Below are 55,267 nucleotides of genomic sequence, written 5' to 3'. Positions count from 1 at the left end.
CCACGAGGCGGTCGATCCGCGAGGTGACGGTGGAGCGGTTGACCCCGAGCTCGCGGGCGAGGACGGCCACCGGGGTGCGGCTGTTCGCGCGGAGGAGGGCGATGAGGCGGTAGTCGAGATCGTCGAGCACGCAGACAGCCTAATACCGCCCAGCAGACTGCTCGTCATGATGCCGTTCTGCCCGGCATCTCGATCATTGCGACGCCGCATCGCCGCCTCCTAGAGTCACTGTCGGCCCAGGTGAGGGCGTGTTTCCGGGAGCTCCTCCCGCAGTGAGATCAAGGTGGTGAGAAGTGCTCGACGTGTCCGTCCTGCCCGCTTTCCTGCTGGCCGTCACGGTGATCCTCGTGACTCCCGGACCGGACATGGCGTTCATGGTCGCCACCGGCATCAACCAGGGCAGGCGCGCCGCCGTCCAGGGCGCCTTCGGGGTCACCTCGGCGATGACGATCTGGGTGCTGGTCGCGGCGACGGGGCTCGGCGTCGCCCTGACCCAGCTGCCGGCCGCGCTGGACGCGATCCGGCTGGCCGGCGCCGGCTACCTGGCCTTCCTCGCGGTCACCACCTGGCGACGGGCCGGCGCCCCGCTCGCGGAGGCCTCGGTCGTGCCGAACGTCTTCCGCCGCGGCTTCGTCGTCAACATCACCAACCCCAAGATCGCGCTGTTCTTCGTCGCCTTCCTGCCCCAGTTCCTGGGCACGACGGGCGGCTCCGGGGAGAACCCCTTCGCGCAGATCCTCATGCTGGGCCTGCTGCTGCAGCTGACCGGCCTGCTCACCGACCTCGCGATCGGCAGCGCGGCCGGGCTCTTCCGCGACGCCGTGCTCAGCCGGCCGCGCGTGCGCTACCTGCTCGACGGCGCGGCCGGCACCGTCTACGGCGCGCTCGCGGTGCTGCTCGTGCACGGGGTCGTGCACGGCTAGACCCGCGCCGCCGGTCGGCAGCAGACTGGACGCATGACCACCGCCGAACAGCACAGCACCACCCCTCGCACGGCCCTCGTCACCGGCGCGACCAGCGGGATCGGCCGCGAGGTCGCCCTGCAGCTCGCCGAGCTCGACTGGAGGGTGATCGCCGTCGGCCGCGACCGGGAGGCCCTCGCACAGCTCGAAGAGACCTCCGCGCTGATCACCCCGCGCGCCGCGGACCTGCTCACGGGCGACCTCGCCGCGCTCGTGCCCGACCGCGTGGACGCCCTGGTCCACGCCGCCGGGATCTCTCCCTCCACCCGGGTCGAGGACACGGCCGATGCGGACTGGGAGCAGGTCTTCGCCCTCAACGTCACCGCCGGGGCGGCGCTCGTCCGGCACGCTCTGCCCGCGCTGCGCGACGCGCGCGGCACCGTCGTGCTCGTGAACTCGGGCGCCGGCACCGCCGCGCGTCCCCGCAATGCCCCGTACGCCGCGAGCAAGCATGCGCTCCGGGCGCTCGCGAACGGGCTGCGCGCCGAGGAGGAGGGGAACGGGGTGAGGGTCTCGACCGTGTACCCCGGCCCCACGGACACCCCGATGTTCGGCGGGGACGTCGACCGGGGCGAGCTGATCCGCCCCTCCTCCGTCGCGAGGGCGGTGGTCATGGCCATCACCGCGAGCGAGGACGTGCAGCTCACGGACATCCACGTGCGGCCCCGCCGCGAGCTGTCCTGGTGAGCGGGAGACCGGTGGTGCGCAGGCCCGCGTGACCCGAGGGCCGTCCCCTCGGCGGAGGGCGGAGAAGAGACTCCCATCCGATCTCCCGACGGCTCCGAACCCCTCCTGGAACGCCGCCCCCGACGGCCGCAGGGTCGTCCGGCGTCCGACGAAGGAGTCACGATGCGCACGACGACGAAGCGACTGCTCCCCCTCTTCGCGGCCACCGCCGCGCTCGGCATGTTCGGAGCCTCCGGTGCCGCCCTCGCCGAGGGACACGGCGGCCACGAAGCGACCACACTCGAGGCCCACCTCACCGAGCTCAACGACTCCGGTGCCTCCGGTACCGCCTGGGTCACGGTCGAGGGCAACCAGGTGACCGTGAAGATGGAGAACACGGGCCTGCTCGCCGGGTCCCCGCACGCCCAGCACATCCACGTGGGCGGGAAGAACCAGTGCCCGGACCCGGCCATGGAGGGCAGCGGCGAGGACGGGGCCATTCAGGTCTCCGACGCCCATGACGACTACGGCATGATCGTCTCCTCGCTCACCACCGAGGGCGACACCAGCCCCGACAGCGGCCTGGCCGTGGACCGCTTCCCCGTCGGTGACGACGCCTACGAGCGGACCATCGAGGTCAGCGACGAGGTCGCCGCCGACATCGCCGCCGGCGACGGCGTGATCGTCGTCCACGGGGTCGACCACAACGGCAGCGGAGAGTACGACGGCGACGTCGTCTCCGACCTCGACCCGAACCTGCCCTCCGAGGCGACCGACCCGGCGGCCTGCGGCACGCTGGACGTGGCCCAGATGGAGGCCTGGCCCGAGGGCGGCGCCGAGACCGGTGACGGCACCACCGCCGGCATCGAGCAGTCCGGTGCGATGCTCGCCGGCGGTGGCCTGCTGACCGCCGCGGCGGCCGGAGCCTTCGCCCTCCGTCGCCGTCACGCCCAGAAGTGACATGACCCCCCAGGGAGATCCCCGACGGAACGGCGGCCGTCGCACGACGGTCGCCGTTCTGGCGGTCCTGGCCCTCGCGGGCGCGGCGCTCCTGGCCTTCGCCCTGAGCAGCCAGGTCGGCGCGCCCCCGCAGCCCGTGCTGCGCTCGGGCGCCTCCGCCTCGGACGGCGGGGGAGCCCATTCCGCCGAGTCCGACGCCGGCGGCGAGCCGTCGACGGTCCCCGGCCCCGGCGCCGCGGAGCCGTCGGCCCCGCCCACCTCGGAAGCACCCGAAGCTCCCGCCCCCGCGGCGCTCCCGTCGTCCGAGCCGACGAGCCTGCGCATCGACGCGATCGGCGTCGACGAGCAGGTCTTCCCGATCGGACTCGGCCAGGACGGCGAGCTGCTCGCCCCGCGCGGCGAGCAGGCGGACCTCGCGGCATGGTTCGAGGGCTCGCCCACCCCCGGGGAGGTCGGTCCCTCCGTCATCGAGGGTCACGTGACCTGGGGCGGGGACCCGTCGGTCTTCTTCGAGCTCGGCGCGCTCGCCCCGGGGGACAGGGTCCAGGTGGACCGGGAGGACGGCTCCATGGCGACCTTCGAGGTCTATGATTCGGCCCGCTATCCCAAGGACGAGTTCCCCACCGTCGCCGTCTACGGACGGACCGACGGACCGGAGCTGCGCCTGATCACCTGCGCCGGAGACCTCGACGAGGACGGCCACCACCTGGACAACACCGTGGTCTTCGCCCAGCTCGTCGAGAACTGAGATCCGCTCATGACCACCAACCGCCCCACCCAGGGATGGCTCGGCCCGCTGCTGCTGCGCCTGCACTTCTACGCGGCGATCCTCGTCGGCCCGTTCCTGCTGGTCTCCGCCGCGAGCGGCACGCTGTACGCGCTGAGCCCGCAGCTGGAGAAGGCGGTCTACGCCCACGAGCTGACCGCCCCGTCTGACGCTGCGCCGCTGCCGCTGGCCGCACAGGTGGGGGCGGCACAGGCCCACGTCGGCCCGGAGGCGCAGATCGCCGCGGTGCGGCCTGCCCCGGAGCCCGGCGACACGACGCGCGTGATGTACGCCGACGACGCTCTGGGCGAGAGCGAGACCCGCGCGATCTTCCTCGACCCCGCGACCGGGGAGGTGCGTGGCGACCTCACCGTGTACGGCACCAGCGGTGCGCTGCCGCTGCGGGGCTGGATCGACCAGCTCCACCGGAACCTGCACCTCGGGGACGCCGGGCGCCTGTACAGCGAGCTCTCCGCCTCCTGGCTCGGGGTGATCGCCGTGGCGGGGCTCGGCCTGTGGATCCGCCGCGCTCGGCGTGCCCGACGACGGCGTGACCTGCTGCGTCCTGATCTGCGAGCGCGCGGATACCGTCGCACCCTGTCGCTGCACTCCTCCGCCGGGATCTGGGTGCTTCTGGGCGCCCTGTTCCTCGCCGCCACCGGGATCACCTGGTCGCAGTACGGCGGCGGGAACATCGGCACGGTCCGTGAGGCGCTGGGTTTCACCACCGAGGCGGTCGACCCGCGACTCCCCGTCGCCGACGCGAGAGGCGCGGCCGACCCGGCCGCGGGGCACGACGAGCACGGCGAGCACGACGAGCAGGACGGACACGAGGAGCACGCCGAGCACGCTGAACGCGCCGGGCACTCGACCGGCACCGCGGGCGATGCCGCTGCGGACGCCTCCTCCCGCACCGGTCCGGCGGCGATCGATGACGTCCTCGCCGCGGGGCAGGCAGTCAACATCGACACCGGGCTGGTCGAGATCCTCCCGCCGGCCGACGAGGGATCCGCCTGGGTGGTGCAGGAGATCCAGCGCAGCTTCCCGACCGAGGTCGACGCGGTGGCCGTCGACGGCGCCACCCTCGAGGTCGTCGACCGCACCGACTTCGCCGACCAGGACCTCGCCGCGAAGCTCACGCGCTGGGGGATCGACCTGCACATGGGGACGATGTTCGGCCTCGCCAACCAGATCGTGCTGTTCCTGATCGCCTCGACGCTGGTCCTGATGATCCTCTGGGGCTACCGGATGTGGTGGCAGCGCCGCCCCACCCGCGGCGGAGGCGGACCGGGCAGGCCCCCGCAGCGGGGCGCGCTGCGCCGGGCGCCCTGGTGGGGAGTCGGACTGGTGCTGCTCGTCGCGGCGGGCATCGGCGCGGCGCTCCCGCTGTTGGGGGCGAGCCTCGCCGCCTTCGTGCTCGTCGACGCCGTGGTGGGGCGCCTGGGGCCGGCTCGTCCCGCAGACAGGACGTGAGCGTCAGGCGCTCAGCGGTGCTGCCGCAGGCTCAGCGGTCCTCGTCGGCGCTCGTCGTCTCCTCGAGCGCGGCGGCGCGCAGCAGGTCCAGACGGATGCCGCGCGCGGTCTCGAAGTGGCCTCGGGCGGCCGCCCGTGCCGCCTCCTCGTCCCGCTGCGAGATCGCCTCGACCAGACGGGCATGCTCGCCGAGCGCCTCGTCCCAGCGCCCGTCGACGGAGAGCGTCGAGTGCGGTGCGTGCACGAGGTGCCGCGAGAGCTGGGCGAGCAGGTCCTGCAGCACGGGGTTCCGGCTCGCCTCCCACACCGCGCTGTGGAACTCGAGGTTCGCGCGGATCAGGGTCGCGTCGTCCCGCTCGGCGAGGCCCCGGTCCCGCTCCAGCAGCGCCTCGAGCCGCAGCACGTCCTTCATGGTGCGGTTCAGGGCCGCGTCCCCGGCGATCTGCTCCTCGAGCAGGATCCGCGCGTCGTAGACCTGCATGATCGTCTGCGGATCCACGCTCTGCACCTCGAGGCCGCGCTGGGCGCGGGTGAGCAGACCGGCCTGCTCGAGCCGCGAGAGGGCGTCGCGCACCGGGGTGCGGGAGACCTCGAAGCGCTCGGCGAGGGCGACCTCGCGCAGGGGCGTGCCCGGGCCGAGGGTGCCGTCGAGGATCTCCGCGTGAAGCGTGCGGTAGATGCTCTCGCGGTCGTGGCGCGTGCTCATGCGATGCCTCCTCGTCCTTGCGATGTTCCTGCGGTGGTGCTGTGTCGGTGCTGCGGTGGTCGCCCTGCGCAGGGAGCCTAGACCCTGCGCAGGGCGGGGATCAGGCGATCGAGCCGGCGCGACGGCCGAACACGGCGCCCGCCGCGAGGCCGGATCCGCCGGGGTAGTTCGAGGAGAACAGCCCGCCGAGCATCTCGCCGCACACGAGCAGGCCCGGGATCGGCGTGCCGTCCTCGTCGAGCACCCGGCCCTCCACATCGCCCTTCAGCCCGCCGAAGGTGAAGGTGATCCCGCAGGTCACGGGGTAGGCGTAGAAGGGCCCCTCGGCGATCGGGCTCGCCCAGTTCGACTTCGGCGGGGTGACCGCGGAGGCCTTGCCGTCCTTGACCGTCGGGTCCAGCTCCGCATCGTTCGTCGCGGCGTTGAACTCCTCGACGGTCCGCACGAACTCCTCGGCCGGGATCTCCATCAGCGCGGCGAGCTCCTCGAGGGAGTCGGCCTTCAGCTCGGAGACGCCGGGCATCTCGTACTCCTCGGCCCGCAGCAGCGGCCGGGTCGCGGCGTCGAACACCTGGAAGGCGAGGGAGCCGGGCTGCTCGAGGATGACCTTGCCGTACTTGGCGTAGGTAAAGTTGCGGAAGTCGGCGCCCTCGTCGAGGAAGCGGCGGCCCTCGCGGTTCACCAGGATCCCCAGCGGGTAGGACTGGCGGGTGAGGCGGTTGGTCAGCTCGAGGTTCCCCTCGTTCTCGGGGTGGAAGGCGTCCCACTGCACGCTGTGGCAGGAGCCCCAGTCCCCGCCCTTCGCCGCGCCGACGTCGAGGCCCGCGCGGATCATGTCGCCGACGTTGAACGCCGTGCCGCGCACCTTCGCCGCGGCCCAGCGCTCGCCGAGGTGCTCGGCGCGCAGCGCCGCGTCGGACTCGAAGCCGCCCGCGGCCAGGACCACGGACTCGGCGCGCAGGGTCACCCGCTGCCCGTCGTGCTCGGCGACGACGCCGACGACGCGGCCGTCCTCGACCACGAGCTCGAGGGCGCGGTGGCCGTAGCGGACGTCCTCTCCGAGCCTCTCGGCGACCGCGGTGTGGTCGGCGATCAGGCCCTCGCCGCCGCCGACGTTCCCGACGTGCAGGCCGCCCCAGAAGAGGAAGCTGCCGTCGGGGCGGGAGTAGGCCTGCCGCTCGTACATCAGGCGGTACTTCAGCCCCAGCCCCGCCAGCCAGCGCAGGGTGGGCTGCGCCTCGGCGACCAGGACGGCGCTGAGCTCGGGGTCGTTGCGGCCCTCGGTGACGCGCTCGAGATCGTCGAGATAGTCCTGCGGGGTGTAGGGCGGGACGGTCGAGGCGCCGTGGCGCTCGTCGGCCTCGACGAACTCCTGCAGCTGCTCGAGGCCCTCGTGGGCGATGCGGGTGGCGCCGGCGGTGAAGAAGCTGTTGCCGCCGGCCGTCGGCCCCTCGCCGCGCTCGAGCAGGATCACCGAGCGTCCCCGCTCCGCCGCGGCATGGGCCGCGCTGAACCCGGCGTTGCCGCCTCCGACCACGATGACGTCCGCGTCATTGTGCATATCCGACTCCTCCGCTGCTGCGTCGTGTCCGGCCGGCCCGCGTGCCGGCCCGACCATGTCGCCAATACTGTATCCCAATGTATCCACAAGAATACAGAGCGGTACCGACGGTATGAATGGCGGACATGTTGCGCGAGTCACTCCCCCTGTGCATACACTCCCGGGACCCTCCGCGGACCGGTGGGACAACGACGTTTCAGGAGAGTGGAGCATGCAGCGAAGGACGGTCCTGCAGGGCGCGTTCGGCGCCGTCGTGGCCGCGACCACGGGAGCGGCCCTCGTCGGCGCCGCCCGGTCCAGCGGCCGCGCGGAGGCGCGGAGCACCCTGACCCTCATCGCCCCCGCCGCCCCGGGCGGCGGCTGGGACGGGTTCGCGCGCGAGGCCCAGCAGGTGCTGCGCAGCGCCTCGATCGTCAACAACGCCCAGGTCGTCAACATCCCCGGCGCCGGCGGCACGATCGGCCTGAGCCAGTTCGTGGGGATGACCGGCGCGGAGGACACCCTGATGGTCACCGGCGGCGTGATGGTCGGCGCTATCGCGCTCGGCGAGGGCGACGCGAGCTTCGAGGACGTCACCCCCGTCGCCCGGCTCGCCGACGACTTCGCCGCCCTCGTGGTCCCGGCCGACTCCGAGATCCAGGACCTCGACGGCTTCCTCGAGGTCTGGCGCGCGGACCCCCGCGGCACCTCGATCGGCGGCGGCTCCCTCGGCTCGATCGACCACCTCCTCAGCGGCCGCCTCGCGCAGCTCTCGGGCATCGACCCGACGGACCTGAACTACATCGCCTACTCCGGCGGCGGCGAGGCTCTGAACTCGCTGCTCTCGCACACCACGACGGCCGGCTGCTCCGGATACAACGAGGTCAGCGACCAGATCGAGGCCGGCACCCTGCGGGCGCTGGCGATCTCCTCGGAGGAGCGCCTGCCGGGTGTGGACGTGCCCACCTTCAGGGAGCTCGGCGTGGACGTGGCGATGTCGAACTGGCGCGGATTCCTCGCCGCCCCCGGCGTCAACGAGGAGGCGCTCGCCGAGTTCGTCGCGATCGTCACCGAGATGCGCGACAGCGCCGAGTGGCAGGAGACCCTCACGCGCAACGACTGGACCGACTCCTTCCTCACCGGCGAGGAGTTCGAGCAGTACATCGCCGACGAGAGCGCCGTGGCCGAGGACATCGTCGAGGACCTGGGACTGTGAGGAGCACCGTGAGCACATCCACCACCACCCCCTCGCCCGTGCGGCGCGCGCTGAAGCGCCGCAAGGAGCTGATCATGGTGGCGATCCTCGCGATCGTCGGCCTGACCCTCCTGATCGGCGCGCAGACCATGACCGTGCTGGGCGACTCCGTCCCCGGGCCGCAGTTCGTGCCGGTCATCGTCGGCGTGCTCCTGCTCGTCACCGCCGTGGCCGTCGGCCAGGACGTGATCCGCCATCCGGAGGACGAGCGGGCCGAGCCGGGCACGCGCCATGACGTCTCCCGCGACCTGCTCCAGGACCTCTCGGACACCGACACCGCGGAGTTCAAGGCGGTGGGGACCCTGGATCTCGAGGCTGACGGGCCGACGGGCAGGACGGCCGATGGCCCGGCCGCTCCGGCCGGCACCGAGGCCGCGCCGGCTGACCCCGCCGCCGCGGCTTCCACCGTCGCGGCCGACGAGGACGCGCCGTCGGCGCCGGTCGCGAGCGACCTGCGGACCACCGGGTTCGTGCTCGCCACCCTGATCGGCTTCGTCCTGGTCCTGCCCTGGGCCGGGTGGGTGCTCTCCGGCGCCGCCCTGTTCTGGTGCATCGCGCGCGCCCTCGGCTCGCGCAGCACCTGGATGGACGTTGGCGTCGCGCTGCTCATCTCCTCGATCATCCAGCTGATCTTCGGCGGGCTGCTCGGCCTGTCGCTCCCGGTCCTCGGCGGAGGTGCCCTCTGATGGAACAGATCTCCCTCCTCCTCGACGGCTTCGGAGCGGCGCTGACGCCGTACAACCTGCTGTTCGTGCTGATCGGCGCCGTGCTCGGCACCGCCGTCGGCGTGCTGCCCGGGCTCGGCAGCTCGATGGCGGTCGCGCTGCTGCTGCCGATCACCTTCGCGCTCGACCCCACCGCGGCGTTCATCATGTTCGCGGGCGTGTACTTCGGCGGGCTGTTCGGCGACTCGACCGCCGGGATCCTGCTGAACACCCCGGGCCAGTCCTCCGCGATCGCGTCCACCTTCGAGGGCCATCGCATGGCCCGCAACGGCCGCGCCGCCGTGGCGCTGGCGACCGCGGCGATCGGCGCCTTCATCGGCGGCCTCATCTCCACCACGATCGTCGTGTTCTTCTCGCCGGTGCTGGTGCGGATGGCGACCCAGTTCGGGCCCGCGGAGTACTTCGCGCTCGCCGTCTTCGCGTTCCTCGCGATCTCCTCGGTGGTCTCCGAGTCCGTGCTGCGCGGCATCGGCGCGCTGCTGCTCGGCGTGGCGCTCGCGCTGGTCGGGATCGACGGCCCCAGCGGCACCGAGCGCTACTCGTTCGGGATCCCGAACCTCTTCGACGGCATCGACATCGTCGTGGTCACGGTGGGCCTGCTGGCCCTCGGCGAGGTGCTCCACGCTGCCTCCCGCATCCACCGCGACCCCACCTCGATCTCCCTGCCCACCGGCGGGATCGCGAAGATCGGGAAGGCGGACTTCCGCAAGGCGCTGCCCTCCTGGCTGCGCGGCGCGGGCTTCGGCGCCCCCTTCGGCATGATCCCCGCCGGCGGCGCGGAGGTCCCCACCTTCCTCGCCTACGGCACGGAGAAGCGCCTGGCCGACCGGCGCAAGGACCCCGAGTTCGGCACGACCGGCTCGATCAAGGGCCTCGCCGCCCCGGAGGCCGCCGCGAACGCGACCGCCGGCACGGCGCTGGGCACCCTGCTGGCGCTCGGCCTGCCCACCTCGGCGACCGCCGCGATCCTGCTGGCCGCCTTCCAGCAGTACGGCATGCAGCCCGGCCCGCTGCTCTTCCAGCGCTCGGGCGAGCTGGTGTGGACGCTGCTGGCCTCGCTGTTCATCGGCCTGGTGGTGCTGCTCGCGCTGAACATGCTGCTGGCACCGGTGTGGGCGCGGCTGCTGTACATCCCCCAGCACTACCTCTACGCGGGGATCACCGTGCTCGCCATGCTCGGCGTCTACGCGGTCTCCTCCTCCTACGTGGACCTGTACCTGCTGATCGGGCTCGGCGTGCTCGGCTTCCTGATGCGCCGCTTCAACATGCCGCTCGCGCCGCTGATGATCGGCGTGATCCTCGGCCCGCTCGCGGAGACCGAGCTGCGCCGCGCCCTCGCGGTCTCCGAGGGGGATCCCTCGATCCTCGTCTCGAGCCCGATCACGATCGGCGTGTACGTGGTGCTGATCGGCATCGTGGTCGTCTCCGTGGTCCAGCACATGCGCCACGCCCGCGCGGACCGCAGGGAGGCCGCCGCGGCGGCCTGAGCCGCGGGCTCCTCACCTGCTGAGCTCTCCCCGAGGCCGACGGCCCCGGGACCGACGCGCTCTGCGCGGGCCCGGGGCCGTCGTGCGTCGTGGATCCGCCGTCGCGCGCGGAGCGGGGCCTGGTCCCTCCCGCCCGCTCAGCCCCCGTCGGCCGACGGCGCCTGCGGCTGCGCCGGCCCCTGCAGCTCCGCGGGCGCGTGCCGCTCGAGGAACTCGAGCATCGCCACCCGGTCCACCCCGGTGAAGGTGCCCGTCGGCATCGCGGCGAGCAGCGAGGCGTGCAGGCGCGCGACCGGCCAGACCGAGCCGTGCCAGCGCTCGACCAGCTCGGGGGACGGGCGACGGCAGCAGTCCGGGTCGGGACAGCTCGAGGAGTGGCGCACGCTCGTCTCCCGGCCCCGGAACCACTTCGTGTGCGCGAAGTCGGTGCCCACCGAGATGGAGAACTCCCCGCCGGAGCCGGACTCGATGCGGGAGGTGCACCAGTAGGTGCCGCCGGGCTTGTCGGTGTACTGGCTGTACTGCCGCATCCGGTCCTCGGAGCGGAACACCCGCCGCGCGCTCCACCAGCGGCACACCAGCTGCCCCTCCACCGCGCCGAGCGCATCGGTGGGGAAGCGGACGTGGTCGTTCTGGTAGGCCTTCACGATCGTGCCCGAGGAGTGCACCTTGAGGAAGTGCACCGGGATGTCGAGGTGATGGGTGGCGAGGTTCGTGAACCGGTGCGCGGCCAGCTCGTAGGTGACGGCGAACTCGTCGCGCAGATCCTCGACCGACAGCTCGCGCTGCGCCTTCGCCCGCTGCAGGAGCTCGCTCGCCCCTGCCTCCGGCACCAGCATCGCCGCGGCCAGGTAGTTCACCTCCACCCGCTGTCGCAGCAGCTCCCCGTAGTCGGCCGGCTCGTCCATCCCCAGCACGTGCGCGGCCAGGGCCTGCAGCACCGTGGTGCGGGGGTCGGCGGCATCGCGCCCGAGCGGCAGGTAGATCCGCATCGAGGACGCATCGGTGATCGAGCGGGCCGAGTGGGGGAGGTCCGGCACCGAGTGGAGGGAGAAGCCGAGCTCCTCGGCCAGCAGCGAGACCTTGCGGTGCGAGAGCGGGCCGCCGCTGTGCCCGATCCGGGCCAGCAGCTCCCGCGCCGTCTCCTCGAGGGCGGGGTAGTAGTTGCCCGCCTCGGACTGCTCCTGGCGCAGCTGCCCGTTGACGCGCCGCGCCTCCTCCGGGGTCGCCGCCCGCTGCTCGTGCAGGCGCCGCAGCTCCTCGTGCAGGGTCAGGATCGTCTCGATCGCCGCGTCGGAGAGGGTCTTGCGCACGGGCAGGTCCGGCAGGCCGAGCCCCTGGTACAGCGCTCCGGCCTGCGCCTTCTCGAGCGCGATCTCGAGCGCCGCCCGACGCGACGGGGGCTCGGGGTCCAGCAGCTCCTCGACCCCCACCTCGAGCACGCGCGCGATCCGGCGCAGCTCCCCGAGGCGCAGCTCGCGCTTGCCGTTCTCGATCACGGACAGCTGCGAGGGGGCGCGGTCCAGGGCCGCGGCGAGCTCGGCGAGGGAGAGGCCGCGTGCGGTGCGCGCGGCACGGATCCGTCGGCCGATGAGCAGGGGGTCGACCTCGTCGTCGGGATCGGGCACGGGTGCGCCGGGTGCAGGTGCGCCGGGTGCGCGCCCGTCGGCCGCGGGGGAGGGGCGGCCGACGGGCCGGCGCCCGCCCGTGCCGGAGCCGGGGGCGGCGGTGCCGGTGCGGAGGGCGTCGTCGGGACGTCGGCCGGAGGTGCGGGGCTGAGCGGTCATGCGGGCCAGAGTGACACAGGTTACTTCTGAAGAACAGAAATATCGCGGAAGTTCTTCGGTATCGGGCCCTCTGAGCGGGCCCTGGAGCGGCAAGAGTGTGACCACTCGACGAAGTTCGCCGAGGACGACGGCCCCACCGGCCGCCGGAGCAGCCCGACCCGACAGCCCGACCCGACAGTCCGACCCGACGGTCCGACCCGAGAGCCGGACCCCCGCCCCCGACCCTCCGACCCCGAGGAGCCGACGATGACCACCCCGACCCCCTCCGCCCCGCGCAGCACCACCCGCCCCGGGGACCCGACCATGACCGCCGAGGAGCTCGCCCGCGACTGGGAGATCGACCCGCGCTGGGCGGGGGTCCGCCGCGACCACACCGCCGAGGACGTCCTCTCCCTCACCGGCCCCGTCCGCGAGGAGCACACCCTCGCTCGCCGCGGCGCCGAGCGGCTCTGGGAGATGATCCGCGAGAACGACGAGGACCCCGGCTCCTGGATCTCCGCCCTCGGCGCGCTCACCGGCAACCAGGCCGTCCAGCAGGTCCGCGCCGGGCTGAAGGCGATCTACCTCTCCGGCTGGCAGGTCGCCGCCGACGCCAACCTCTCCGGCCAGACCTACCCCGACCAGTCGCTCTACCCCGCCAACTCCGTCCCCTCCGTCGTGCGCCGGATCAACAACGCGCTGCTGCGCGCCGGACAGATCGAGTTCGCCGAGACCGGCACCACCAGCCGCGACTGGCAGGCGCCGATCGTCGCCGACGCCGAGGCCGGCTTCGGCGGCGCCCTGAACGCCTACGAGCTGATGCGCTCGATGATCGAGGCGGGCGCCGCGGGCGTGCACTGGGAGGACCAGCTCGCGAGCGAGAAGAAGTGCGGCCACCTGGGCGGGAAGGTGCTCATCCCGACCTCCCAGCACGTGCGCACCCTGAACGCCGCCCGTCTCGCCGCGGACGTCTCCGGCACCCCGACGGTGATCATCGCCCGCACCGACGCGCTCGCCGCGACCCTGCTGACCAGTGACGTCGACGAGCGCGACCGGCCCTTCCTCACCGGGGGCCGCACCGCGGAGGGCTTCTACGAGGTCACCCCCGGGATCGAGCCGGTCATCGCGCGAGGTCTCGCCTACGCGGAGTACGCGGACCTGCTGTGGGTCGAGTCCTCCACCCCGGACCTCGAGCTCGCCCGCCGCTTCGCCGAGGCGATCCACGCGCGCTTCCCCGACCAGAAGCTCGCCTACAACTGCTCGCCGAGCTTCAACTGGAAGCGGCACCTGGACGATGCGCAGATCGCCCGCTTCCAGCGCGAGCTCGCCGCGATGGGCTACGCCTTCCAGTTCATCACCCTGGCCGGCTTCCACTCCCTGAACCACGCCATGTTCGAGCTGGCCAGCGGCTACCGCGACCGGCAGATGAGCGCCTTCGTCGAGCTGCAGGAGGCCGAGTTCGCCTCCGCCGAGCACGGCTTCACCGCCCATCGCCACCAGGCCGAGGTGGGCACCGGCTACTTCGACCGGGTCGCCACCGCCCTGAATCCCACCTCCTCCACGCTCGCCCTCGCGGGCTCCACCGAGACGGCCCAGTTCCACTGAGCGCCGTCGGCCCCGTCCCCGGGGCCGCGAGCGGAGACCCCGCCGCCCCCGGGCGAAGAACCAGCGTCCACCTGACCCGTCCCCTCGGCCCGCCACCCCGCGCCGGACCCCTACGACCCTCCTGACCAGCCACGTGTCCCGGAAGGACCTCGCCATGACCCTCATCGACTACCGCCGTCCCCTCTCCGAGCAGCGCCCCGCTGCCGGCACCTCGACCGACCCGTCGGCCCCCGACCGCAGCACCCCGCGCGGACGCCTCGAGGTCGTCGGCCCCCTGGGGCCCCGCTTCGAGGAGATCCTCACCCCCGAGGCGCTCGACTTCCTCGCCCTGCTGCACGACCGCTTCGCGAGCCGACGCACCGAGCTGCTCACCGCCCGCACCCTGCGCCGGGAGTCCATCGCGGGCGGGGCCATGTTCGACTTCCTCCCCGCCACCCGTGCGATCCGCGAGGACCGCAGCTGGCGCGTCGCCGGCCCCGGGCCCGGCCTCGAGGACCGACGCGTCGAGATCACCGGCCCCACCGACCGGAAGATGACGATCAACGCCCTGAACTCCGGGGCGAGGGTGTGGCTCGCCGACCACGAGGACGCGCTGAGCCCCACCCGGGACGCGGTCATCGACGGTCAGCTGAACCTGCACGACGCGATCCGTCGGCAGATCGACTTCACCGGGGAGAACGGCAAGGAGTACCGCCTGGCCGAGGAGACGGCGACGATCGTGTTCCGGCCCCGCGGCTGGCACCTGCCCGAGCAGCATCTGCGCTGGGTGCGGGCCGACGGCCGCTCGATGCGGGCCTCCGCCTCGCTGGTCGACGCGGGACTGTACCTCTTCCACAACGCGCGCGAGCTGATCGAGCGCGGCTCCGGCCCCTACCTCTACCTGCCCAAGCTCGAGTCCCATCTCGAGGCGCGGCTGTGGGACGAGGTGTTCACGACCGCCGAGCGGCGGCTCGGGATCGAGCACGGCACGATCCGCGCGACCGTGCTCATCGAGACCCTGCCCGCGGCCTTCGAGATGGAGGAGATCCTCTACGAGCTGCGCGATCACTGCGCGGGGCTGAACGCGGGACGCTGGGACTACCTCTTCTCGATCATCAAGATGTTCCGCGACCGGGGCCGACGCCGCGTGCTCCCGGACCGCTCGCAGCTGACGATGACCGTGCCGTTCATGCGGGCGTACACCGAGCTGCTGGTCGCGACCTGCCACCGCCGCGGCGCGCACGCGATCGGCGGAATGAGCGCCTTCATCCCCGACCGCCGCGACCCGGAGGTGACCCGGCAGGCGCTGGTCATGGTGGCCGAGGACAAGCAGCGCGAGGCGACCGACGGCTTCGACGGCACCTGGGTGGCGCACCCGGACCTCGTGCCCGCCGCGCAGGCCGAGTTCGACGCGGTCCTGGGCGAGCGCCCGCACCAGGTGGACCGGCTGCGCGAGGACGTGCACGTCACCGCCGAGGACCTGCTCGATCTCGAGGTCGAGGGCGGGGCCATCACCGCCCAGGGGATCCGGCAGAACATCCGCGTGTCCCTTCGCTACCTGGACGCGTGGCTGCGCGGCTCGGGCGCCGTCGCGATCGACCACCTGATGGAGGACGCGGCGACCGTGGAGATCTCCCGCTCGCAGCTGTGGCAGTGGATCACCCAGGGGATGCTCACCGACGAGGGCATGCCGGTGACGCGGGAGCGGGTCGAGTACTTCATCGACCGGGCCGTGCTCGAGCTCGACACCGAGCAGGGCAGCCGCATCCCCGAGGCGGCCGAGCTGCTCAAGGAGGCGGTCCTCGGCGAGGAGTTCCCGGCCTTCCTCACGAACGGCGCGTACGAGCGCCACCTGGGGTGATGCTGGGCAGGTGACGGTGCGCCGGGTCGGTGCACGGGTGAGGTCCGGAGGGTGCTCGGTCGAGCGTTCCGGACAGATCGGACACCCGTGCGCCGACCCGGCTATGTTCGGGCCATGCGCATCGGCATCGACATGGGCACCACCCGCACCATCGCGGCGGGCGTGGACCGCGGCAACTATCCCGTCCTCCCGTTCACCGACCCCGACGGGGACGAGCACGGCCACTTCCCCTCCGTGATCGCCGAGGTCGATGGGCAGCTCGTCCACGGCTTCGAGGCGGAGCGCGCCGCCCGCGCCGGCGCCCCTCACCTTCGCTCCTTCAAGCGACTGCTCGGCGACCCGGATACGCACCCCGGCACGACGGTCCGGCTCGGCGGGCGCGAGCACCTGCTGCTGGACCTCGTGACCGCCTATCTCACCGCGGTGCGGGAGGCGCTGCCGGTCCCGGTCGGCCAGGTCGCCGCCTCCGTCCCCGCCCACGCCCACTCCGCCCAGCGGATCATGACGCTCGAGGCCTTCCGACGCGCCGGCATCGACGTGGTCGCCCTGCTCAACGAACCCTCCGCGGCCGGCTTCGAGTACACCCACCACCAGTCCCGCAGCCTCACCGCCCGGCGCACCCGCATCGCGGTCTACGACCTCGGCGGCGGCACCTTCGACAGCTCGCTGGTGGAGGCCGACGGCGGCGGGCACGTCGTGCTCGGCAGCCACGGCGTCAGCCGTCTCGGCGGCGACGACGTCGACCAGGTGCTGCTCGAGCTGGTGCTGGAGCGGGCAGGGCTGACCGTGGAGGAGCTCGGCGCGCCGGCCGTGGATGCGCTGCGCGAGGAGTGCCGGGCCGCGAAGGAGCGCCTGCTGCCGCAGACCCGTCGGATGATGATCGACCTCGGGGAGGAGCACGACCCGGTGATCCTCCCGGTCGAGGACTTCTACGACGCGGCCGCGCCGCTGATCGAGCGGACCCTCGAGGTCATGGCCCCGCTGGTGGGCGAGCTCGACGCCGAGTCCGGCATCGCCGGGATCTACCTCGTCGGCGGCGGGTCCGGTCTGCCGCTGGTGGGGCGGATGCTGCGCGAGCGCTTCGGCAGGCGCGTGCACCGGTCCCCGTACCCGGCGGCCTCGACCGCGATCGGCCTGGCGATCGCCGCGGACCCGGACTCCGGCGTCACCCTCGCCGACCGCCTCTCCCGCGGCATCGGCGTGTTCCGCGAGGTCAGGGCGGGGGAGGGGGTCTCCTTCGACCAGGTGCTCACCCCCGACGCGCCCCTGCCGACCAGCGGCGCCACCACCGTGACCCGGAACTACACCGCCGCGCACGACCTGGGCTGGTTCCGCTTCGTGGAGCATGCGGCGCTGGATGCGAGCGGCGAGCCGCGCGGGGACCTGCTCCCGTTCGCGGACGTGCTCTTCCCCTTCGATCCGGCGCTGCGCTCGCTCGACGAGGCGGCGCTCGCCGAGGTGGAGGTGACGCGCCGCGAGGGCGGGCCCCGCATCGAGGAGCGCTACGAGCTGCACCCCTCCGGCGCGGTGACGCTGCGGATCACGGACCTGGACAGCGGGTTCAGCCGGGAGTACGGCCTCGCCCGACGGGAGTACTGCCTCGCCCGACGGGGGTGACGGCGGCGGGAGGTGTGCGGAACGGTGCTCGGCAGAGTCGCGCTGACCGTCCCTCCACACCGTGGTCCGGGCGTGGCCCCGCGAGTCGGGGCACATCTGCGTCCCGGCCCGGGCGCGCTCAGCGGGCGCCGGGGAACTCCTCGAGCACCTCGTCGAGGATCTCCGCCGTGTCGCGGAGGCGGGCGATCTGTCCCTCGAGCTCGCGGCGGTGGGTGCGCAGTGAGTCGATCGCGTCGGCCGCGCCGTCGGCCCTGCCCAGCAGCGGCGGCAGCAGCGGCGCGATCTCGGTGCTCGTGAGGCCGGCGGCGAAGAGCCGCTGCACGAGCAGCACGCGGTCCACCGCCTCGGCGTCGAAGCGTCGGTGGCCGGCGGCGGTGCGGGCCGGGGTGAGCAGGCCCTGCTCCTCGTAGTAGCGCAGCGACCGTGCGCTCACGCCGGTGCGCGCGGACAGCTCGCCGATGCCGAAGCGTGCGGGAGCACCGGTGCTCGCAGCAGGGTTCACACGGGTGTCAACAGCGGTCATGGCGCCACGGTATGTCCGAGTCGCCGTCGGATCGTGCAGGTCAGGCGCGTGTCGCGATAAATGACATCGATGTGATGCCCTGCTCCGCTGCATGGTGCATCGACTCCGTCGGGAGAGACTGTCCCCATGCTGACCCTGCGCCTCGACGGCCTCCGCGTCCGTGACATCCCCTCGTTCTACGACGAGATCAACAGGGTGTTCATGGCCGGGGAGGACTGGCGGCTCGGGTCGAGTCTCGATGCGTTGGACGACATGCTCCGCGGCGGCTACGGCGCGCTGCATGATGCGGAGGAGGCGCGGGTGATCTGGGCGGAGCACGCCGCGTCCGCGGAGGCGCTCGGCGTGGAGGTCACTCGAGGTGTTCGCGGACCATCCCCGGATCGAGCTCGTCCTCGCCTGAGCTGAGCGGTCTCCGGATCAGTGCGCTGGGGGCTCGGGAGCGTCCGTCGGTCCAGGTGGCTGCGGCGGTCTCGGAGCACTGCCCCTGGCCATGTCGTCCAGCAGGACGAGGACGCCGTCGCTGACAGGGTGGGGCCGGATGATCGGCAGGTCCGTGATCCGCAGCTGCAGGCGGTCGAAGGCGCGGTAGATCGTCGACCATCCCTTCGCCGACGAGCCCTCGTCCAGCGCTGGTACCTCTCCGGTCGCTCCGATTCCGCCGGCCGATGCGGCGGGCGGGGTCGCCGTCTCGAGGGAGCTCTCGATGACGGGTGGAGTCTCGGCGGCGGACAGCGGGACGCCATCGACGGCGGTGGCTGCGGGGAGAGCAGGACGGGCAGAGGTGGGCGAGCCTGCGGCGGGGGGCACCGGCAGGCCTGCGATGCCGGACTCCGCCAGCTGACGACGGCGCTGCCGTCGGTAGGTGCCGACCGGGTCGAAGTTGATACCGCCCCGCCGTGCCTTCTGGCCGTAGCGGGTGGTCCACTCGACCGTGCGCCGCGTCCCGTCCTCGTCGTGGATGACGCGGACGCTCTCCCCGGACTCCTCCTTCTGGTTGTCCCCGCCGCAGATGCCGTTCCCGTTGTCGAGGCTGGTCGCACCGCCCTTCGACCAGGGCACGATGTGGTCCATCTGGCGGATAGGGGCATTGCAGAACGGTGCCCGGCAGGTCTGATGGGCGAGCGTGAGGAAGCGCCTCAGGGAGGCGGGGAAGGCCCTGGATCTCGCCTCGACACCGACGAGCTGGCCCACGTCGAGGTCGGCGTAGAGGTTCCGGATCGTCAGCGCGAGGTCGGTGTCCTCGCCCCCGGAGTCCACGGCCCGCAGCATCGCCTCGCGGACGTGGTCGTAGGGGACCGGCCCGAATCCCTCGATCGTCGCCGCATCGGCGTGCGCCGGGGCGAGCAGGGACCGGTCGGTGATGATGATCCCGATGTCCAGGGTGGTCGGATCGATGCCGTCGCCTCGGCCGACCAGGGCGTCGGCGAACATGTCCGCCATGATCTGCTGGTGGCCGCGCCGGTCGCCGGCGGCGCGGGCTCCCTCCGCGGCGACCGACAGCCCCTTCCGGATCCGGGCGGCGTCGATCGCCGGGATCAGCGCCCGCACGGAGGCCATGCCGTGGTCCTCTCGGGTGATCGTGACGTGCCGGTCCTTCATCGCCCGACGATGGCGCTCCGCCGCTCCTTCCGGATCCAGCGCATGGAGCATCCGCGCGACGTGGTCGGAGATCTCCCGGGTGCCGCAGTCCTGCAGGTCGGGGAGCTGTGCGGTGAGCATCGTGTCGACCATCTCCCGCACGTGCGGCGGCACCGGCCCCATCGCCGAGCCGACGGTGTGCACCGAGCGGGGGTTCAGCGTGCCCTGGGCCAGGGCGGTGAGCATGCCCGGCATGCTCTGGACCAGTCGACGGCAGGTCGCCAGGCTCCGACCGGCCACGGACCGCGACTCCTTGAGCATCCGCGACGCCTCGGAGCGGGCGACCTGCATCGCCTGTCGCGGGCTCTCCTCGCGCTGCAGGCAGTCCTCCTTCACCGCGGCCTCGAGGCGCACCAGTGCACGAGCTCGCACCGCATCCAGAGCAGCTTCGATCCCGACGATGCTCGACAGCAGCGCCTTGGTCTCTGCTACGGACAGGCGGTCGAGCGACGGGGAGCCCTGCACGCCGAGCGTCATGAGGGCTGTCCGGGCCGCTGCGACGTCGACCTCTCCGACGAGGACCGCTCTCTCCTCCACGCGCACGGGTACGTCCACCGGCATCGGCGCGCCCTCAGGGGCACCGTCCGCAGGCGAGACGTCGTGCACCGGATGGTGGCCGTCGTCGGCCTCCCCGGTGTCGTCGCGTCGCTGCGGATCCTCTGTCATGTGACCAGTATCGCATGTCAGTTGGATAGAGGGAAGAGGTCGGTGGAAACCCCTCCACAGCTGTGCACAGAATGTGGAAAAACATGGTGTGTGGAGGAACGGTGGGGAGGGTGGTCCCGTTCAGACGCTGCGGCAGCGGCGGGAGGTGCGTCGGGAGAGCGCGGTCGACGAGCCGCTCCGACGGGCGACGCTTCAGGTATATCGTTCTGTTCGCCTGGGCCGATGTCGAGTGTCGGAGCTGCGGGGGAGTCTTCCCGTGAGACGCAGAGAGAAACGGGGTTCAGGGAGGTCGCACTGCTCACGAAGCAGGAACGGTCGCCGCCGTCGGCTCGGAAAGAATCCGAGATGCGCGTCGGGAAGTTGCTTTTCGTGTTTCGACGACGAGGTCACCCTTGAAACGGTCGAGGCTCCGCGGCGGCTCAATCGCACAGACGTACGAGGTGACGGTGAGTGCTGCGCGAGCATGCCGAACCGGTCCGCGCGAGCGCATCCCACCCGCCCGGCGACTCGCGGGGTGGCCGGAGGTCGGGGCCGTCCCGTCGGCCTCAGGCGGTGTCGTGCGTGGCGATGAGCGAGACCGCCACGAGGAGCAGTGCGATCGCGCCGAGTCCCGCGCCGGCATAGGCGGGCAGGGCGCGGTGCTCGAGACCGCGGTCGTGGCGGCTGACCCCGACATATCCCAGGAAGATGGCGGCGAGGCCCGGCGGCACGGTGAGCACGTCGCCGATGATCGGGATCAGGGCGCAGAGCAGCGCGATCAGGCCGAGGGCGAGGGAGAGGTCCCCGGGGGAGCGCCGCCCGCGTCGGGGCGGACGGGCGTCGTCCATGCTTGCATCGTAGAGGGGAGTGCGCGACGTGGCCCGGGTGTCGCACCTGCTCGCGCTACTGCCGGGCACTGCGCGTGCCCTCGGACCCCCGGAGGTGCGGGAGTCGGTGCTCGCGCTGGCGGGCCATGCTCGCGGCACTCGGGGAGAGCAGTACGCTCCGCGGTGACGAACAGGTGCGCCGCGGCATGCCGGACGCGGGAAGGTCCGACGGCGAGGAGGACACAGGATGAACGCACTGCGACGGGTCGAAGGAGACGAGCCGCGCCGCATCCGTCTCATGTGGGACTACGTCCTGATCTTCGAATGGGCGGACGTCGAGCCGGACGACCTGCCAGACCTCGAAGAGGTGCTCCCGATCGACCTCATCTCACGGATCCACGCGTGGGGCGAGGAGATGGAGGGGGCGTACGGGGAGCTGTACCTCGAAGATCCTCCGCCGGTCGCGTCGGAGCTTGCGGCGCGGCTGGAGTCCGAATACCGAGGGTTCCGTCGCGAAATCCGCGGGCTCGGGTTCGAGCTCGATCGAGAAGCTGATCGCTGGCCGTTCGACGTGCAGTTGTCGAACCGCTTCCACGGCACCGCGCCGGGCACCCCCTGACCTCACTCCAGCGGGTTCTCCTGCGGAGGCAGCGCCGCGACCAGCGGGTGGTCCTTCTCGATGACGCCCATCTTCGCCGCGCCGCCGGGCGCTCCGAGCTCGTCGAAGAACTCGACGTTGGCGTTGTAGTACTCCGCCCATTCGTCCGGGGTGTCGTCCTCGTAGAAGATCGCCTCGACCGGGCAGACCGGTTCGCAGGCGCCGCAGTCCACGCACTCGTCCGGTTGGATGTAGAGCATCCGGCTGCCTTCATAGATGCAGTCGACGGGGCACTCGTCGACGCAGGCGCGGTCCTTCACGTCGACGCAGGGCAGGGCGATCACGTAGGTCATCGGAGTCGGTCCTCCCAGGAGCGGTGGGGCGGTGCGGGCTCTTCCCGCGGTGCTGCGAGCACCGTAGGATCTCAAGTGCACTTGAGGTCAAGGCGAAGGGAGGGGATGCTCGTGAATGCGTCCCACGAGCCCGAGGAGCTCATGACCATCGGCGAGATGGGCCGACGCACCGGCGTCGCCGCGAGCGCCCTGCGCTACTACGAGGACCTGGGGCTCATCGCCTCGGTGCGCACCGCCGGGAACCAGCGCCGCTACGCACGGCACATGCTGCGCCGCATCTCCCTGGTCTCGGTCGCCAAGCGACTCGGGATCCCGCTGGCCGACGTCGGCGCCGCCTTCGGCGACGTCCCCATGGACCGCACGCCCTCCCACGCCGAATGGCAGCGGGCCTCCCGCCGCTGGCGCCGCACCCTCGAGGAGCGTCGACGCGCGATCGAGCGGCTCGAGCACGAGCTGACAGGCTGCATCGGCTGCGGCTGCCTCTCGCTGAGGGCCTGCGCGCTGCTGAACCCCGACGACGCGCTCGCCGCGACCGGCGCCGGGCCCCGCCGGCTCGAGGACGTCATCGAGTACGACGAAGGAGACGACGGCGGCGACGAGCGGGCGTGAGTGCGGAGCGGGCGGCCGACGCCGCGCAGTCGCGCGAGACGGCCGCCGGGTGCTGGGCGTCGGCCGCCGGGCCGTCGCGCGCCAGTCCACAGCCGTCCGCTGATGGCGAAGTATGACGCCCCGGTTTGCCCTCAAGTGGACTTGAGGTTCTATGGTCGAGCTGTTGCTCGTCGGGCGGACCGGCGGGGTTCGACGAAAGGAAGGACTGATCATGGCTGAGTACACGCTTCCCGATCTCGATTACGACTACGGCGCGCTGGATCCCTCGATCTCGGGGAAGATCATGGAGCTGCACCACTCCAAGCACCACGCGACCTATGTCAAGGGTGCGAACACGGCGCTGGAGAAGCTCGCCGCGGCGCGTGAGGCCGGGGACTTCGGGTCGATCAACCAGTTCTCGAAGGATCTCGCCTTCAACCTCGGCGGTCACACGAACCACTCGATCTTCTGGAAGAACCTCTCGCCGGAGGGCGGCGACAAGCCGACCGGCGAGCTCGCGCAGGCGATCGATGAGTACTTCGGCTCGTTCGACTCCTTCCGTGCGCACTTCACGGCGGCGGCGCTGGGGATCCAGGGGTCGGGCTGGGCGGTGCTGGCCTACGAGCCGATCGGCGGGAACCTCGTGATCGAGCAGTTCTACGATCAGCAGAACGGTGTGCCGGTGGCGACGATCCCGCTGTTCCAGCTGGACATGTGGGAGCACGCCTTCTACCTCGATTACCAGAACGTGAAGGCGGACTACGTCAAGGCGATCTGGAACATCGTGAACTGGGCCGACGTGCAGGCCCGCTTCGAGGCCGCGCGCTCGTCCGCGTCCGGTCTCGTCGTGCCCCAGGCCTGATCCCTTGGGCGTCGTGCCCTGAACACAGCTGGCTCCGGCCCGTGTCCCCTGACGCAGGGGGCGCGGGCCGGCGTCATGCCGGGGATCCCTGCACAGCCGCGTCCTGCGTCGCGCGAACGCGCTCGCGCCGCCCCGGCAGGCCGCCGACACCCCGTCCGGACCAGGCCTCCTGCAACCCGTCCGCGGACCCTCCTGACTCCGGGGACGCGCTGGAGTAGGGTCACCGGCACCTCGCCGACGCACGGCGGCCCGGACCCGTCGTGCGTCGGCGTCGGCACGTCCGCGGGGCGGCGGGACCCGCGCGGCGCCGTGACTCAGGCATCCGGCTCCTCCACCCGCCCGTCGCGCAGGGTGATCACATGGTCCGCGTCCTCGGCGAACTCGCGGTCGTGGGTGACCATCACGGTCGCGACCTTCAGCTCGCGGGTGATCCCCACCAGCAGGTCCACGACCTCGCGGGAGCGCTCGTGGTCCAGGGCGCTGGTCGGCTCGTCCACCAGCAGCACCGCCGGATCGGTGAACAGGGCGCGGGCGATGTTGACCCGCTGGCGCTGACCGCCGGAGAGCTCGTGCGGTCGACGGTCCGCGTACTGGCCCATCCCGACGCGCTCGAGCATCGCCTCGGCGCGGTCTCGTTCGGCGCGCAGTCGCCGGCCGCGCACTCCGGCGAGATGCTTCGTGACCAGCAGCTGGTCGCGCACGGTGAGGGCGGGCAGCAGGTTCGGCTGCTGGAACACGACGCTGATCCGATCCCGGCGCATCGCGGTGCGGCGCTTCTCGTCCAGCGCGGTGAGGTCCGTGCCCTCGATCAGGACGCTGCCGGAGCCCGGGACGACGAGCCCCGCGGCGACGCTGAGCAGGGTGGACTTGCCCGAGCCGGAGGGGCCGAGGATCACCGCGAACTCGCCGCGGGCCACGTCCAGGCTCGCCTGGTGCAGCACGGTGTTCAGGCGCTCGCTGCCGTCGGGGTTCCGGCCGTCGGGGTAGGTGACGGTGACGTCCCGGGCCGAGAGCGCGGGCGCGGTCGTCGTGGTGTCGGGGGTGGTGATGGTGGCGGTGGTGGTCATGGGGGTCAGTTCCCTCCGAGGGCGAGCAGCGGATCGACGCGGGTGACGCGCCGGGTGGCGAGGACGGAGCCCATCAGGCCGATCACGAGCACTCCCGCGACGGGCAGCAGCACGGTCACCGCCGAGGACTCGAACGGGGCGACGGTCGCGAGCGCCGCACCGCCGGCCCCGCCGACGATCCCGCCGACCGCCGCGCCGACGGCGAGCAGGATCGCGGCCTGGCCGACGGTGTCGCGCAGGACGTAGCGGGCGGTCGCGCCGAGGGCGCGCAGCACGGCGATGTCACGGGTGCGCTGGATCGTCCAGACGGACAGGAAGGCGATCGTGACCAGGGCGGAGATGCCGTAGAGGAAGCCCTGGATGAGGGTCAGCGAGCCGTTCTCCGAGGAGTAGGAGGGCAGGGCGGCGAGGGAGTCGTCCACGCTCACGGCGCGGGTGCCGGAGTCCTGCGCGGCCTGCTCGACAACGGCGTCGTCCGGTCCGGCGCCGTGGACCAGCAGGGCGGAGCCCGCGGTGTCCTCGGCCTGGTGGGCGAGGTCCTTGAAGGTGGTGACGTCGACGTAGCCGACGGGGGAATGGGAGTACCAGGAGGTCGGGGCGGTGCCGGCGACGGTGAGGTCCTGGCCGTTCACCTGCACGGTGTCCCCGGCCGTGACGCCGAGGTCGGCGGCGACGTCCTCGGGCAGCAGCGCCTCGCCCGGGGCGGGCGCCGAGGGCAGCGCCTGCGCGGCCTCGCCGTCGGGGGCGATGCCGAAGAGGGCCAGCGAGGTCACGGCGTCGCCGGCCTCGATGCGCATCTGGCCGACAGACAGCGGCTCGGCGGTGATCCCGTCGGCCGCCTCCCAGGTCGAGGCCTGATCGGTCGAGACCTGCGAGTCGGACCAGGAGATCTCGTCCCCGAGGGTGGGGGTGAGCACGACCGCGTCGGCCGGGAGAGCCTCGATGGCGGAGATGTTCTGGTGGGCGAGACCGCGGGTGAGGCCGGTCAGCAGCACCAGCAGCAGCGTGAGCAGGGCGATCACCCCGATCATGAGGGTGAAGCGACCCTTGGCGTGGACGATGTCCTTGAGTGCGACGAACATGGTTCCATGCCATCGCGGATCCCGGCCCGCGACATCGCCTGTGCGGGATGGTCCCCGCTGACCCGAAGGACGAGCGCCGAGTCGTCCTTTCGGACGATGCCGTGAGCGGGGGTGCGCGGCGGGCCTGGCCCTAGAGTGTCGAGGGTGAACGCAGAGCCAGTGCCGGAGCAGGAGTCGGGCCGTTCCCGGACCGGGGAGCGCCCCGCGCCGACGGGCGACACCTCCACCGCGCTCGCCGCGACCCTGCGCGGCGCGATGCACATCGCGTTCCTGGTGCTGCCGGTGGTGGGCGCGGTCCGCGCGATCACGGCCGACGGCGTCCCCGCGCCGCTCGCGATCCTGTGCGCCGCCGTGCTCGCCGGGATCTACCTGCTCGGCTCGCAGCGGGCCCTGCGCCGCGGCGACGCCGGACGCGCGGACACCACCGACCTGCTGCTCCCGTCGGCGCCGTGGGTGCTCGCGCTGACCGCCGCCTGGATGGCGACCACCTTCGTCTCCCCGTCGTTCGTGTGGATCGCGTTCACGCTGTTCTTCCTGGTCCTGTTCGCGCTGGGCCCCGTCGGCGGGCCCCTCGCGCTCGCGCTGGTGACCCTGTGGGCGATCGTCTCCCCGGTGCTCGGGCGGGATGAGGCCCTGCTGGGGGTGGGCGAGATCCTCGGACCGCTCATCGGCGCCGTGTTCTCCCTGGTCGCGCACGCCGTCTACCGGCGCCTGCTGCGCGAGACGGACCGCAGCCGGGTGCTGGTCGCGCAGCTCCGCGCCGCCCAGGCCGAGCTCGCCGACTCCGAGAGGAGGAAGGGCGTGGCCGAGGAGCGGCAGCGCCTGGCCAGCGACATCCACGACTCCCTCGCCCAGGGCCTGAACTCGATCGTGATGCTCTCCCGCGCCGCGGGCGCCGCCCACCCGTCGGCCGCCGACGAGTTCTCCCGCATCGAGCGCACCGCCCGCGAGAACCTCGCCGACGCACGCGGCCTGGTCCGCGACCTCGCGGACCGCGCCCCCCGCACCACCCTCGAGCAGGTGCTGCGCGAGGTGATCGCCCGGGCCGAGGCGCTCGGCGGGCCGACCCGCTGGGAGCTGCGGGTCGACGGGACCCCTATCGAGCTCGCCCCCGAGCAGGTCGAGACCCTGCACCGGGCGGCGCAGTCCCTGGTCGCGAACGTGCAGCGGCATGCCGAGGCGCAGCGCTGCGTGCTCACCCTGGCCTGGTGGCCGGACCGGGTGAGCCTCGACGTGGTCGACGACGGGCGCGGCTTCGACCCGTCGGCCGACGCCCTCGCCGCCGGGCCGGCCGTCGGCGCCCCTGCCCCCGATCGCGCCGAGGGCGGCGACGGGCTGCGGCTGCTGCGCGCCCGGATGGACCGGGCCGGAGGTACCGTGACGATCGACTCGACCCCGGGGGAGGGCACCGCCGTCGGGCTGACCCTTCCGCTGCGAGAGCAGGAGGCCCGATCGTGAGCATCCGACTGATGATGGTCGACGACCATCCCGTCGTCCGCGCCGGGCTGCGCGCCCTGCTCGAGGCCGATGCGGAGATCGAGGTCGTCGCCGACGTCGGCTCCGGCGACGAGGCGCTGCAGGCGCTGGACCGGCTGGTGACCACCGGCGAGGGCGTCCCCGACCTGGTGCTGATGGACCTGAACCTCGGCGACGGGATCGGCGGGATCGAGACCACGCGGAGACTCCGCGCCCAGCACCCGGGCGTGCAGGTCCTCGCCGTGACCACCTTCGACGCGGAGGCCGACGTGGTCGGCGCGCTCGAGGCCGGCGCGATCGGCTACGTGCTCAAGGACGCGCCCACCGAGGCGCTGCTGGACGCCGTGCGCGAGGCCGCCGCCGGACGCTCCGTGCTCTCCCCCGAGGTGCAGCAGCTGCTGGTGCGGCGCATGGCCGAACCCCGCACCGCCCTGTCACCGCGGGAGACCGAGATCCTCGAGGTGCTCGCGACCGGTGCGACGAACCGCGAGGCGGCCAAGCGGCTGTTCATCTCCGAGTCGACGGTGAAGACCCACCTCGTCCACCTCTACGAGAAGCTCGGCGTGGAGAGCCGCACCGCGGCGCTGCGGGTGGCGCGGGAGCGTCGGCTGATCCGCTGAGGGGGCGGAGGACGGCAGGGCACACCGGCGGCAGGACACGCGGGACGCAGGGAGTGCCGGCGGATTTTCACCGTCGGACACTACGTCCGTGCAGGTCGCAGCCGTGGACGCCCCGCTCGGCCCCGGGCGCTGCGCCCTATCCTGAGCAGCTGCGCCCGTCCCGGGGCGCCCGTGGACGGAAAGAGGTGGCCCTGTGCGCACCGAGATGACGCGATCGCTGGGAGTGGCCGGCATCGTGCTGATGGTGGTCGCCGCCGCGGCCCCGATCACCGTGGTGGTCGCGAACTTCCCGCTGATCCTGCTGGAGTCCGGGAGCATCGGCGCGCCGCTGATGATCCTCGCGGCCACGCTGATCCTGCTGCTCTTCGCCGTCGGCTTCACCTGGATGACCCCGCACGTGCCGGACGCCGGCGCCTTCTACGCCTACGTCCACCAGGGCCTCGGGCGGCGGGCGGGCCTCGGCACGGCGGCGGTCGCGCTGCTCAGCTACGTGCTGCTGACCGTGTCGATGACCTGCTATCTCGGCGTGCAGTCCGGGAACCTGCTCGCCCTGTGGACCGGGATCGAGCTGCCGTGGTGGCTGATCTCCGCGGTGATGATCGCAGTGGTGGGCGTGCTCGCGCATCGCCGCATCGACCTCTCCGCCGCGGTGCTCGGCGTGGTGCTGGTGCTGGAGATCCTTGCGGTGCTCGCGATCGACCTCGGAGTGCTCGCCTCCGGCCGCGAGCTCACCCCGGTCCCGTTCCGCCCCGCCGAGGCGCTCTCGGGCGCGCCGGGGCTGGGCCTCCTCTTCGCGTTCCTCGGCTTCTTCGGCTTCGAGGCGACCGCCGTGTTCCGCCACGAGGCCCGCGACCCGCTGCGCACCATCCCGCGCGCCACCTACGTCGCGGTGCTGCTGATCGGCGTGCTCTACACCGTCTCCTCGTGGCTGGTGATCTCCGGGCTCGGCGCCGAGGACGCCCTCGACGCCGCCGCGGCGAGCCCCGACTCGGTCGTGGTCGCGCTCGCCGGGGACATGGTCGCGCCGATCATGCGCGACGTGACCCAGGTCCTGGTCGTGACCAGCATGTTCGCCTGCATGCTGGGATTCCACAACATCGTCTCCCGCTACCTCTTCACCCTCGGTCGGCGCGGAGTGCTGCCCTCCGCGCTCGGGCAGGTGCACCCGGTGCACCGCGCCCCCTCCCGCGCCTCGCTCGCCGTCACCGGCATCACCGCCGTGATCGTGCTGGTCTCGGCGCTCGCGCAGCTGGACCCCGTGGTCGAGATCTACACCTGGTACTCGGGCCTCGGCGCGATCGGGGTGATCGCGATGATGGCGCTGACCGCGCTCGCGGTGCTCCGCTTCGGCGGCCGACGGGCAGGCGCGCTCACCCTCGCCGCGACCGGGCTCGGCGGGCTGGGCCTGTTCGTCGTGCTCGGCATCTCGCTGGCGAACTTCCCGCTGATGGTGGGCGGGACCGTCGCGGCGATCGTGTGCGCCGCACTCCTCGTCGGCGCCTTCGTGCTCGGTGCCGTCGCCGGCCCGACGCGCAGCACCGGCGCCCCCGAGGACGGGGACGCCGGAGCGGAGACGACCGTCGGCGGGACGACTGCCGACGACGAGGCGCCGGTGGGCGGCGCGGGCGAGGACCCGGGGCTCACCACCGATGGGCGACGTCGATGACCAGGCGGGACCCGTCGCCGGGGCCGTCGAGCACGAAGGCCCGCATCGGGAGCCGGGCGCGGACGCCGAGCCCGATCAGCGTCTGCCCCTCGAAGCTGCCGGTGAAGGCGACCTGGCGGAAGGTGCGATAGCCGGTCACGTCCACCGCGCGCGACGGGGTGCGCGGCGAGTAGGTCGCCTCGCCGCGGTCGTCGTAGGCCGCGGCCTCGACGAGGACCTGCAGGTCCGCCGCGCCGGAGAGCGGGACGACGTGCCCGGAGCCGAGCTGCTCCACACGGCTCACGTAGGAGACGGAGTACCCGGTGACGGTGCCGTCCAGGTCCACGACGAGCCGGTCGAAGCAGTCGTGGCGGCCGGAGCGGAGGTTCTCGACCTGGGCCGAGGTGGTGGCGGTGACCGACTCGGGGAGCGACCCCCAGCGGATCCCGCAGTACGGTGCGGTCGACGCGGTGGCCGGGGCGACGGCGCCCAGCCCCACCAGCAGCGCGCCCGAGGCGAGGACGGACAGGATTCTCTTCTTCACGGCTGCCTCCTTCAGGAGACGGCGAAGGCCACGGCGGCCAGGGCCGTATGACGGGATTGTCCACTCCCGCGCGAGCGCGATCCAGTGACCGGCAGGTCATGACGACCGAATCGTGATCTTGGGCTGACCTGCGGGAGAGGGGTCGGGGGCGGACGATGCACCGAGGTGCGGGGCAGGCGGCGGCGGACCTCGGTCCCGCATGTCGCGGCCGAGGGGCTGGCACGATGCCTCGTATGACAGCGCTCGTCGCCTATGCGACCCACTCCGGAGCCACCCGCACCCTCGCCGAGACCCTCGCCGACGCCCTGCGCGGGGCAGGTCTCGACTGCGAGCTCGTCGACATCGAGGAGGGCCCCGACCCGTCCGGCTACGACGCCGTCGTGCTCGGCTCGGGCGTGCGCGTCGAGTCCATCGAGAAGAGCGCCGCGTCCTGGGCGAAGCAGCACGCAGACACCCTCTCGAGCAGGCCCTTCGCCTTCTTCTCCTGCTCCGGCTCCGCCTCCGACCCCGCCAAGGGCGGGAAGCAGAAGGCGACCGACGCCTTCCTCGCGACCCTCGACCACACCCCCGTCGCGACGAAGAACTTCCCCGGCTGGGTGCTCATGGACCGCATCCCGCTGCACGAGCGCGTGCTGCTGAAGTCCATGCGCACCCCCACCGGGGACTTCCGCAACCTGCCCGCCGTCGCGGCGTGGGGGAGCGAGATCGCGCCGCTGCTGCGGGGGTGAGGTGCGGCAGCGGGCGTCAGCCCTCCCGCACGACCCGCAGGAACAGCTCATGGAAGCGTGTCTCGCCGGTGGACTCGGGGTGGAAGGCGAGGCCCAGCACCCGTCCCTGCCGCGCCGCGACCGCACGCCCGTCCGGCAGTGCGGCGAGCAGCTCCGCGGCCGGGCCGATCTCCTCGATCAGCGGGGCGCGGATGAACGCGGCCCGCACCGGCGGCCCGTCGGCCCCGGGCCCCTCGAGCGCGGGGACCACGAGATCCGTCTCGAAGGACTCCGTCTGCCGGCCGAAGGCGTTGCGGCGCACGGTCACGTCCAGCCCGCCGAGGGTCTCCTGACCGGGGCCGCCGTCCTGCAGCCGCGCGGCCAGCAGGATCAGCCCCGCGCAGGTGCCCAGCACCGGGAGCCCGCCCGCGATCGCCTCCCGCAGCGGCTCCCGCAGGCCGGTGAGCCGGGCGAGGCGATCGATGACCGTGGACTCCCCGCCGGGGAGCACGAGGCCGTCGACCTCGGCCAGCTCCGTCGGCCGTCGCACCGGCATGACCTGCGCGCCGACGTGCGCGAGCATCCGGGAGTGCTCGTGCACGTCGCCCTGGAGGGCGAGCACCCCGATGCGTGGGCCGACCGCGCCGACGACTGTCGTCGAGTCTCGCGCAGCGGCGGTCGGAGCGACGGCCGACGGGCCCCCGTGCGCCTCCGTGACCGTCGGCCTCCTGCTCACCAGCCGCGCTCGGCGAGGCGGTGCGGGGCGGGGAGGTCGGCGACGTTGATGCCGACCATCGCCTCGCCGAGGCCGCGCGAGACCTCCGCGATCACGGAGGGGTCGTCGTAGGAGGCGGTGGCCCGGACGACGGCGGCGGCGCGCTTCGCCGGCTCGCCGGACTTGAAGATCCCGGAGCCGACGAACACCCCGTCGGCCCCGAGCTGCATCATCATCGCGGCGTCCGCCGGGGTCGCCACCCCGCCCGCGGTGAACATCGGCACGGGCAGCGCGCCCGCCTCCGCGACCTCCTTGACCAGGGCGTACGGGGCCTGGAGCTCCTTCGCGGCGAGGTAGAGCTCGTCCTCCGAGCGGGCGGCCAGCGCCCGGATCTCGGCGCTGATGGTGCGGATGTGCTTCGTCGCCTCGGAGACGTCGCCGGTGCCGGCCTCGCCCTTGGAGCGGATCATCGCCGCGCCCTCGGTGATGCGGCGCAGTGCCTCCCCGAGGTTCGTCGCCCCGCACACGAAGGGCACGGTGAAGCGGTGCTTGTCGATGTGGTGGGCGTAGTCCGCGGGGGAGAGCACCTCGGACTCGTCGATGAAGTCCACGCCGAGCTCCTGCAGCACCTGCGCCTCGACGAAGTGGCCGATCCGCGCCTTGGCCATCACCGGGATCGAGACCGCCTCGACGATCCCGTCGATCATGTCGGGGTCGGACATACGGGAGACGCCGCCCTGGGCGCGGATGTCGGCGGGGACCCGCTCGAGCGCCATGACGGCGACGGCGCCGGCGTCCTCGGCGATCCTTGCCTGTTCGGGGGTGACGACGTCCATGATCACGCCGCCCTTGAGCATCTCGGCGAGGCCGCGCTTGACGGTGCCGGTGCCGGTGGAGGGGGCGGCGCCGGTGGACGGGGTGGGGGCAGGGGCGCTCATAGGAGCTCCTTCTCAGCTCGCGCGGCGCGGGCCGACGGCTCCTGACGCCGCGACCCTCCCTGCACCACTTTGATCTAGGCCAAAACGTAGCACGGGGCCGGGCGGGCGGTTGAATGGAGTCCGCCTCGTGGATCTCCGCCCTAGACTCGGGCGCGTGGAGAACACCTCGGCCGCGCAGATCAGCGGCAGCACCGCCGCGGAGATCGCCGGCAGCGTGCGCGGCCTGGTCGACCGCGGCGAGCTGGTCCCCGGCGACCTGCTCCCGCCGGTGCGCGCCCTCGCCGAGCAGCTCGGGGTCAACCGCAACACCGCCGTCGCCGCGTACCGGAGGCTCGCCCGCGACGGCGCCGTCGTCGCGCAGGGCCGTGCCGGGACCCGTATCGCCGGACCGCAGGCGGTGGCGCAGGAGGGCTATGCCGCCCCGGAAGCGCTCAGGGACCTCACCGGTCGCGCAGGCTCCGCAGGTCCCGGCGGGCTCGCCGGTCCCGAAGCTCCCGGCGGACTAGGCGGCCCCGACGCTCCCGGGGGCCCCGTGGGAGCAGGCCGGGGCCTCGGCGGCGTTCCCGCGGGAACGCTCCGCGACCTCGGCACGGGCAACCCCGATCCCGCCCTCATCCCGGACCTCGCCCCGGCGCTCGCCGGCGCCGTCGGCCGCCCCGTGCTCTACGGCGAACCGGTGATCGACCCCGGCTTCGAGTCCTGGGCACGGGAATGGGTCGCGCCCGACGTGCCCACCGGCGCCGACGCGGATCTGACGCTGACCAGCGGAGCCGTCGACGCGATCGAACGGCTGCTGGCGCAGTCCCTGGTCCGCGACGACGCCGTGGCGCTGGAGAACCCCTGCTTCCTCGCCAGCATCCAGACCGTCCGCCACGCCGGCTACCGGACCCTGCCCGTCCCCGTCGACGCCGAGGGCATGACCCCGGACGGTCTCCGCGCCGCGCTTGAGGCCGGGGCCCGCGCCGTCGTGCTCACGCCCCGCGCCCAGAACCCCACCGGCGCCTCGCTCAGCGCCCGCCGCGCGGAGGAGCTGCGGGCCGTGCTCGACGAGCACCCCTACGTGCTCGTCGTGCTCGACGACTACTACTCGTTCCTCTCCCGTCGGCCCTTCCGCTCGCCGCTGCCGCCCGGGCACCGCCGCTGGGCGCTGGTGCGCTCGGTCTCGAAGTTCCTCGGTCCCGACCTGTGCCTCGCGGTCTGTGCGACCGACCCGGAGACCGCAGGCCGGCTCGCGCTGCGGCTCAGCCCCGGCACCACCTGGGTCAGCCACCTCCTGCAGCGCCTCGCCCACGGGGTCCTCGCCGACGACGCGTCCCGCGCCCTCGTCGAGCGCGCCGGGGAGCACTACGCCGCCCGGAACGCCGAGGTCGCCGCGCTGCTCACGGCGCAGGGCCTGCCCGTCCGTGCGGCCGACGGGATGAGCCTGTGGGTCCCCGTGCCGCGCCCCGCCCGGGAGGTCGCGGCGGAGCTCGCCCGTCGGGGGTGGCGGGTGCGGACCGGGGACGAGTTCCGCCTCGCCCACGGCGGGTCCGGCCTCGAGGCCTCCCGGCACCTGCGCCTGACGGTCCACGACCTCACCGGCGCCGAGTCGCAGCGGTTCGCGACGGACCTCGTCGGTGCGTCCGGCGGAGCGCCTGCGGCGGCCGACAGGGCGTAGGTCGAGCATCAGCGCGGGGGGGGGGAAGGCCTGGTGGCCAGTGGTCCGCGAGGCGTGCCGCCGCCCGATCGTCCTGGCCGGCGGGACGAGAGGGCGGCGCGCCCGGGTCAGTCTCGCTGCAGGACGGCGTAGGTGGTGGCCGAGAGCTGCTCGTTCACGCCCAGGTTCGAGATCCGTGCATCGGTGATCCCGAAGGAGCCCAGCCGCTGAGTGTGCTTGTGGATGTAGCGCTCGGCGGACTCCTCGTCGGCGAACAGAGAGGCGCCGCCCGCCACGGACGTCCGCGGGTCCTCCGTCCAGACCTTCCAGATCAGACCGTCCTCCGCGGCGATGTCGTCGGCCAGCTCCGCGTAGGCGGCAGCGGCCTCCGCGCCGAAGGGGCCGTCGGACGAGAACTCGATGGAGACGAGGCGAGGCATGGGGATCACTCCTGAAGGTCGAGGACGAGCGGATCCCTACCGCATCACGCCATCGGGGCCGCGTCGAGTGATCGCTGCGGATTGCCCGCAGGCCGAGCCCTACCGGTGCTCGTCGATCGTCCCGACGATCGTCTCGCTGATCTCCCGCAGTCGGCGGAGCTGCTCGGGATCGAGCGGGTCGATCGCGAGGTCGAGCACCTCGGCGGCATGGCCCGGCGCGGTCGCCACGACTTTCTCGAATCCCGCGTCGGTGAGCACGGCGAGGGTGGTGCGCCCGTCGGCCGGGTCGGGAAGGCGCTCCACCCAGCCCTTCGCCTCCAGGCGGGTGACCACCTGGGAGAGGCGCTGGAGGCTCGAGTCCGCGCGCGCCGCGAGCTCGCGCAGGCGCAGGCGGCGCTCCGGCTGCTCGGAGAGCTGCGAGAGCACCTGGTAGTCGAAGTGGGTGATCCCGGCATCGCGACGCAGCTGGGCGTCGAGCGCCGCGGGCAGCCGCACGAGCAGGCTCGTCAGCGCCCGCCAGGTCACCTGCTCCTCGGGCGTCAGCCAGCGCGGCTCCTGGTCGGTGGTCATCCGCCAGATCCTACTCACCGCCCCGGCGCGCCCTCGACCGACCGCTCGGACGACGGGGCGCGGGGCGGGGCGGCGGGGCCGCCTGACGGGGCCCGCCTGACGGGGCCCGCATGACGGGACCCGCCTGACGGGGCACGACGGGGTCGGTCCGACGCCGGACGACGATCGAGTGGCAGGTTTCGACCGCTTCAGCTGTCCTGAAGCGGTCGAAACCTGCCACTCGATGCGGGAACGGCCCCGCCCCGGGTCGGCCCCTGAGAGGTCGGGCGCTCGGGGCGGGGCTGTGGGGAGGTGCCCGGCGGGGGCGGCCCCGGCTGGGGTCAGCCGATGAACAGCAGCCCCGGCAGGTACGCGGTCGCGAAGACCACGATCAGCCCCAGCCCGTAGAAGGGCAGCAGCGCCTTGGCGGTCTGCAGGATCGGCACCCGCCCGATCGAGGCGGAGATGAACAGCGTCGTCCCCACCGGCGGGGTGTACAGGCCGATCGCGAGGGTCACCACCATCAGGATGCCGAAGTGGATGATGTCCATCTCGATCGCGTTCGCGACCGGGAGCATCACGGGGGTGAGCAGCAGGATCGCGGGCGAGATGTCCAGGAACATGCCCACGACCAGCAGGATCACGATCATCGCGAGGATCACGAGCCACTCGGCCTGCAGGGTCGAGGTGAGCGTCTCCGCGAGCGCCTGCGGCGCCTCCTGGATGGTCAGCAGCCAGGCCAGCGCCGAGGAGAACATGATCAGCAGCAGCACCACGGCGCTCGCCGAGGCGGAGTCGACCAGGGCCTTGCGCAGCTGGGAGAGGCTCAGGTCGCGGTACAGCAGCACTCGCACGCCGAGGGCGTAGAGCACGGCGAGCACGGAGACCTCGGTGACCGTCGCGATGCCGGTGAACAGCACCACGCGGATCAGGATGATCGGGATCAGGATCGCGGGGGTCGCGAACAGCAGGTCCACCAGCAGGCGCTTGAGGGTGAACCTCGCCTTCACCCGCGGGAAGCCCGCCTTCCAGGCCACCAGCCAGCAGCCGAGCAGCAGCAGGACCGCGGCGAGGATGCCCGGGCCGATGCCCGCGGTGAACACCGCCGCGACGGACGCGCCGGAGGCGGAGGCGAACAGGATCATCGGGATCGAGGGCGGCAGGATCACGCCGAGCGAGGACGCCGAGGCGTTCACCGCCGTGGCGTAGCCGCCGCTGTACCCGAGGCGCTTCGTCCAGGGGATGACGACCTTGCCGATGCCGGTCGCGTCGGCGACCGCGGAGCCGGAGATGCCGGCGAACACCGCGTTGGTCAGCACGCTGGTCATGCCGACGCCGCCGCGGAGGCGGCCGACGACGCGCGTCGCGAGCCCGATCACCTGCGCGCCGAGCTTCCCGCTGAACAGCAGGTCGGCGGTGAGGATGAAGAAGGGGATCGCGAGGATCGAGTAGTCCCCGAGCGGGCTGAAGGACTGCTGGGCGAGGCCCTCCATGGGCAGGGAGCCCACGGCGAACAGGCCCACCACAGCGCCCGCGAGGATCGCGAAGGCGACGGGGATGCCCAGCAGGAGCAGGACGATGAAGACGGCGACTGCGAGGAGGGCTTCAAGCACCGGGGGTCTCCTTCGACGCGGAGGGGCTCTGGGCGGCGTGCGGCAGGGCGTGGTCGGGTACGCCGTGGCGGGCGTAATGGAGGGTGCGGGCGCCGGCCTGCACCGTCATCACCGCGATCATCACGAGGAAGGCGCCGAAGCTGCCCATCTGCGGCCAGCCCATGATCGGGGTGGACTGGTCGGACATCGGCCCGATCAGGTACACGGCCAGGTAGGTCATGTAGCCCAGCAGCACGGTCGAGAACGCCCAGATGGCGATCTGCGCCTTCCGGTACGCCTCGCCGGACAGCCGGCTGACCAGCACGTCCACAGCGATGTGGCCGCGGCTGCCCTGGGCGACGATCGCGCCGCCGGCGATCAGCCACGGGAACAGGTAGGTGGGGCCCTCGGCCGCGATCGGCAGCGAGGAGTTCAGGAAGTACCGCATGACGACCGCGATGGTCACGAGCACCACGATCACGGCGGTCGCGAGCATCGCGATCCAGCCGCCGATCCGGGCGGTGATCTCGTTGACCCGCTCCTCGGGCCGGGCGTCGTCCGCGTGGCCCTCGGAGGTGTCGAGCGCGGCGAGGTCCTCCTCGGTGATGACCGGGTCGCGGCCGGCGTCACGGCCCGTGCCGCGGCGGGGGTCGCGGCCCGGCTCGTGCGGTGAGGTGGGCGGGGTGCTGCTCATGCTGCGCTCTCCTCGTGCTCGGCGCGGATCTCGTCCGCGGCGGCGGTGATCTGCTCGAAGAAGTCCGGGTGCTCCTGCTGCCAGGTCTCGTACACCGGCGCGGTCGCCTCGCGGAAGACGGCCCGGTCGGGGTGGGTGACCTGCAGGGACTGCTCGAACTCGGTGTAGATCTCGGCGGTCTGCTCGGTCATCAGGCGGCGCTGCTCCGCGAGCGCCTCGACCGCGGCCTCCTGAATCACGGTGCGCACCGCGTCGTCGAGCTTCTCCCAGCGGGTGGTGGACATGACGAACGGGTTCGTCTCGTACTTGTGCCCGGTCACCGCCAGGTGCGCCTGCACCTCGTGGAGGGAGGAGCTGTGGATGTTCACCACGGGGTTCTCCTGCCCGTCGACGGCGCCCTGACGCAGTCCGAGGTACAGCTCGCCGAAGGCCATCGGGGTCGGGTTCGCGCCGAGCTGGTCGAAGATGTCGATCGTCATCGGGTCGTCGGGGGTGCGGATCTTCAGGCCGGCGAGATCCTCCGGGACCTCGATCGGGTGGACCGAGTTGGTGATGTCGCGCATCCCGTTGTCCCAGTAGCCGAGCACGTGGAAGCCCTTCTCCTCGGCGAGCACGGCGATCTCGTCCTGGATCGGGCCGTCGAGCACCTGGTAGGCGTGCTGGGAGGTCTCGAAGAGGAAGGGCAGGCCGATCAGCGCCGCCTCGGGCACGTAGCTGGAGAAGGGGCCCTGGGAGTTGATGGACATGTCCAGGGTGCCCGCGGCGACGGACACCATCATCTCGGTGTCGCTGCCGACGGACTCCTGGCCGAGGATCTGGATCTCGACCTCGCCGTCGGACTTCTCCGCGACCAGGCGCTGGAAGGCCAGCGCGCCCTCGGAGCGGGGGTTCCCGGGGGCGGCGCCGTGGCCGAGGATGATGCGCACCGAGTCGGTGCGGCGAGGGCCGTCGCCGCCGGCGCAGCCGGTCAGGGCCGTCCCGGCGAGTCCCGCGAGCGCGAGGCCGCCCAGCAGGTCGCGGCGGCGCGGCCCACGGGGAGCGGTCAGGGGGCGGGGAGGGGTCATGGTGTCCTCCTGGGGCAGGGCGCGGCATCGCGCCCTGGGTAGGGGTGGTCGCCGACGAGCGGTTGCCGGTCGGCGCAGAGTGGTCGGGGCGGGGCCTGTCGGCCGACGGGAAGGTCGTCGGCCGATGGGCAGGACGCCGGGGAGGGGGTCGGGCCGACGGGTCGTGCGGCCAACGGGTCGTGCGGCCGACGGGCGTGCGGCCGACGGGCGTGCGGCCGGCGCGGCCGCGCGCCCGTCGGGTCAGACGGAGGCGTCCAGCAGCGCCGCGATCTCGGCGTGGCTGCGGGTCACGTCCGCCTCGCGGTCCTCCTCGGCGATGTCGTGGGTCTCGAGCTCGAGGATGTACGTGCCCTCGAAGTGCAGCAGCTCGAGGGTCCCCACGAGCGCGGTGAAGTCGACCTGCCCCGCGCCGAGGGAGAGGTTGAGGTCCCCGGGCACGGCGTCGCGCAGGTGGACCCGCTCGATGCGACCGCCCAGACGGCGGGCCCACTGGAGCGGGTCCTCGTCGGAGGCGACGACGTGGGAGACGTCGAAGAGCACGCCGAAGAGCTCGGCCGGGCGCTGCGCGAGCAGGGCGTCGGCGTCGGCGACGGTGTGCACGAAGCGGCGGTGGTGCAGCACCTCCACCAGCAGGCGCACGCCCCGGGCGGCGCACAGGCGGGAGATCACCGTCAGGCTCGCCGCGATCTGCGCGAGGTCGCTCTCGCGGTCGACGAAGGGCTCGTAGGAGGCGCGGCCGGCCGGGACGATCAGCGCGGCGTCGAGCGCGGCGGCCAGCTCGACGAGCGGGCCGACGACCTCGGTCAGCGCCGCCTCGTCGAGCGCGGGGTCGTTGAGGTCCCCGGGATCGGCGTTGACGGCGCCGGCGCGCAGCCCCGCCGCGGAGATCGCCTCGGCGTACGCGGCCGGATCCCCGGTGAAGGGGACGGGCACGTGGTCGGTGACGTCGGGGATCGCCCCCAGGTCGATCTCCCGCGCCCCGGTCGCCGCGATGAGGCGCAGCGCCTCGGGCAGCGGGCGGTGGCGGAAGGAGATCGTCGAGATGCCCACGCGCACGGACGGCGCGGAGGGGCGGGCAGGAGCGGTCATGAGATGTACGAACCGCCGTTGATCGCCTGGGTGGTGCCGGTGATGTAGCCGGCGTCCTCGCTCGAGAGCCACACGACCAGGGCCGCGATCTCGTCGGCGCTCGCCTGGCGGCCCATCGGGATCGAGGCGGACAGCGCCGCCTCGGCCTCGGCGGTGGTGTTGCCGCGGATGTTGGTGTCGGCGGCGCCGGGGGAGACGGCGTTGACGGTGATGCCCTCGGGCGCCATCTCGCGGGCGAGCGAGCGGGTCAGGCCCAGCACGCCGGCCTTCGCGGCGGAGTACGGGGTCTTGGAGAACACGCCGCCGCCCTGCTGCGCCGAGACGGAGGACATGTTCACGATGCGGCCGTAGCCGCCCTCGAGCATGGCGGGCAGGAACGCGCGGCACGTATAGAAGCTGCCGGTGAGGTTCACGGCGATGATCTTGTCCCACAGCTCGTCGGTGACCTCGAGGAAGGCGACGGGGGAGGGGATTCCGGCGATGTTGGCGAGTGCGCCGACGGGCGGGAGGTCCGAGGCGGCGATCTCGGCGGCGACGGCGTTCACGGCCGTGGAGTCGGTGACGTCGAGCGCGTAGCCGGCGGCGGGGACGCCGAACTCGGCGGTGAGCTCGCCGGCGAGGGTGCGGGCCCCGTCCCCGTCGAGGTCGAGGATCGCGACGGCCCAGCCCTCGCGGGCGAAGCGGGCGGCGGTGGCCCGGCCGATCGAGCGCGGTCCTGCGCCCCCGGTGACGACGGCGGTCCTGGTGGCCTGCGGGCCGGTGTGCTGCATGTACATCTGTGCACTCCCCTCACGGCGGTGTGGGCGGGCCGGTGGGGCCCTGGATGGATCGACGGGAAACCTATGGGCGCCCCGGTGGTCGGACAACTCGAGAGGGCTCCGGCACAGCCGACGGAGAGGCGACGTCCCAGCTCACAGCGGGGATCGTCCCCGGAAATTGGTCGGACCACCTGCTCGACGCGAGACGCCCTCGTCGGATCCCCGTCCCACGAGAGAGGATTGGTCGACCAATCGTAGCGGGTGCGGTGTGGCCGCTGACCTGCGCCGATCCCGCCCTCCGCCCCTGCCGCCCGGCGGGGACGGATTGCCCGCCCAGGAGGTGCGTGCTTGCATCATCACCGCGACGGGGCCTCCCGCCCCGCGACATCCGACGGAGCGACCCGCCCCGTGACATCCGGCGGGGCGACCCGCGACGAGGCGAGGCGCTCCGCGCCCCGGCAGACCGAAGGAGGTCCGATGGACGACGAGACCCTCGCGTTCCTCGACACGCTCGTCGCCGAGGGCACCGAGGTGGAGGACGGGATCCGGATCCCCACCGAGCGGCGCCTGGCCGAGGCGACCGGCATGTCCCGGGCCAGGGTGCGCGAGCGCCTGTCGGGACTGCAGATGCTCGGCATGCTGCAGAAGGTCCAGGGCAGCGGCAACGTCCTGGTCACCCCCACCTTCGACGGAGGCAGCGGGAACGTCTTCGCGCTGATGCTGCGCGCCGGCATGGTGACCGGGTCCCAGCTCGCCGAGGCGCGGGAGATGCTCGAGGTCGCGATCGCGCCGCGGATGGTCGAACGGGTCACCGACGAGCAGATCCACGAGCTCGAGGACCTCGTCTACGCGATGGTCGACGCCTCCTCGAACCGCGACTTCGTCAGCGGGCTCGAGGCCGACCACGCCTTCCATCTCGCGCTGTTCTCGATCCTGGGCAACCCGATCATGAACTACGTCGCCGGGGGTATGAACCGCGCCCTCCACGACCTGCTGCTGGAGCGGCGGCGCGTGGTGATCAGCAAGGAGATCGCCGCCAACGGAGGGGAGATCCCCGAGATGTTCTCCTCCGACGCGGTGCACTTCGAGATCACCCGTGCCCTGCGCTCCCGTCGCCGCGAGGCCGTCGCCGCCGCGATGGCCGAGCACTTCGACCGCTGGCGCCGCATCTCCCGCGGCCCCGCCCCGCGCGCCGGCCGCGCCGAGACGTCGACTCGCGCCGAGATGCCCGGTCGCGGCGACCCCGTCGGCCGCGCCGAGCCGCCGAGCCGTACCGACAGCCCCGGCCGACCCGACCCCGTCGGCCGCCCCGAGACCCCCACCCGAGGAGAAGAATGACCGCCCCCACGGCATCGACGCCGCCCCGCCTCGACCCCGAGCGCCTGCGCCGCCTGCGCGAGGCCGCCTTCCGCATCCGCCAGTACTCCCTCGTCCAGGCCGAGGTGCAGGGCCAGGGCTACATCGGCCAGGCCCTCGACATCGCCGACGTGCTCGCGGTGCTGTTCACCGACCAGCTGCGCCTGGACCCGCAGGACCCGGAGAGCGAGGACCGCGACCGCTTCCAGCTCTCGATCGGCCACTACGCCCTCGCGCTCTACGCCGCGCTCACCGAGGCGAAGTTCTTCCCCGTCGAGGAGCTGCGCACCTACGCGGCCGACGACTCCCGCTTCCCCATGTCCTCGATGCGCACCTACACCCCGGGCGTCGAGATCTCCGGCGGCTCCCTCGGCCACGGCCTCGGCATCGCGAACGGCGTCGCCATGGGCCTGAAGCGCAAGGGCACAGGCCGCGTCGTCTACAACCTGCTCTCCGACGGGGAGCTCGGCGAGGGCTCCACCTGGGAGGCCGCCGCCGTCGCCGCCCACCACGGCCTGGACAACCTCATCGCCATCGTCGACTTCAACGACCAGCAGGCCGACGGGAAGTCCACCCACATGCTCTCGATGGAGCCGGTCACCGACAAGTTCGAGGCCTTCGGCTGGCTCGCCCGCCGCTGCTCCGGCCACGACCTGCCCGCCCTCGTCCAGCACCTCACGGAGCTGCGCGAGATCGAGGGCCCGCGCCCCCGCGTGCTCGTCGTCGACACGACCCTCGGCAAGGGCGTCGACTTCCTCGAGGCGAGGGAGAAGCTGCACTTCATGCGGGTCGCCGAGGAGGAGTGGGAGGCAGCCCACCGCACGCTGGAGAGCAGCCACCGCGCGCTGCTGGAGGAGGACGCACGATGAACAGCAGCACCCCCGCACCCGCCCTGCGCTCCGGCGCGATGAGCGCCGACCTCGCCAAGGATGGCCAGCGCGCCGTCGCCGCCCCGCTCGGCCAGGCGCTGCTCGAGCTCGCCCGCACCGACGAGCGCGTCGTCGGCCTCTCCGCCGACCTCGCGAAGTACACCGACCTGCACATCCTGCGCGATGCGATGCCGGAGCGGTTCTACCAGATCGGCATGGCCGAGCAGGCGCTGCTCGGCGCCGCGACCGGCCTGGCGATGGAGGGCTTCATCCCCTTCGCCTCCACCTACTCCGTCTTCGCCACCCGCCGCGCCTACGACTTCCTGATGCTCGACATCGCCGAGGCGAACCTCAACGCCAACATGGTCTGCGCCCTGCCGGGCCTGACCACCGGCTACGGCCCCTCGCACCAGGCCACCGAGGACGTCTCCATCCTGCGCGGCATGCCGAACCTGACCATCGTCGACCCGTGCGACGCCGTCGACATCCAGCAGGCCGTCCCGCAGCTCGCCGCCGCGGAGGGCCCCACCTACCTGCGCCTCCTGCGCGGCAAGGTGCCCGCGGTGCTCGACGAGTACGGTTACACCTTCGAGCTCGGGAAGGCCAAGCTGCTGCGCGACGGCGCGGACGTGCTCATCGTCTCCAGCGGCCTGATGACCGAGCGGGCGCTCGAGGCGGCCACCGCGCTCGAGGCCGACGGTGTGGGCGTCGCCGTGCTGCACAGCCCCACCCTCAAGCCCTTCGACGAGGAGGCGCTGCTGGCCCAGCTCGGCAAGGGCCGCCTGATGCTCACCGCCGAGAACCACTCGGTGGTCGGCGGGCTGTTCGACATCGTCGCCCGCACCGTCGCCGCGCACGGGCTGGGGGAGAGGATCCACCCGATCGCCCTGCCCGACGCGTTCCTCGACGCCGGCGCGCTGCCGACCCTCGCGGACCGCTACGGGGTCAGCACCGGCGCGATCGTGGAGAAGGTGCGCGGGCTGCTCTGAGCGGGCGGCCGCCAGGACCGACATCGAGTGGCAGGTTTCGACCGCTTCGAGTGAGCTGAAGCGGTCGAAACCTGCCACTCGATGCGGGCACGGCACGCCCGGGCCCGACCCCGCCCGTCCCGGACGCTCCTGGGCCGGATCCGCGGGGGCGGGGTCGGTGGTGGGGCGCCGCTGCCCGTGCACCGTTGGTCCGCACCGCGAGGTCGTGACTAGGATCGACGGCGACCGTGACCGCTCCGACGACGGAGAGCACCCATGTCCCTGCAGGACCCGCCGGCCGCGCTGCGCGTCGGCATCGTCGGCACCGGGGGGATCTCCCGGGCCCATCTGCCCGGCTGGCAGGCGCTCGGCGCCGAGCTGCACTGCACCAGTCCCGAGGGCGCCGAGGCGTTCGCGGCCGAGGCCGGGGCGCGCGTGCACCCGGATCTCGACGCGCTGCTCGCGGCGGTGGACGTCGTGGATGTCTGCACCCCCACCCCCTCGCACCCCGGCATCGTCCGCGCCGCCCTCGACGCGGGAAAGGACGTGCTATGCGAGAAGCCGCTCGCGCTGACCGGCGAGGAGGCGCGAGACCTGGTCGCGCACGCCGAGCGCGTCGGCCGACTGCTGTTCCCCGCGCACGTCGTGCGCTACTTCCCGCAGTACGCCGCCGCGAAGCGCGCCGTGGACACGGGTGCGATCGGCACCCCCGCCGCGCTGCGCTTCGAGCGCACCGGGGCGCTGCCGGACCGGGACTGGTACGCCGACGAGGAGCGCTCCGGCGGCCTCGTGATGGACCAGATGATCCACGACATCGACCAGGCGCTCTGGCTCGCCGGCGACGCGGAGTCGGTCCACGCCCGCCAGCAGGTGGCCGCCACGGACCCGACCGTGCGCACCGCTCATGTGGTCCTCACCCACCGCTCCGGCGCGCTCAGCCACTGCCGCGGCTTCTGGGGCCCCGAGGGCACCCGGTTCCGCTACACCTTCGACCTCGCCGGCGACCGCGGCCGCCTCCGGTACGACAGCGCCGGCGACGCCGGCATCACCTTCGACGACGTCGCCTCCGCCCGGCAGCAGAGCGGCGACGGCTTCCTGCCCGACGTCTCCACCATGGAGGACCCCTACGCCGCCGAGATCGCCGAGTTCGCCCGCGCGGTCACCGTCGGCGGCGCCACCCGCGTCGAAGCGGCCGACGGCGCCCGCGCCGTGGAGGTCTCCCGCGCCGCCCTCGACTCCCTGCGCACCGGACGGAGCATCCCATGCTGAACGCCCCAGGTCAGGACCCCGCGAACGCATCGGCCGACGCCCCGCTGCGCGTGGCGCTGATGAGCTGCGCCCACACCCACGCCTTCTCCTACGCGGCGCTGCTCGAGGCCCGAACCGACGTGGACCTCGTCGTCGCCGACCCCGACGGCTACGGGGACGTGCGCGGCGTGCGGGTCGTCGGCAGCTACCAGGACGCCTGGGAGGCCTGGCCGGAAGGCCCCGACGCCATCGTCGTCACCAGTGCGAACGCCCACCACCGCGAGCTCGTTCTCGAGGCCGCCCGCCGCGGCGTGCACGTGCTGTGCGAGAAGCCGCTGGCGACCACCGTGGCCGACGCCGAGGAGATGGTCGCCGCCTGCCGCGAGGCGGGCGTGGTGCTGATGACCGCCTTCCCCGTCCACTTCTCGCCCGCCGTCCAGGCGCTGCGCGGCGCGGTCGCCGACGGCACCCTCGGCGAGATCGTCGGCCTGACCGGCACGAACAACGGCAAGCTCCCCGCGGGGCGGGACTGGTTCACCGACGTCGAGCTCGCCGGCGGCGGCTCCCTCGTCGACCACACCGTGCACCTCGCCGAGATCCTCGACTCCGCGCTCGGGGAGCCCGAGAGCGTCCACGCCGTCTCCAACCGGATCCTGTACGCCGACCGCGCGGGGGAGGGCGCCGAGACCGGCGGGCTCGTCACCCTCACCTATGCCTCCGGCGTCGTCGCCACCATCGACTGCTCCTGGTCGATGCCGGCCGACGCGCCGACCTGGGGCGGGCTCACCCTCCAGGCCCTCGGCACCGGCGGCCAGCTCCAGATCGACGCCTTCGCCCAGCACGTGGGCGGGCCCGGCCAGTGGCTGCCCTACGGCACCGACCTCGACGCCCTGCTGCTGGACGCCTTCCTCGCCGCGGTCCGCGCGGGCGAGGCCTCCGCCCCGACGGGCGAGGTGGGGCTGCGGACCGTCCGCGTCGTCGCCGCCGCGCAGGAGTCCGTGCGCACCGGGCAGCCGGTGGCGCTCGCGGAGGTCTGAGCAGACCCGCGCGGCGCTCACCGCTCCAGGTCGCGCTCCAGCACCGGGGCGAGGCGGAAGGGGATCAGCTCGCCCATCGCGAGCGAGGTGTCTGTGCGGATCACGCCGTCGCAGCCCAGCACGAGCTTGTTGACCCGGTAGAGGTCCTCGGCGTCCCGGCACACGCAGCGCACCAGGATGTCGTTCAGTCCGGACAGGCCGTGCACCTGCACCACCTCGGGGATGTCCCGCAGCTGCGCGATCACGTGCTCGAGCTTCGGCTGGTCCACCTGCGTCTCCATGAACACGGTCAGCGGATAGCCGAGCGAGGCGGCGTGCAGACGCCTGTCGTAGCCCTGCAGCGCCTGCCCCGCCTCGAGGGCTGCGAGGCGCGCCTGGACCGTGTTCCGGGAGAGCCCCAGCTTCTGCGCGACCGAGACGATCGTGGCCCGCGGATTCTCCGTCATCGCCAGGAGGATGCGGCGGTCGGTGTCATCGACGATGTGCATAGTGCACGATCCTACGGCACCGTAGCCAGGATTGTTGAGCATTGTGCACCCATTCGGGACAAGTGATTGTTCGTCCTGCACATGCGGCGTAGCGTGGATCGGGACGATGACGTCCCCACGGCACCACACCCCGGTGCCCCCTCGGTACTCACGAGGCGCCACGGATCTTGGAGGTCCGCATGTCGACGACGATGTCCGCCGGCTCCACCCGGTCACCCCGGGACGAGCGGCCCAGCACGCAGCATCCCGCCGCGCCCGCGCGCGGCCCGGCCGAGCCCGATCGTGACCCGACCGGTCCGGACCCGGCCGAGCCCGACCACGTCCTGGCCGGCGCTCTCGACCAGCCCCTGCGACTCCTCGCCGAGGACGGCACCCGCCGCCCCGACGCCCAGCTCGACCCCTATCTGCGGGACGTCGACCAGGAGAAGCTCGTCGCGCTGCTGCACGACATGACCGTGATCCGCGCGCTCGACGACGAGGCCGTGGCCCTGCAGCGCCAGGGCGAGCTGGGGCTCTGGCCGCCGCTGCGCGGGCAGGAGGCGGCGCAGATCGGTCTCGCCCGCGCCCTGCCGGAGACCGACTTCTTCTTCACCTCCTACCGCGAGAACGGCATCGCCTGGTGCCGCGGCGTCGAGCCCGCCGAGATGCTCTCCGTCTGGCGCGGCACGACCCTGTCCGGCTGGGACCCCTTCGCCCGCCACATGGCCACCCCGCAGGTCATCATCGGCGCGCAGACCCATCACGCCGTCGGCCACGCGATGGCCACCTCCGCCCGCGGCGAGGACGGGATCTCCGTGGCCTGCTTCGGCGACGGCGCGATGAGCCAGGGCGACGTGAACGAGGCGATGGTCTTCGCCGCCTCCTTCCGCGTCCCCGTGCTGTTCTTCTGCCAGAACAACCACTACGCGATCTCCGAGCCGGTCGCCCTGCAGAGCACCGTGCCGCTCTCCCACCGCCCCGCCGGCTTCGGGATCCCCTCCCTGCGCGTGGACGGCAACGACGTGCTCGCCGTCCACGCCGCGACCCGGCTCGCCGCCGAGCGGATCCGCTCCGGCGCCGGCCCCCTGTTCCTCGAGGCCGTCACCTACCGGATCGGCCCCCACACCACCAGCGACGACCCCACCCGCTACCGCGACGAGGACGAGCTCGCCGCCTGGCGCCGGCGCGATCCGCTCCTGCGTCTGGAGCGGCACCTCGAGCAGCTCGGCGCCCCGGTCGAGGAGCTGCGCGCCGAGGCCGCACGGCGCGGACAGCAGGCGGCCGACGCCCTCCACGCCGCCGTCCCGCAGATCCCGACCCCCTCGCCCGAGTCGCTGTTCGATCACGTACTGCCCACCGAGACCGCGCAGCTCGCCCGCCAGCGGGAGCAGCTCGCCGCGCTCGAGGCCTCCCTCGCCCCCGCGGAGCGTGCGTCATGACCGCGCCGGCCACCAGCCCGTCGGCCTCGACCCCGCAGGCCACGACCACGATGACCATGGCCGCGGCCCTGAACACGGCGCTCGGCGACGCGCTCGCCGCCGACGAGGACGTGCTCCTGATCGGCGAGGACATCGGCACCCTCGGCGGCGTCTTCCGCATCACCGACGGGTTGAAGGACCGCTTCGGCGGCCGGCGCGTGATCGACTCGCCGCTGGCCGAGTCCGGGATCGTCGGCACCGCCGTCGGCATGGCGTACGCCGGGATGCGGCCGGTGTGCGAGATCCAGTTCGACGGCTTCGTGTTCCCCGCCTTCGACCAGCTCGTCGCCCAGGTCGCCCGCCTGCACTACCGCACCGGCGGACGCGTGCGGATGCCGCTCGTCATCCGGATCCCCTTCGGCGGCGGGATCGGCGCCGTCGAGCACCATTCCGAGTCGCCGGAGGCGTACTTCGCCCACACCCCGGGCCTGCGCGTGGTCACCGTCGCCGACCCGCAGGACGCCTACTCCACGATGCGCGCCGCGATCGACTGCGACGACCCCGTCATCCTCCTCGAGCCCAAGCGCCGCTACTGGGGAAAGGGCGAGGTGGACCCCACCGTCACCGCCGACCTCTCCACGGCCCGCGTGCTGCGGCAGGGACGGGACGCGACCCTCGTCGCCTACGGCCCGCTCGTGGTCACCGCGCTCGAGGCGGCCGTGGCCGCGGAGGACGACGGCATCGACCTCGAGGTCATCGACCTGCGCTCCCTCGCGCCGCTGGACCGCGACACGGTCGCCGCGAGCGTGCGCCGCACCGGACGGCTGATCGTCGCCCACGAGGCACCCGGGAACGTCTCGGTCTCCTCCGAGGTGATCACCTCCGTGAACGAGGACTGCTTCGAGCATCTCGAGGCCGCGCCCGAGCGCGTGACCGGCTACGACGTGCCCTACCCGCCGGCGGCGCTCGAGGAGCACCACCTGCCCGGCATCGACCGGATCCTGGACGCGGTGGATCGCACGCTCGGCCGCCGCAGCTCGAGAGAGGCGGCATGATGAGCGACTTCCTGCTCCCGGACCTCGGCGAGGGGCTCACCGAGGCCACGATCGTCGCCTGGCACGTCGAGGTCGGCGACGAGGTCGCGCGCAACCAGGCGCTCGCCGAGGTCGAGACCGCGAAGGCGCTGGTCGAGCTGCCGAGTCCCCGCGCCGGACGGATCACCGCGCTGCACGCCGAGGAGGGGCAGACCCTCGACGTCGGCTCCCCGCTCGTCGGCTTCGCCGAAGCGGGTGCGCCACCGGAGCCCGGGGCCGGCGGGAAACCGGCCGACGGGTCCGTCGCCGACGAGCCCGCCGGTGGGTCTGCGGCCGACGGATCCGCCGGCAGGCCCGCCGTCGACGGGGCTGTGACCAGCGGATCCGTGGCCGAGGAGCCTGCCGCGGTGCCGGTCGGCGTCGGCGCGAGCGTCGACGGCTCTGACGAGGCCGCCGGGGCCGCGGAGCCTGCGGCGCGGCCGCAGCGCCAGCAGGTGCTGGTCGGCTACGGGCCGGTGCTGCCCGGCACCGGACGGCCCCGCCGTCGGCCGCGCAGCTACGCCACCACGCCGTACGCGCGCCCCGCCGGGCCGACCAGGGAGGGGCCGACGCCGCGGGCCATGCCGCCCGTGCGCCGACGCGCCCGCGACCTGGGCGTCGACCTCCGCAGCGTGCACGGCAGCGGTCCGGGCGGGCGGATCCTCCGCGCCGACGTCGAGGCCCGTGCACAGGGGCTGTCCGGTGCAGAGCCCCGCGCGGGCGCGTCGGCCGGCTCGCACACCGTCCCCGTCACCGGGCTGCGGAAGCAGACCGCGCAGGCGATGTCCGCCTCCGCCTTCACCGCCCCGCACGCCTCCGTGCACGTCACCATCGACGTCACCGACACCCTCGAGCTGCTCGGCCGCGGCACCCGGGAGGGCGGACGCACCTCCTTCCTCGCGAGCGTGTGCCGGGCGATCCTGCCCGCCGCCTCCCGCACCCCCGCGGCGAACGCACGCTACGACGCCGAGGCCGGGCAGATCGAGATGTTCGACCAGGTCAGGCTCGGGATCGCGGTCGCCACCGACCGCGGCCTGCTCGTCGCGACCCTCCCCGAGATCGACACCGACGGGCACCAAGCTCCTTCCGGCCCCGCCCTCACCGCCGCGATCGCCGAGACCGCGCAGAGGGCCCGCGACGGGGCGCTCACCCCCGCCGAGGTCACCGGCTCGACCCTCACCGTCACCAACGTGGGCGTGTTCGGCGTCGACGGCGGCACCCCGATCCTCAACCCCGGCCAGTCCACGATCCTCGCGATCGGGGCGCTGCGCCGCCAGCCGTGGGAGCACCGCGGCGAGATCGCGCTGCGCACCGTCGTCACGCTCACCCTCTCCTTCGACCACCGCGTGCTCGACGGCGCCGAGGCCTCCGCGTTTCTGATGGACATCGCCGAGACCCTCGCCGACCCCGCGACCCTGCTGGTGCGGTGAGCGCCATGGAGCAGCTGCGCACCGCCGTCGACCCCGCCTCGCCCGAGGCGACCGCCCGCACCGAGGCGATGGACGCCCTGGTCGCCGAGCTGCGGGAGCGTCTCGCGGCCGCGGCCCGGGGCGGGTCCGAGGCGGCGCGGGAGAAGCACCGCGCCCGCGGCAAGCTCCTCGCCCGCGAGCGGATCGACCAGCTCCTCGATCCCGGCAGCCCTTTCCTCGAGATCGCGCCGCTCGCGGCGGAGGGGATGTACGACGGGGCCGCGCCGGGCGCCGGGGTCGTCGCCGGGATCGGGATGGTCCACGGCCGGCACTGCCTCGTCCTCGCCAACGACGCGACCGTCAAGGGCGGCACCTACTTCCCGATGACGGTGAAGAAGCAGCTGCGCGCCCAGGAGATCGCGCAGGAGAACCGCCTGCCCTGCCTCTATCTCGTCGACTCCGGCGGCGCCTACCTGCCGATGCAGGACGAGGTGTTCCCCGACCGCGACCACTTCGGGCGGATCTTCTACCACCAGGCGCGGATGAGCGGCGAGGGGATCGCGCAGATCTCCGCCGTCATGGGCTCCTCCACCGCGGGCGGCGCCTACGTCCCCGCGATGAGCGACCAGACCGTCATCGTCCGCGACCAGGGCACGATCTTCCTCGGCGGGCCGCCGCTGGTGAAGGCCGCGACCGGCGAGGAGGTCAGCGCCGAGGAGCTCGGCGGCGGGCAGATGCACACCGAGGTCTCCGGCGTCGCCGACCATCTCGCCGAGGACGACGCCCACGCCCTCCAGATCGTGCGGGACATCGTCGAGACCCTGCCGGAGCCCGCGCCGTCGGCCGCCCCGGTGCCGCGCAGCGCGCCGCCGGAGCCCGCCGTCGACCCCTCCACGATGGGAGCGGCCGTCCCCTCGGACCTCGCCACCCCCTACGACGTCCGCGAGGTGATCGCGCGGATCGTCGACGCGGGCGAGTTCTCCGAGTTCAAGCCCTCCTACGGCACCACCCTCGTCACGGGCTTCGCCCGGATCCACGGCCACCGCGTCGGGATCGTCGCGAACAACGGGGTGCTGTTCAGCGAGTCCGCGCTCAAGGGCGCCCACTTCGTCCAGCTCTGCGACCAGCGGGAGATCCCGCTGGTGTTCCTGCAGAACATCGCCGGGTTCATGGTCGGCGCCGAGTTCGAGCGCGGCGGCATCGCCAAGGACGGCGCGAAGATGGTCACCGCCGTCGCCTGCGCCCGCGTCCCCAAGCTCACCGTCGTCATCGGCGGCTCCTTCGGCGCGGGCACCTACTCGATGTGCGGGCGCGCCTACTCGCCCCGCTTCCTGTGGCTGTGGCCGAACGCGCGCGTGTCCGTCATGGGCGGGCCCCAGGCCGCCGCCGTGCTCGCCACCGTGCGCCGCGACCGCATCGAGGCGGGCGGCGGCACCTGGTCCGTCGAGGACGAGGCGGAGTTCCGGCGTCCCATCGAGGAGGACTACGACCGCCAGGGCAGCCCCTACTACTCCACCGCCCGGCTCTGGGACGACGGCGTGATCGAGCCCGCCCAGACCCGCACCGTGCTCGGCCTCGCCCTCGACGTCGTCACCCGCACCCCGCTGCCCGCGATCCGCCGCGGCGTCCTCCGGATGTGAGGGAATCATGAGCCTCCGCACCGTCCTGATCGCCAACCGCGGCGAGATCGCCCTGCGCATCCTGCGCAGCGTCCGCGCGCTGGGCATGGCCGGCATCGCCGTCCACACCGACGAGGACGCCGACTCCCCGCACGTCGCCGCGGCCGACGCCGCCGTGCGCATCGACTCCTATCTCTCCGTCGACGAGGTGCTGCGCGCCGCCCGCACCAGCGGGGCCGACGCGATCCACCCCGGCTACGGCTTCCTCTCCGAACGCGCCGAGCTCGCCGCCGCCTGCGCCGCGGCGGGCATCGCCTTCGTCGGCCCGCCCGCCGCCGCGATCGCGACCATGGGCGACAAGATCACCGCCCGCGAGACCGTCGCCGCCCGCGGCGTGCCCGTCGTGCCGGGCCTGGCCGCGCCCGGACTGGACGACGCCGCGCTGCTCGCCGGCGCCGCCGAGATCGGGGTCCCGCTGCTGGTCAAGCCCGCCGCCGGCGGGGGCGGGAAGGGCATGCACCTCGTGGAGGACCTCGCCGAGCTGCCCGCCGCGCTCGAGACCGCCCGGCGCGAGGCCGCCGGGGCCTTCGGCGACGACACCCTCTTCCTCGAGCGCTGGATCACCGCGCCCCGCCACCTCGAGGTGCAGATCCTCGCCGACACCCACGGCCACGTCATCCACCTGGGGGAGCGCGAGTGCTCCCTCCAGCGCCGCCACCAGAAGGTCATCGAGGAGGCGCCGAGCCCCACCCTCACCCCCGCCCAGCGCGAGCAGCTCGGGCAGATCGCGGTCGAGGCGGCACGGGCGGTGGACTACGTGGGCGCCGGCACCGTCGAGTTCATCGTCGACGCGCACGCCCCCGACGAGCCGTTCTTCCTCGAGATGAACACCCGCCTCCAGGTCGAGCACGCCGTCACCGAGGCCGTCACCGGCATCGACCTCGTCGCCGCGCAGCTCCGCATCGCCGCGGGGGAGAGGCTCGATCTCGCGCAGGAGGACGTGCAGGTCAGCGGCCATGCGATCGAGGCCCGGGTCTACGCCGAGGACCCGGACTCCGGGTTCCTCCCCACCGGCGGGAGGATCCTCGACCTCGCCCTGCCCCGCGGGACGCGGGTGGACCACGCGCTCGCCGAGGGCCTCGAGGTCTCCACCTCCTACGACCCGATGCTCGCCAAGGTCATCACCCACGCCCCGACCCGCGAGGCCGCGCTCGCTGCCCTGGATCGTGCGCTCGCGGGCACGCACCTGCTGGGCGTCGTCACCAACACCGCCTTCCTCCGCGCCCTGCTCTCCCTGCCCGAGGTGGTCGAAGGGCGGCTCGACACGGGACTCATCGAGCGGCACCTTCCGGAGCTGCGACGGGGACCGGTCAGCGACCGCGCCCTCGCCGTCGCCGCGCTCGTGCACCGCGAGCAGCTCGACGCGGCCCGGCCCGACGGGCTCTGGCACCGCCCCTCCGGCTGGCGGCTCGGGGAGCCGGCGCCCTTCCGGGTGCGGTTCGCGGCGGCCGACGGGGGAGCGGTCAGCGTGGCGCTGACCGGGCCGTCCACGCAGGCCAGGGCACAGATCGAGCGTGAGGGCGAGTCCGTCGCGCTGAGACTCGCCCTCCACGGCGATGCCGTCACCGTGGACGGGCTGCGCCTGCCGCTGCGTCACCACGCGAGCGAGGACGCGGTCTGGATCGGCCTGCCCGGCGAGGACCGCGAGCTCGTGCTGCACCGCACCGCCCGTGCCGGCTCCCGTCGCGAGACCGCCCCCACCCTCGACTCCCCGATGCCGGGCGCCGTCACGGCCGTGCTCGTCGCCGACGGGGACCAGGTCCAGGAGGGCCAGGCCGTGCTCGTCGTCGAGGCGATGAAGATGGAGCACACCCTCCACGCCCCGTCGGCCGGCACCGTGCGCCTCCACGTCAGCGCAGGTCAGCGCGTCACCCGCGGGCAGGAGCTCGCGCTGGTGGAGGCGGAGACGGGCAGTGACGAGACCCCCGGACTCACCCTCGAGGAGGCGTCCTGATGACCCCCGACACCGTCGGCCACGACCCAGCCGCCGCCGACGACCGCCCCCGGATCGTGCAGCGCGGCCTCTACGCCGAGGAGCTGCAGATCGGCGCGGTCTACGTCCACCGCCCCGGCCGCACCCTCACCGAGGCGGACAACGTCCTGTTCACCACCATGACCATGAACCCGCAGGCCCTCCACCTCGACGCCGCCTGGGCCGAGGGCACCGAGTTCGGGCAGCGGCTCGTGAACTCGATGCTCACCCTCGCCACCGTCGTCGGCGCCTCGGTCGCCCAGCTCACCCAGGGCACGCTCGTGGCGAACCTCGGCTTCACCGAGATCAGCTTCCCCAGGCCCCTCCACCACGGCGACACCCTCTACTCCGAGACCGAGGTCATCGAGGTGCGCGACTCGCGCTCGAGGCCCGGGCAGTCCGTCGTCTCCCTCGTCCACACCGGCCGTGACCAGCACGGGGACATCGTCGTCCGCGCCGCCCGCACCACCCTCATGCACACCCGGGAGCCCTCATGACCCTCGCCGATCACGCCCTGCACCGCCCCGTCGGCCGCTCCGCCGGAGCCGCCGCGCAGGCAGCCCATGAGCCGCTGCCCGTCGGCCCCGCGCTGCTGTTCTGCCCCGGCGACCGACCCGAACGCTTCGCGAAGGCCGCCGCCCGCGCCGACGCCGTGATCCTCGACCTCGAGGACGCCGTCGCCCCCGACCACAAGCAGGCCGCCCGCGAGGCCGTCGCCGCGCACCAGCTCGATCCCGCCCGCACGATCGTGCGCGTGAACCCGCCCGCCACCTCCGACTTCACCGCCGACGTCACCGCGCTCGCCGCTCTGCGCCCCCGCTGGGTGATGCTCCCCAAGGCCGGCTCCGTCGCCGAGGTGGACCGCCTCGTCGCCGCGATCCCCAGCGCGAAGGTGCTGGTGCTGTGCGAGACCGCGCGCGGGATCCTCGCCGCGCCCGCGCTCGCCGCCCACCCGGACGTGGTCGCGCTGATGTGGGGCGGGGAGGACCTCGTCGCCGACCTCGGCGGCACCTCCTCCCGAGGCGAGGACGGCTCCTATCGCGAAGCGGTCCGCCACGCCCGCTCCGCCGTGCTGCTCGCCGCCCGCGCACACGGCCGCTCCGCGATCGACGCCGTCCACCTCGATCTCCCCGACCACGACGGCCTGCGCGCCGAGGCGGTCGACGCCGCCGCGAGCGGCTTCACCGCGACCGCCTGCCTGCACCCGGACCAGGTCGGCGTGGTCCGCGAGGCGTACGCGCCGTCGGCCGAGGAGGTCGAGCGCGCCCGGGAGCTGCTCGACGCCGCCAAACGCACCGGGAGCGGCGTCTTCGCCCACGACGGGCGGATGGTCGACGGGCCGCTGCTGCGCCACGCCCGCGCCCTGCTCGCCCGCGCCGCGGCGACCGCGCCCGAGGCGGCTCCCGCCGCGTCCACGGGCGGTTCGTCGGCCGAGTCCGCCGCCGAGGGCCCGTCGGCCGCGCCTGCCGCTCCACCCGCCCCCGCCGCCTCACCCGACACCGACGTCCGGCCCGAGAAGGAGACCCTCCGATGAGCGCCCTGCTGACCCCCGCCCCGCCCGCCGGCACCGAGATGCTCCCCGAGGAGCACCAGCGCCTGGCCGCCCAGGTGCGCGCCTTCGCCGACGAGGTCGTCGCCCCCGCCAGCTACGAGTACGACACCGCCCGGCGCCTGCCGATGGAGATCATCGCCGAGATGGGGAGGATGGGCCTGTTCGGCCTGCCCATCCCGCGCGAGTACGACGGGCAGGGCC

At 73.2% G+C, this 55,267-nt stretch carries 54 protein-coding genes (2 of these 54 only partly in view); 33 read left to right on the top strand and 21 right to left on the bottom strand.

From position 1 onward, the window contains the following. Positions 1–130: the 5' portion of an Lrp/AsnC family transcriptional regulator gene (locus A4A78_RS02480; protein ID WP_053918947.1), read on the bottom strand. 299 nt of this gene lie to the left of the window's left edge; only the first 130 of its 429 coding nucleotides appear in the window; its start codon is at positions 128–130; its stop codon lies beyond the left edge, outside the window. 163 nt (positions 131–293) lie between these two features. On the opposite strand from A4A78_RS02480, the gene A4A78_RS02475 reads away from it, so the two are divergent. The 5 genes from A4A78_RS02475 to A4A78_RS02455 all read left to right on the top strand — a co-directional run bounded on the left by A4A78_RS02475 (position 294) and on the right by A4A78_RS02455 (position 4,827). After that, positions 294–923 (top strand): LysE family translocator, encoded by a 630-nt coding sequence (locus A4A78_RS02475; protein ID WP_062946841.1) that lies wholly within the window; start codon positions 294–296, stop codon positions 921–923. Between the two features lie 33 nt (positions 924–956). Further along, on the top strand, positions 957–1,649 hold the full coding sequence (locus tag A4A78_RS02470; RefSeq protein ID WP_062946840.1) for an SDR family NAD(P)-dependent oxidoreductase: 693 nt from the start codon (positions 957–959) through the stop codon (positions 1,647–1,649). 162 nt (positions 1,650–1,811) lie between these two features. After that, entirely contained in the window at positions 1,812–2,588 is a 777-nt protein-coding gene (locus tag A4A78_RS02465; RefSeq protein WP_062946839.1) for a CHRD domain-containing protein, read from the top strand. 1 nt (position 2,589) lies between these two features. Then, entirely contained in the window at positions 2,590–3,336 is a 747-nt protein-coding gene (locus tag A4A78_RS02460) for a class F sortase (RefSeq protein ID WP_062946838.1), read from the top strand. 9 nt (positions 3,337–3,345) lie between these two features. After that, positions 3,346–4,827: a PepSY domain-containing protein gene (locus A4A78_RS02455; RefSeq protein ID WP_156488524.1), complete on the top strand. Its 1,482-nt coding sequence runs from the start codon at positions 3,346–3,348 to the stop codon at positions 4,825–4,827. Positions 4,828–4,858: 31 nt separating this feature from the next. On the opposite strand, the gene A4A78_RS02450 is transcribed toward A4A78_RS02455, so the two are convergent. Continuing rightward, entirely contained in the window at positions 4,859–5,533 is a 675-nt protein-coding gene (locus tag A4A78_RS02450) for a GntR family transcriptional regulator (protein WP_062946837.1), read from the bottom strand. 100 nt (positions 5,534–5,633) lie between these two features. After that, on the bottom strand, positions 5,634–7,094 hold the full coding sequence (gene tcuA / locus A4A78_RS02445) for an FAD-dependent tricarballylate dehydrogenase TcuA (RefSeq protein ID WP_062946836.1): 1,461 nt from the start codon (positions 7,092–7,094) through the stop codon (positions 5,634–5,636). Between the two features lie 211 nt (positions 7,095–7,305). On the opposite strand from tcuA, the gene A4A78_RS02440 reads away from it, so the two are divergent. Genes A4A78_RS02440 through A4A78_RS02430 form a run of 3 tightly spaced genes read left to right on the top strand, consistent with a single transcriptional unit; the run spans position 7,306 to position 10,540 of the window. Beyond that, positions 7,306–8,289 carry a tripartite tricarboxylate transporter substrate binding protein gene (locus tag A4A78_RS02440; protein ID WP_062946835.1) on the top strand — a complete coding sequence of 328 codons (984 nt, stop codon included), beginning with the start codon at positions 7,306–7,308 and terminating at the stop codon, positions 8,287–8,289. Between the two features lie 8 nt (positions 8,290–8,297). Continuing rightward, positions 8,298–9,014 carry a tripartite tricarboxylate transporter TctB family protein gene (locus A4A78_RS02435; RefSeq protein WP_156488523.1) on the top strand — a complete coding sequence of 239 codons (717 nt, stop codon included), beginning with the start codon at positions 8,298–8,300 and terminating at the stop codon, positions 9,012–9,014. After that, complete coding sequence (locus tag A4A78_RS02430; RefSeq protein WP_062946833.1) at positions 9,014–10,540, top strand: tripartite tricarboxylate transporter permease; 1,527 nt, start codon at positions 9,014–9,016, stop codon at positions 10,538–10,540. Before A4A78_RS02435 ends, A4A78_RS02430 begins: the two co-directional genes overlap by 1 nt. Positions 10,541–10,677: 137 nt before the next feature. On the opposite strand, the gene A4A78_RS02425 is transcribed toward A4A78_RS02430, so the two are convergent. Next, complete coding sequence (locus tag A4A78_RS02425; protein WP_082835146.1) at positions 10,678–12,327, bottom strand: helix-turn-helix domain-containing protein; 1,650 nt, start codon at positions 12,325–12,327, stop codon at positions 10,678–10,680. Positions 12,328–12,573: 246 nt separating this feature from the next. Between A4A78_RS02425 and aceA the strand changes: the two genes are divergently transcribed. From aceA to A4A78_RS02410, 3 genes are all read left to right on the top strand, one after another. Then, on the top strand, positions 12,574–13,911 hold the full coding sequence (aceA, locus tag A4A78_RS02420) for an isocitrate lyase (RefSeq protein ID WP_062946832.1): 1,338 nt from the start codon (positions 12,574–12,576) through the stop codon (positions 13,909–13,911). Positions 13,912–14,065: 154 nt separating this feature from the next. Further along, positions 14,066–15,751: a malate synthase A gene (aceB, locus tag A4A78_RS02415; RefSeq protein WP_062946831.1), complete on the top strand. Its 1,686-nt coding sequence runs from the start codon at positions 14,066–14,068 to the stop codon at positions 15,749–15,751. Positions 15,752–15,865: 114 nt separating this feature from the next. Further along, positions 15,866–17,368, top strand: a complete 1,503-nt coding sequence (locus tag A4A78_RS02410; protein ID WP_156488522.1) for an Hsp70 family protein — start codon at positions 15,866–15,868, stop codon at positions 17,366–17,368. A gap of 118 nt (positions 17,369–17,486) precedes the next feature. Here the strand turns inward: A4A78_RS02410 and A4A78_RS02405 are convergent, their stop codons facing one another. Further along, complete coding sequence (locus A4A78_RS02405; protein ID WP_231880811.1) at positions 17,487–17,891, bottom strand: MerR family transcriptional regulator; 405 nt, start codon at positions 17,889–17,891, stop codon at positions 17,487–17,489. Positions 17,892–18,017: 126 nt separating this feature from the next. On the opposite strand from A4A78_RS02405, the gene A4A78_RS02400 reads away from it, so the two are divergent. Next, on the top strand, positions 18,018–18,296 hold the full coding sequence (locus A4A78_RS02400) for a barstar family protein (RefSeq protein ID WP_197466614.1): 279 nt from the start codon (positions 18,018–18,020) through the stop codon (positions 18,294–18,296). Between the two features lie 12 nt (positions 18,297–18,308). On the opposite strand, the gene A4A78_RS02395 is transcribed toward A4A78_RS02400, so the two are convergent. Both A4A78_RS02395 and A4A78_RS02390 read right to left on the bottom strand, forming a co-directional pair. Continuing rightward, entirely contained in the window at positions 18,309–20,195 is a 1,887-nt protein-coding gene (locus A4A78_RS02395; protein WP_062946829.1) for a DUF222 domain-containing protein, read from the bottom strand. Positions 20,196–20,740: 545 nt separating this feature from the next. Then, the gene (locus tag A4A78_RS02390) at positions 20,741–21,022 is read right to left on the bottom strand and encodes a hypothetical protein (protein ID WP_062946828.1); all 282 of its coding nucleotides are present in this window, start codon (positions 21,020–21,022) and stop codon (positions 20,741–20,743) included. A gap of 226 nt (positions 21,023–21,248) precedes the next feature. Between A4A78_RS02390 and A4A78_RS02385 the strand changes: the two genes are divergently transcribed. Next, complete coding sequence (locus A4A78_RS02385) at positions 21,249–21,620, top strand: hypothetical protein (protein WP_156488521.1); 372 nt, start codon at positions 21,249–21,251, stop codon at positions 21,618–21,620. Between the two features lie 2 nt (positions 21,621–21,622). On the opposite strand, the gene fdxA is transcribed toward A4A78_RS02385, so the two are convergent. Then, complete coding sequence (gene fdxA, locus A4A78_RS02380; RefSeq protein WP_010551989.1) at positions 21,623–21,952, bottom strand: ferredoxin; 330 nt, start codon at positions 21,950–21,952, stop codon at positions 21,623–21,625. Positions 21,953–22,057: 105 nt separating this feature from the next. Here fdxA and soxR point away from each other — a divergent pair, with 105 nt between their 5' ends. Next, a complete protein-coding gene (soxR, locus tag A4A78_RS02375; RefSeq protein ID WP_062946826.1) occupies positions 22,058–22,561 on the top strand; it encodes a redox-sensitive transcriptional activator SoxR in 504 nt (167 codons plus the stop codon). A 211-nt stretch (positions 22,562–22,772) separates the two neighbouring features. Next, positions 22,773–23,402 (top strand): superoxide dismutase, encoded by a 630-nt coding sequence (locus A4A78_RS02370; RefSeq protein ID WP_010551987.1) that lies wholly within the window; start codon positions 22,773–22,775, stop codon positions 23,400–23,402. 314 nt (positions 23,403–23,716) lie between these two features. Here the strand turns inward: A4A78_RS02370 and A4A78_RS02365 are convergent, their stop codons facing one another. Together A4A78_RS02365 and A4A78_RS02360 are read right to left on the bottom strand one after the other, a co-directional pair. After that, positions 23,717–24,469 carry an ABC transporter ATP-binding protein gene (locus tag A4A78_RS02365; RefSeq protein WP_062946825.1) on the bottom strand — a complete coding sequence of 251 codons (753 nt, stop codon included), beginning with the start codon at positions 24,467–24,469 and terminating at the stop codon, positions 23,717–23,719. 5 nt (positions 24,470–24,474) lie between these two features. Then, positions 24,475–25,551 (bottom strand): ABC transporter permease, encoded by a 1,077-nt coding sequence (locus tag A4A78_RS02360; protein WP_062946824.1) that lies wholly within the window; start codon positions 25,549–25,551, stop codon positions 24,475–24,477. A 144-nt stretch (positions 25,552–25,695) separates the two neighbouring features. On the opposite strand from A4A78_RS02360, the gene A4A78_RS02355 reads away from it, so the two are divergent. The 3 genes from A4A78_RS02355 to A4A78_RS02345 all read left to right on the top strand — a co-directional run bounded on the left by A4A78_RS02355 (position 25,696) and on the right by A4A78_RS02345 (position 29,313). Further along, a complete protein-coding gene (locus A4A78_RS02355; RefSeq protein ID WP_062946823.1) occupies positions 25,696–27,009 on the top strand; it encodes an ATP-binding protein in 1,314 nt (437 codons plus the stop codon). Further along, positions 27,006–27,647 carry a response regulator transcription factor gene (locus tag A4A78_RS02350; RefSeq protein ID WP_082835144.1) on the top strand — a complete coding sequence of 214 codons (642 nt, stop codon included), beginning with the start codon at positions 27,006–27,008 and terminating at the stop codon, positions 27,645–27,647. The genes A4A78_RS02355 and A4A78_RS02350 overlap by 4 nt, the downstream gene beginning before the upstream one ends. 193 nt (positions 27,648–27,840) lie before the next feature. After that, on the top strand, positions 27,841–29,313 hold the full coding sequence (locus A4A78_RS02345; RefSeq protein WP_062946822.1) for an APC family permease: 1,473 nt from the start codon (positions 27,841–27,843) through the stop codon (positions 29,311–29,313). Here the strand turns inward: A4A78_RS02345 and A4A78_RS02340 are convergent. Further along, positions 29,288–29,836 carry a hypothetical protein gene (locus A4A78_RS02340; protein WP_062946821.1) on the bottom strand — a complete coding sequence of 183 codons (549 nt, stop codon included), beginning with the start codon at positions 29,834–29,836 and terminating at the stop codon, positions 29,288–29,290. The genes A4A78_RS02345 and A4A78_RS02340 overlap by 26 nt on opposite strands. Positions 29,837–30,069: 233 nt before the next feature. On the opposite strand from A4A78_RS02340, the gene A4A78_RS02335 reads away from it, so the two are divergent. After that, positions 30,070–30,564, top strand: a complete 495-nt coding sequence (locus tag A4A78_RS02335) for a flavodoxin domain-containing protein (RefSeq protein ID WP_062946820.1) — start codon at positions 30,070–30,072, stop codon at positions 30,562–30,564. Positions 30,565–30,580: 16 nt separating this feature from the next. On the opposite strand, the gene pdxT is transcribed toward A4A78_RS02335, so the two are convergent. Further along, entirely contained in the window at positions 30,581–31,126 is a 546-nt protein-coding gene (pdxT, locus tag A4A78_RS02330) for a pyridoxal 5'-phosphate synthase glutaminase subunit PdxT (RefSeq protein ID WP_062947955.1), read from the bottom strand. Positions 31,127–31,275: 149 nt separating this feature from the next. Further along, positions 31,276–32,196: a pyridoxal 5'-phosphate synthase lyase subunit PdxS gene (gene pdxS / locus A4A78_RS02325; RefSeq protein WP_062946819.1), complete on the bottom strand. Its 921-nt coding sequence runs from the start codon at positions 32,194–32,196 to the stop codon at positions 31,276–31,278. A gap of 154 nt (positions 32,197–32,350) precedes the next feature. Here pdxS and A4A78_RS02320 point away from each other — a divergent pair, with 154 nt between their 5' ends. Next, complete coding sequence (locus tag A4A78_RS02320; RefSeq protein WP_062946818.1) at positions 32,351–33,853, top strand: aminotransferase class I/II-fold pyridoxal phosphate-dependent enzyme; 1,503 nt, start codon at positions 32,351–32,353, stop codon at positions 33,851–33,853. Positions 33,854–33,960: 107 nt separating this feature from the next. Here A4A78_RS02320 and A4A78_RS02315 read toward each other — a convergent pair whose 3' ends face one another. The 7 genes from A4A78_RS02315 to A4A78_RS02285 form a co-directional block, all read right to left on the bottom strand. Next, complete coding sequence (locus A4A78_RS02315; RefSeq protein WP_062946817.1) at positions 33,961–34,272, bottom strand: monooxygenase; 312 nt, start codon at positions 34,270–34,272, stop codon at positions 33,961–33,963. A 99-nt stretch (positions 34,273–34,371) separates the two neighbouring features. After that, positions 34,372–34,842, bottom strand: coding sequence for a MarR family winged helix-turn-helix transcriptional regulator (locus tag A4A78_RS02310; RefSeq protein WP_062946816.1), 471 nt, complete (start codon positions 34,840–34,842; stop codon positions 34,372–34,374). 320 nt (positions 34,843–35,162) lie between these two features. Beyond that, entirely contained in the window at positions 35,163–36,434 is a 1,272-nt protein-coding gene (locus tag A4A78_RS02305) for a TRAP transporter large permease (protein WP_062946815.1), read from the bottom strand. After that, positions 36,427–37,107 carry a TRAP transporter small permease gene (locus A4A78_RS02300; protein WP_062946814.1) on the bottom strand — a complete coding sequence of 227 codons (681 nt, stop codon included), beginning with the start codon at positions 37,105–37,107 and terminating at the stop codon, positions 36,427–36,429. The genes A4A78_RS02305 and A4A78_RS02300 overlap by 8 nt, the downstream gene beginning before the upstream one ends. Continuing rightward, on the bottom strand, positions 37,104–38,171 hold the full coding sequence (locus A4A78_RS02295) for a TRAP transporter substrate-binding protein (RefSeq protein ID WP_062946813.1): 1,068 nt from the start codon (positions 38,169–38,171) through the stop codon (positions 37,104–37,106). The genes A4A78_RS02300 and A4A78_RS02295 overlap by 4 nt, the downstream gene beginning before the upstream one ends. A gap of 240 nt (positions 38,172–38,411) precedes the next feature. Next, a complete protein-coding gene (locus A4A78_RS02290) occupies positions 38,412–39,260 on the bottom strand; it encodes a sugar phosphate isomerase/epimerase (protein WP_062946812.1) in 849 nt (282 codons plus the stop codon). Beyond that, a complete protein-coding gene (locus A4A78_RS02285; RefSeq protein ID WP_082835142.1) occupies positions 39,257–40,036 on the bottom strand; it encodes an SDR family NAD(P)-dependent oxidoreductase in 780 nt (259 codons plus the stop codon). Before A4A78_RS02285 ends, A4A78_RS02290 begins: the two co-directional genes overlap by 4 nt. 459 nt (positions 40,037–40,495) lie before the next feature. Here A4A78_RS02285 and A4A78_RS02280 point away from each other — a divergent pair, with 459 nt between their 5' ends. The 5 genes from A4A78_RS02280 (at position 40,496) to A4A78_RS02260 (ending at position 45,496) form a co-directional block, all read left to right on the top strand. Then, a complete protein-coding gene (locus A4A78_RS02280; RefSeq protein WP_062946811.1) occupies positions 40,496–41,356 on the top strand; it encodes a FadR/GntR family transcriptional regulator in 861 nt (286 codons plus the stop codon). Beyond that, positions 41,353–42,243 (top strand): transketolase, encoded by an 891-nt coding sequence (locus A4A78_RS02275; protein WP_062946810.1) that lies wholly within the window; start codon positions 41,353–41,355, stop codon positions 42,241–42,243. Before A4A78_RS02280 ends, A4A78_RS02275 begins: the two co-directional genes overlap by 4 nt. Next, positions 42,240–43,232 (top strand): transketolase family protein, encoded by a 993-nt coding sequence (locus A4A78_RS02270; protein ID WP_062946809.1) that lies wholly within the window; start codon positions 42,240–42,242, stop codon positions 43,230–43,232. The genes A4A78_RS02275 and A4A78_RS02270 overlap by 4 nt, the downstream gene beginning before the upstream one ends. Positions 43,233–43,487: 255 nt before the next feature. Beyond that, positions 43,488–44,480 (top strand): Gfo/Idh/MocA family protein, encoded by a 993-nt coding sequence (locus A4A78_RS02265; RefSeq protein ID WP_062946808.1) that lies wholly within the window; start codon positions 43,488–43,490, stop codon positions 44,478–44,480. After that, positions 44,474–45,496 carry a Gfo/Idh/MocA family protein gene (locus tag A4A78_RS02260; protein WP_062946807.1) on the top strand — a complete coding sequence of 341 codons (1,023 nt, stop codon included), beginning with the start codon at positions 44,474–44,476 and terminating at the stop codon, positions 45,494–45,496. Before A4A78_RS02265 ends, A4A78_RS02260 begins: the two co-directional genes overlap by 7 nt. A 17-nt stretch (positions 45,497–45,513) precedes the next feature. Here the strand turns inward: A4A78_RS02260 and A4A78_RS02255 are convergent, their stop codons facing one another. Continuing rightward, the gene (locus A4A78_RS02255; protein ID WP_062946806.1) at positions 45,514–45,984 is read right to left on the bottom strand and encodes an Lrp/AsnC family transcriptional regulator; all 471 of its coding nucleotides are present in this window, start codon (positions 45,982–45,984) and stop codon (positions 45,514–45,516) included. A gap of 179 nt (positions 45,985–46,163) precedes the next feature. On the opposite strand from A4A78_RS02255, the gene A4A78_RS02250 reads away from it, so the two are divergent. The 8 genes in view from A4A78_RS02250 to A4A78_RS02215 are tightly spaced (at most 7 nt apart) and all read left to right on the top strand, a layout consistent with a single transcriptional unit that may run on beyond the window. Next, complete coding sequence (locus A4A78_RS02250) at positions 46,164–47,402, top strand: thiamine pyrophosphate-dependent enzyme (protein WP_062946805.1); 1,239 nt, start codon at positions 46,164–46,166, stop codon at positions 47,400–47,402. Continuing rightward, positions 47,399–48,436 carry an alpha-ketoacid dehydrogenase subunit beta gene (locus tag A4A78_RS02245; protein WP_062946804.1) on the top strand — a complete coding sequence of 346 codons (1,038 nt, stop codon included), beginning with the start codon at positions 47,399–47,401 and terminating at the stop codon, positions 48,434–48,436. The genes A4A78_RS02250 and A4A78_RS02245 overlap by 4 nt, the downstream gene beginning before the upstream one ends. Further along, positions 48,433–49,884 carry a dihydrolipoamide acetyltransferase family protein gene (locus tag A4A78_RS02240; protein ID WP_369816725.1) on the top strand — a complete coding sequence of 484 codons (1,452 nt, stop codon included), beginning with the start codon at positions 48,433–48,435 and terminating at the stop codon, positions 49,882–49,884. Before A4A78_RS02245 ends, A4A78_RS02240 begins: the two co-directional genes overlap by 4 nt. A gap of 5 nt (positions 49,885–49,889) precedes the next feature. After that, entirely contained in the window at positions 49,890–51,503 is a 1,614-nt protein-coding gene (locus A4A78_RS02235; RefSeq protein WP_062946803.1) for a carboxyl transferase domain-containing protein, read from the top strand. A 7-nt stretch (positions 51,504–51,510) separates the two neighbouring features. Beyond that, positions 51,511–53,496, top strand: a complete 1,986-nt coding sequence (locus tag A4A78_RS02230) for a biotin carboxylase N-terminal domain-containing protein (RefSeq protein ID WP_062946802.1) — start codon at positions 51,511–51,513, stop codon at positions 53,494–53,496. Further along, entirely contained in the window at positions 53,496–54,011 is a 516-nt protein-coding gene (locus A4A78_RS02225) for a MaoC family dehydratase (RefSeq protein ID WP_062946801.1), read from the top strand. The genes A4A78_RS02230 and A4A78_RS02225 overlap by 1 nt, the downstream gene beginning before the upstream one ends. Continuing rightward, on the top strand, positions 54,008–55,048 hold the full coding sequence (locus tag A4A78_RS02220) for a CoA ester lyase (RefSeq protein ID WP_062946800.1): 1,041 nt from the start codon (positions 54,008–54,010) through the stop codon (positions 55,046–55,048). Before A4A78_RS02225 ends, A4A78_RS02220 begins: the two co-directional genes overlap by 4 nt. Next, positions 55,045–55,267 carry the start of an acyl-CoA dehydrogenase family protein gene (locus A4A78_RS02215; protein ID WP_062946799.1) on the top strand. The gene runs 989 nt beyond the window's last position, so only the first 223 of its 1,212 coding nucleotides appear in the window; its start codon is at positions 55,045–55,047; its stop codon lies off the right edge, out of view. Before A4A78_RS02220 ends, A4A78_RS02215 begins: the two co-directional genes overlap by 4 nt.

This window comes from Brachybacterium sp. sponge (assembly GCF_001613775.1).
Taxonomy (GTDB): domain Bacteria; phylum Actinomycetota; class Actinomycetes; order Actinomycetales; family Dermabacteraceae; genus Brachybacterium; species Brachybacterium conglomeratum.
The sequence above is the reverse complement of the archived record's forward strand: the minus strand, read 5'-3'. Positions and strand labels throughout refer to the sequence as shown.

What these genes read in the sequence shown, in the direction of transcription:
- A4A78_RS02470 (WP_062946840.1), top strand. Translation starts at nt 957, where the DNA reads ATGACCACCGCCGAACAGCACAGCACCACCCCTCGCACGGCCCTCGTC.
- A4A78_RS02465 (WP_062946839.1), top strand. Translation starts at nt 1,812, where the DNA reads ATGCGCACGACGACGAAGCGACTGCTCCCCCTCTTCGCGGCCACCGCC.
- A4A78_RS02460 (WP_062946838.1), top strand. Translation starts at nt 2,590, where the DNA reads ATGACCCCCCAGGGAGATCCCCGACGGAACGGCGGCCGTCGCACGACG.
- A4A78_RS02455 (WP_156488524.1), top strand. Translation starts at nt 3,346, where the DNA reads ATGACCACCAACCGCCCCACCCAGGGATGGCTCGGCCCGCTGCTGCTG.
- A4A78_RS02450 (WP_062946837.1), bottom strand. Translation starts at nt 5,533, where the DNA reads ATGAGCACGCGCCACGACCGCGAGAGCATCTACCGCACGCTTCACGCG.
- tcuA (WP_062946836.1), bottom strand. Translation starts at nt 7,094, where the DNA reads ATGCACAATGACGCGGACGTCATCGTGGTCGGAGGCGGCAACGCCGGG.
- A4A78_RS02440 (WP_062946835.1), top strand. Translation starts at nt 7,306, where the DNA reads ATGCAGCGAAGGACGGTCCTGCAGGGCGCGTTCGGCGCCGTCGTGGCC.
- A4A78_RS02430 (WP_062946833.1), top strand. Translation starts at nt 9,014, where the DNA reads ATGGAACAGATCTCCCTCCTCCTCGACGGCTTCGGAGCGGCGCTGACG.
- A4A78_RS02425 (WP_082835146.1), bottom strand. Translation starts at nt 12,327, where the DNA reads ATGACCGCTCAGCCCCGCACCTCCGGCCGACGTCCCGACGACGCCCTC.
- aceA (WP_062946832.1), top strand. Translation starts at nt 12,574, where the DNA reads ATGACCACCCCGACCCCCTCCGCCCCGCGCAGCACCACCCGCCCCGGG.
- aceB (WP_062946831.1), top strand. Translation starts at nt 14,066, where the DNA reads ATGACCCTCATCGACTACCGCCGTCCCCTCTCCGAGCAGCGCCCCGCT.
- A4A78_RS02410 (WP_156488522.1), top strand. Translation starts at nt 15,866, where the DNA reads ATGCGCATCGGCATCGACATGGGCACCACCCGCACCATCGCGGCGGGC.
- A4A78_RS02405 (WP_231880811.1), bottom strand. Translation starts at nt 17,891, where the DNA reads ATGACCGCTGTTGACACCCGTGTGAACCCTGCTGCGAGCACCGGTGCT.
- A4A78_RS02400 (WP_197466614.1), top strand. Translation starts at nt 18,018, where the DNA reads ATGCTGACCCTGCGCCTCGACGGCCTCCGCGTCCGTGACATCCCCTCG.
- A4A78_RS02395 (WP_062946829.1), bottom strand. Translation starts at nt 20,195, where the DNA reads ATGACAGAGGATCCGCAGCGACGCGACGACACCGGGGAGGCCGACGAC.
- A4A78_RS02390 (WP_062946828.1), bottom strand. Translation starts at nt 21,022, where the DNA reads ATGGACGACGCCCGTCCGCCCCGACGCGGGCGGCGCTCCCCCGGGGAC.
- A4A78_RS02385 (WP_156488521.1), top strand. Translation starts at nt 21,249, where the DNA reads ATGAACGCACTGCGACGGGTCGAAGGAGACGAGCCGCGCCGCATCCGT.
- fdxA (WP_010551989.1), bottom strand. Translation starts at nt 21,952, where the DNA reads ATGACCTACGTGATCGCCCTGCCCTGCGTCGACGTGAAGGACCGCGCC.
- soxR (WP_062946826.1), top strand. Translation starts at nt 22,058, where the DNA reads ATGCTCGTGAATGCGTCCCACGAGCCCGAGGAGCTCATGACCATCGGC.
- A4A78_RS02370 (WP_010551987.1), top strand. Translation starts at nt 22,773, where the DNA reads ATGGCTGAGTACACGCTTCCCGATCTCGATTACGACTACGGCGCGCTG.
- A4A78_RS02365 (WP_062946825.1), bottom strand. Translation starts at nt 24,469, where the DNA reads ATGACCACCACCGCCACCATCACCACCCCCGACACCACGACGACCGCG.
- A4A78_RS02360 (WP_062946824.1), bottom strand. Translation starts at nt 25,551, where the DNA reads ATGTTCGTCGCACTCAAGGACATCGTCCACGCCAAGGGTCGCTTCACC.
- A4A78_RS02335 (WP_062946820.1), top strand. Translation starts at nt 30,070, where the DNA reads ATGACAGCGCTCGTCGCCTATGCGACCCACTCCGGAGCCACCCGCACC.
- pdxT (WP_062947955.1), bottom strand. Translation starts at nt 31,126, where the DNA reads ATGCTCGCGCACGTCGGCGCGCAGGTCATGCCGGTGCGACGGCCGACG.
- pdxS (WP_062946819.1), bottom strand. Translation starts at nt 32,196, where the DNA reads ATGAGCGCCCCTGCCCCCACCCCGTCCACCGGCGCCGCCCCCTCCACC.
- A4A78_RS02315 (WP_062946817.1), bottom strand. Translation starts at nt 34,272, where the DNA reads ATGCCTCGCCTCGTCTCCATCGAGTTCTCGTCCGACGGCCCCTTCGGC.
- A4A78_RS02310 (WP_062946816.1), bottom strand. Translation starts at nt 34,842, where the DNA reads ATGACCACCGACCAGGAGCCGCGCTGGCTGACGCCCGAGGAGCAGGTG.
- A4A78_RS02300 (WP_062946814.1), bottom strand. Translation starts at nt 37,107, where the DNA reads ATGAGCAGCACCCCGCCCACCTCACCGCACGAGCCGGGCCGCGACCCC.
- A4A78_RS02295 (WP_062946813.1), bottom strand. Translation starts at nt 38,171, where the DNA reads ATGACCCCTCCCCGCCCCCTGACCGCTCCCCGTGGGCCGCGCCGCCGC.
- A4A78_RS02290 (WP_062946812.1), bottom strand. Translation starts at nt 39,260, where the DNA reads ATGACCGCTCCTGCCCGCCCCTCCGCGCCGTCCGTGCGCGTGGGCATC.
- A4A78_RS02285 (WP_082835142.1), bottom strand. Translation starts at nt 40,036, where the DNA reads ATGTACATGCAGCACACCGGCCCGCAGGCCACCAGGACCGCCGTCGTC.
- A4A78_RS02280 (WP_062946811.1), top strand. Translation starts at nt 40,496, where the DNA reads ATGGACGACGAGACCCTCGCGTTCCTCGACACGCTCGTCGCCGAGGGC.
- A4A78_RS02275 (WP_062946810.1), top strand. Translation starts at nt 41,353, where the DNA reads ATGACCGCCCCCACGGCATCGACGCCGCCCCGCCTCGACCCCGAGCGC.
- A4A78_RS02270 (WP_062946809.1), top strand. Translation starts at nt 42,240, where the DNA reads ATGAACAGCAGCACCCCCGCACCCGCCCTGCGCTCCGGCGCGATGAGC.
- A4A78_RS02265 (WP_062946808.1), top strand. Translation starts at nt 43,488, where the DNA reads ATGTCCCTGCAGGACCCGCCGGCCGCGCTGCGCGTCGGCATCGTCGGC.
- A4A78_RS02260 (WP_062946807.1), top strand. Translation starts at nt 44,474, where the DNA reads ATGCTGAACGCCCCAGGTCAGGACCCCGCGAACGCATCGGCCGACGCC.
- A4A78_RS02255 (WP_062946806.1), bottom strand. Translation starts at nt 45,984, where the DNA reads ATGCACATCGTCGATGACACCGACCGCCGCATCCTCCTGGCGATGACG.
- A4A78_RS02250 (WP_062946805.1), top strand. Translation starts at nt 46,164, where the DNA reads ATGTCGACGACGATGTCCGCCGGCTCCACCCGGTCACCCCGGGACGAG.
- A4A78_RS02245 (WP_062946804.1), top strand. Translation starts at nt 47,399, where the DNA reads ATGACCGCGCCGGCCACCAGCCCGTCGGCCTCGACCCCGCAGGCCACG.
- A4A78_RS02240 (WP_369816725.1), top strand. Translation starts at nt 48,433, where the DNA reads ATGATGAGCGACTTCCTGCTCCCGGACCTCGGCGAGGGGCTCACCGAG.
- A4A78_RS02235 (WP_062946803.1), top strand. Translation starts at nt 49,890, where the DNA reads ATGGAGCAGCTGCGCACCGCCGTCGACCCCGCCTCGCCCGAGGCGACC.
- A4A78_RS02230 (WP_062946802.1), top strand. Translation starts at nt 51,511, where the DNA reads ATGAGCCTCCGCACCGTCCTGATCGCCAACCGCGGCGAGATCGCCCTG.
- A4A78_RS02225 (WP_062946801.1), top strand. Translation starts at nt 53,496, where the DNA reads ATGACCCCCGACACCGTCGGCCACGACCCAGCCGCCGCCGACGACCGC.
- A4A78_RS02220 (WP_062946800.1), top strand. Translation starts at nt 54,008, where the DNA reads ATGACCCTCGCCGATCACGCCCTGCACCGCCCCGTCGGCCGCTCCGCC.